At 67.9% G+C, this 54,970-nt stretch carries 61 protein-coding genes (2 of these 61 running past the window's edge); 16 read left to right on the top strand and 45 right to left on the bottom strand.

Going from position 1 to position 54,970, the window contains the following annotated elements; translation table 11 throughout:
• A protein-coding gene (locus IFT73_RS01080) for a MarR family winged helix-turn-helix transcriptional regulator (protein ID WP_192165914.1) crosses the window boundary here: on the bottom strand, positions 1-31 show its start. It extends 512 nt beyond the left edge of the window; 31 of the gene's 543 nt are visible here — the first part of the coding sequence; it begins with the start codon at positions 29-31; its stop codon lies off the left edge, out of view.
• Positions 32-82: 51 nt separating this feature from the next.
• Positions 83-496, bottom strand: coding sequence for a MarR family transcriptional regulator (locus IFT73_RS01075; protein ID WP_197983454.1), 414 nt, complete (start codon positions 494-496; stop codon positions 83-85).
• 247 nt (positions 497-743) lie between these two features.
• Here IFT73_RS01075 and IFT73_RS01070 point away from each other — a divergent pair, with 247 nt between their 5' ends.
• On the top strand, positions 744-1,142 hold the full coding sequence (locus tag IFT73_RS01070; RefSeq protein ID WP_371811122.1) for a MarR family winged helix-turn-helix transcriptional regulator: 399 nt from the start codon (positions 744-746) through the stop codon (positions 1,140-1,142).
• A 79-nt stretch (positions 1,143-1,221) separates the two neighbouring features.
• Here IFT73_RS01070 and IFT73_RS01065 read toward each other — a convergent pair whose 3' ends face one another.
• From IFT73_RS01065 to IFT73_RS01055, 3 genes are all read right to left on the bottom strand, one after another.
• Positions 1,222-1,815, bottom strand: coding sequence for an NADPH-dependent F420 reductase (locus IFT73_RS01065; RefSeq protein ID WP_192165910.1), 594 nt, complete (start codon positions 1,813-1,815; stop codon positions 1,222-1,224).
• A gap of 128 nt (positions 1,816-1,943) precedes the next feature.
• On the bottom strand, positions 1,944-2,435 hold the full coding sequence (locus IFT73_RS18750; protein ID WP_192165908.1) for a MarR family transcriptional regulator: 492 nt from the start codon (positions 2,433-2,435) through the stop codon (positions 1,944-1,946).
• On the bottom strand, positions 2,404-3,222 hold the full coding sequence (locus tag IFT73_RS01055) for a phosphatase PAP2 family protein (RefSeq protein ID WP_192165906.1): 819 nt from the start codon (positions 3,220-3,222) through the stop codon (positions 2,404-2,406). The genes IFT73_RS18750 and IFT73_RS01055 overlap by 32 nt, the downstream gene beginning before the upstream one ends.
• Before the next feature lie 57 nt (positions 3,223-3,279).
• Between IFT73_RS01055 and IFT73_RS01050 the strand changes: the two genes are divergently transcribed.
• From IFT73_RS01050 to IFT73_RS01025, 6 genes are all read left to right on the top strand, one after another.
• Complete coding sequence (locus tag IFT73_RS01050) at positions 3,280-3,522, top strand: hypothetical protein (RefSeq protein WP_192165904.1); 243 nt, start codon at positions 3,280-3,282, stop codon at positions 3,520-3,522.
• Entirely contained in the window at positions 3,519-4,613 is a 1,095-nt protein-coding gene (locus tag IFT73_RS01045) for an LLM class flavin-dependent oxidoreductase (protein ID WP_192165902.1), read from the top strand. The genes IFT73_RS01050 and IFT73_RS01045 overlap by 4 nt, the downstream gene beginning before the upstream one ends.
• On the top strand, positions 4,610-5,290 hold the full coding sequence (locus tag IFT73_RS01040; protein WP_192165900.1) for an NAD(P)-binding domain-containing protein: 681 nt from the start codon (positions 4,610-4,612) through the stop codon (positions 5,288-5,290). The genes IFT73_RS01045 and IFT73_RS01040 overlap by 4 nt, the downstream gene beginning before the upstream one ends.
• Positions 5,287-5,631 carry a GNAT family N-acetyltransferase gene (locus IFT73_RS01035; RefSeq protein WP_192165897.1) on the top strand — a complete coding sequence of 115 codons (345 nt, stop codon included), beginning with the start codon at positions 5,287-5,289 and terminating at the stop codon, positions 5,629-5,631. Before IFT73_RS01040 ends, IFT73_RS01035 begins: the two co-directional genes overlap by 4 nt.
• A complete protein-coding gene (locus IFT73_RS01030; protein ID WP_192165895.1) occupies positions 5,565-5,930 on the top strand; it encodes a (4Fe-4S)-binding protein in 366 nt (121 codons plus the stop codon). Before IFT73_RS01035 ends, IFT73_RS01030 begins: the two co-directional genes overlap by 67 nt.
• A 173-nt stretch (positions 5,931-6,103) precedes the next feature.
• Entirely contained in the window at positions 6,104-7,000 is an 897-nt protein-coding gene (locus IFT73_RS01025) for an arginase family protein (RefSeq protein ID WP_192165893.1), read from the top strand.
• Positions 7,001-7,143: 143 nt separating this feature from the next.
• On the opposite strand, the gene IFT73_RS19460 is transcribed toward IFT73_RS01025, so the two are convergent.
• Positions 7,144-7,329, bottom strand: coding sequence for an FCD domain-containing protein (locus tag IFT73_RS19460; protein ID WP_192166919.1), 186 nt, complete (start codon positions 7,327-7,329; stop codon positions 7,144-7,146).
• Positions 7,330-7,423: 94 nt separating this feature from the next.
• Between IFT73_RS19460 and IFT73_RS19190 the strand changes: the two genes are divergently transcribed.
• Both IFT73_RS19190 and IFT73_RS01010 read left to right on the top strand, forming a co-directional pair.
• Entirely contained in the window at positions 7,424-7,744 is a 321-nt protein-coding gene (locus IFT73_RS19190) for an enoyl-CoA hydratase/isomerase family protein (RefSeq protein ID WP_192165891.1), read from the top strand.
• Positions 7,729-8,259: an enoyl-CoA hydratase-related protein gene (locus IFT73_RS01010; protein ID WP_192166918.1), complete on the top strand. Its 531-nt coding sequence runs from the start codon at positions 7,729-7,731 to the stop codon at positions 8,257-8,259. The genes IFT73_RS19190 and IFT73_RS01010 overlap by 16 nt, the downstream gene beginning before the upstream one ends.
• A gap of 28 nt (positions 8,260-8,287) precedes the next feature.
• Here IFT73_RS01010 and IFT73_RS01005 read toward each other — a convergent pair whose 3' ends face one another.
• Complete coding sequence (locus IFT73_RS01005; protein WP_192165889.1) at positions 8,288-8,512, bottom strand: hypothetical protein; 225 nt, start codon at positions 8,510-8,512, stop codon at positions 8,288-8,290.
• 14 nt (positions 8,513-8,526) lie between these two features.
• A complete protein-coding gene (locus IFT73_RS01000) occupies positions 8,527-9,462 on the bottom strand; it encodes an alpha/beta fold hydrolase (protein WP_192165887.1) in 936 nt (311 codons plus the stop codon).
• Positions 9,463-9,565: 103 nt separating this feature from the next.
• On the opposite strand from IFT73_RS01000, the gene IFT73_RS00995 reads away from it, so the two are divergent.
• Positions 9,566-10,006: a MarR family winged helix-turn-helix transcriptional regulator gene (locus IFT73_RS00995; RefSeq protein ID WP_192165885.1), complete on the top strand. Its 441-nt coding sequence runs from the start codon at positions 9,566-9,568 to the stop codon at positions 10,004-10,006.
• Between the two features lie 220 nt (positions 10,007-10,226).
• On the opposite strand, the gene IFT73_RS00990 is transcribed toward IFT73_RS00995, so the two are convergent.
• Both IFT73_RS00990 and IFT73_RS00985 read right to left on the bottom strand, forming a co-directional pair.
• The gene (locus IFT73_RS00990) at positions 10,227-10,790 is read right to left on the bottom strand and encodes an NADPH-dependent FMN reductase (protein WP_192165883.1); all 564 of its coding nucleotides are present in this window, start codon (positions 10,788-10,790) and stop codon (positions 10,227-10,229) included.
• A 61-nt stretch (positions 10,791-10,851) separates the two neighbouring features.
• Positions 10,852-11,226 carry a DoxX family protein gene (locus IFT73_RS00985; protein ID WP_192165881.1) on the bottom strand — a complete coding sequence of 125 codons (375 nt, stop codon included), beginning with the start codon at positions 11,224-11,226 and terminating at the stop codon, positions 10,852-10,854.
• A gap of 264 nt (positions 11,227-11,490) precedes the next feature.
• Between IFT73_RS00985 and IFT73_RS00980 the strand changes: the two genes are divergently transcribed.
• Positions 11,491-12,012, top strand: coding sequence for a MarR family winged helix-turn-helix transcriptional regulator (locus IFT73_RS00980; protein WP_192165879.1), 522 nt, complete (start codon positions 11,491-11,493; stop codon positions 12,010-12,012).
• A gap of 368 nt (positions 12,013-12,380) precedes the next feature.
• Here the strand turns inward: IFT73_RS00980 and IFT73_RS00975 are convergent, their stop codons facing one another.
• On the bottom strand, positions 12,381-13,145 hold the full coding sequence (locus IFT73_RS00975; RefSeq protein WP_192165877.1) for an IclR family transcriptional regulator: 765 nt from the start codon (positions 13,143-13,145) through the stop codon (positions 12,381-12,383).
• 146 nt (positions 13,146-13,291) lie between these two features.
• Between IFT73_RS00975 and IFT73_RS00970 the strand changes: the two genes are divergently transcribed.
• Positions 13,292-14,005 (top strand): CoA transferase subunit A, encoded by a 714-nt coding sequence (locus IFT73_RS00970; RefSeq protein WP_192165875.1) that lies wholly within the window; start codon positions 13,292-13,294, stop codon positions 14,003-14,005.
• A complete protein-coding gene (locus IFT73_RS00965) occupies positions 14,002-14,703 on the top strand; it encodes a CoA transferase subunit B (RefSeq protein WP_192165873.1) in 702 nt (233 codons plus the stop codon). The genes IFT73_RS00970 and IFT73_RS00965 overlap by 4 nt, the downstream gene beginning before the upstream one ends.
• A gap of 398 nt (positions 14,704-15,101) precedes the next feature.
• Here IFT73_RS00965 and IFT73_RS00960 read toward each other — a convergent pair whose 3' ends face one another.
• From IFT73_RS00960 to IFT73_RS00870, 19 genes are all read right to left on the bottom strand, one after another.
• Positions 15,102-15,812 carry a hypothetical protein gene (locus IFT73_RS00960; RefSeq protein ID WP_192165871.1) on the bottom strand — a complete coding sequence of 237 codons (711 nt, stop codon included), beginning with the start codon at positions 15,810-15,812 and terminating at the stop codon, positions 15,102-15,104.
• Entirely contained in the window at positions 15,809-16,339 is a 531-nt protein-coding gene (locus tag IFT73_RS00955) for a hypothetical protein (RefSeq protein ID WP_192165869.1), read from the bottom strand. Before IFT73_RS00955 ends, IFT73_RS00960 begins: the two co-directional genes overlap by 4 nt.
• A gap of 7 nt (positions 16,340-16,346) precedes the next feature.
• The gene (locus IFT73_RS00950; protein WP_192165867.1) at positions 16,347-17,822 is read right to left on the bottom strand and encodes an NAD-dependent succinate-semialdehyde dehydrogenase; all 1,476 of its coding nucleotides are present in this window, start codon (positions 17,820-17,822) and stop codon (positions 16,347-16,349) included.
• Positions 17,823-17,868: 46 nt separating this feature from the next.
• A complete protein-coding gene (locus IFT73_RS00945) occupies positions 17,869-18,687 on the bottom strand; it encodes an HpcH/HpaI aldolase/citrate lyase family protein (protein WP_192165865.1) in 819 nt (272 codons plus the stop codon).
• Positions 18,672-19,457: a 2-oxo-hept-4-ene-1,7-dioate hydratase gene (gene hpaH / locus IFT73_RS00940; protein WP_192165863.1), complete on the bottom strand. Its 786-nt coding sequence runs from the start codon at positions 19,455-19,457 to the stop codon at positions 18,672-18,674. Before hpaH ends, IFT73_RS00945 begins: the two co-directional genes overlap by 16 nt.
• Before the next feature lie 2 nt (positions 19,458-19,459).
• Positions 19,460-21,001 (bottom strand): fumarylacetoacetate hydrolase family protein, encoded by a 1,542-nt coding sequence (locus IFT73_RS00935; protein WP_192165861.1) that lies wholly within the window; start codon positions 20,999-21,001, stop codon positions 19,460-19,462.
• A 62-nt stretch (positions 21,002-21,063) separates the two neighbouring features.
• Positions 21,064-21,936: a sugar phosphate isomerase/epimerase gene (locus IFT73_RS00930; RefSeq protein ID WP_192165859.1), complete on the bottom strand. Its 873-nt coding sequence runs from the start codon at positions 21,934-21,936 to the stop codon at positions 21,064-21,066.
• A gap of 46 nt (positions 21,937-21,982) precedes the next feature.
• On the bottom strand, positions 21,983-22,786 hold the full coding sequence (locus tag IFT73_RS00925) for an SDR family NAD(P)-dependent oxidoreductase (RefSeq protein WP_192165857.1): 804 nt from the start codon (positions 22,784-22,786) through the stop codon (positions 21,983-21,985).
• A 117-nt stretch (positions 22,787-22,903) separates the two neighbouring features.
• Positions 22,904-24,343, bottom strand: a complete 1,440-nt coding sequence (locus IFT73_RS00920; RefSeq protein ID WP_192165855.1) for an amidase — start codon at positions 24,341-24,343, stop codon at positions 22,904-22,906.
• Between the two features lie 13 nt (positions 24,344-24,356).
• The gene (locus IFT73_RS00915; RefSeq protein ID WP_192165853.1) at positions 24,357-24,542 is read right to left on the bottom strand and encodes a hypothetical protein; all 186 of its coding nucleotides are present in this window, start codon (positions 24,540-24,542) and stop codon (positions 24,357-24,359) included.
• A 3-nt stretch (positions 24,543-24,545) separates the two neighbouring features.
• A complete protein-coding gene (locus tag IFT73_RS00910) occupies positions 24,546-24,887 on the bottom strand; it encodes a nitrile hydratase accessory protein (protein WP_192165851.1) in 342 nt (113 codons plus the stop codon).
• Entirely contained in the window at positions 24,884-25,534 is a 651-nt protein-coding gene (gene nthA, locus IFT73_RS00905; RefSeq protein ID WP_192165849.1) for a nitrile hydratase subunit alpha, read from the bottom strand. Before nthA ends, IFT73_RS00910 begins: the two co-directional genes overlap by 4 nt.
• Before the next feature lie 12 nt (positions 25,535-25,546).
• Positions 25,547-26,254: a nitrile hydratase subunit beta gene (gene nthB / locus IFT73_RS00900; protein WP_192165847.1), complete on the bottom strand. Its 708-nt coding sequence runs from the start codon at positions 26,252-26,254 to the stop codon at positions 25,547-25,549.
• Positions 26,255-26,288: 34 nt separating this feature from the next.
• Positions 26,289-27,194: an ABC transporter permease gene (locus IFT73_RS00895; protein ID WP_192165845.1), complete on the bottom strand. Its 906-nt coding sequence runs from the start codon at positions 27,192-27,194 to the stop codon at positions 26,289-26,291.
• Between the two features lie 89 nt (positions 27,195-27,283).
• A complete protein-coding gene (locus IFT73_RS00890) occupies positions 27,284-28,294 on the bottom strand; it encodes an ABC transporter permease (RefSeq protein WP_192165843.1) in 1,011 nt (336 codons plus the stop codon).
• Entirely contained in the window at positions 28,291-29,829 is a 1,539-nt protein-coding gene (locus IFT73_RS00885) for a sugar ABC transporter ATP-binding protein (RefSeq protein WP_192165841.1), read from the bottom strand. The genes IFT73_RS00890 and IFT73_RS00885 overlap by 4 nt, the downstream gene beginning before the upstream one ends.
• Before the next feature lie 28 nt (positions 29,830-29,857).
• Positions 29,858-30,856: a substrate-binding domain-containing protein gene (locus IFT73_RS00880; RefSeq protein ID WP_192165839.1), complete on the bottom strand. Its 999-nt coding sequence runs from the start codon at positions 30,854-30,856 to the stop codon at positions 29,858-29,860.
• Between the two features lie 70 nt (positions 30,857-30,926).
• The gene (gene hpaD / locus IFT73_RS00875) at positions 30,927-31,925 is read right to left on the bottom strand and encodes a 3,4-dihydroxyphenylacetate 2,3-dioxygenase (protein WP_192165837.1); all 999 of its coding nucleotides are present in this window, start codon (positions 31,923-31,925) and stop codon (positions 30,927-30,929) included.
• Positions 31,926-32,058: 133 nt separating this feature from the next.
• Positions 32,059-32,982 (bottom strand): LysR family transcriptional regulator, encoded by a 924-nt coding sequence (locus IFT73_RS00870; RefSeq protein ID WP_192165835.1) that lies wholly within the window; start codon positions 32,980-32,982, stop codon positions 32,059-32,061.
• A 561-nt stretch (positions 32,983-33,543) separates the two neighbouring features.
• On the opposite strand from IFT73_RS00870, the gene IFT73_RS00865 reads away from it, so the two are divergent.
• Positions 33,544-33,831 (top strand): transposase, encoded by a 288-nt coding sequence (locus IFT73_RS00865; protein ID WP_197983452.1) that lies wholly within the window; start codon positions 33,544-33,546, stop codon positions 33,829-33,831.
• A 233-nt stretch (positions 33,832-34,064) separates the two neighbouring features.
• Here the strand turns inward: IFT73_RS00865 and IFT73_RS19455 are convergent, their stop codons facing one another.
• On the bottom strand, positions 34,065-34,508 hold the full coding sequence (locus IFT73_RS19455) for a DUF2690 domain-containing protein (protein WP_371811184.1): 444 nt from the start codon (positions 34,506-34,508) through the stop codon (positions 34,065-34,067).
• A gap of 442 nt (positions 34,509-34,950) precedes the next feature.
• Positions 34,951-35,304, bottom strand: coding sequence for a hypothetical protein (locus IFT73_RS00855; protein ID WP_192165830.1), 354 nt, complete (start codon positions 35,302-35,304; stop codon positions 34,951-34,953).
• On the opposite strand from IFT73_RS00855, the gene IFT73_RS00850 reads away from it, so the two are divergent.
• Positions 35,291-36,622 (top strand): hypothetical protein, encoded by a 1,332-nt coding sequence (locus tag IFT73_RS00850; RefSeq protein WP_192165828.1) that lies wholly within the window; start codon positions 35,291-35,293, stop codon positions 36,620-36,622. The two genes, IFT73_RS00855 and IFT73_RS00850, sit on opposite strands and share 14 nt — an antisense overlap.
• Before the next feature lie 131 nt (positions 36,623-36,753).
• On the opposite strand, the gene IFT73_RS00845 is transcribed toward IFT73_RS00850, so the two are convergent.
• Both IFT73_RS00845 and IFT73_RS00840 read right to left on the bottom strand, forming a co-directional pair.
• A complete protein-coding gene (locus IFT73_RS00845) occupies positions 36,754-37,104 on the bottom strand; it encodes a hypothetical protein (protein WP_192165826.1) in 351 nt (116 codons plus the stop codon).
• Between the two features lie 185 nt (positions 37,105-37,289).
• Positions 37,290-37,619: a hypothetical protein gene (locus IFT73_RS00840; RefSeq protein WP_192165824.1), complete on the bottom strand. Its 330-nt coding sequence runs from the start codon at positions 37,617-37,619 to the stop codon at positions 37,290-37,292.
• A 270-nt stretch (positions 37,620-37,889) separates the two neighbouring features.
• Between IFT73_RS00840 and mobF the strand changes: the two genes are divergently transcribed.
• A complete protein-coding gene (mobF, locus tag IFT73_RS00835; protein WP_192165822.1) occupies positions 37,890-43,547 on the top strand; it encodes a MobF family relaxase in 5,658 nt (1,885 codons plus the stop codon).
• 406 nt (positions 43,548-43,953) lie between these two features.
• Here mobF and IFT73_RS00830 read toward each other — a convergent pair whose 3' ends face one another.
• The 11 genes from IFT73_RS00830 to IFT73_RS00780 form a co-directional block, all read right to left on the bottom strand.
• Complete coding sequence (locus IFT73_RS00830) at positions 43,954-44,403, bottom strand: hypothetical protein (protein ID WP_244632838.1); 450 nt, start codon at positions 44,401-44,403, stop codon at positions 43,954-43,956.
• A 188-nt stretch (positions 44,404-44,591) separates the two neighbouring features.
• A complete protein-coding gene (locus IFT73_RS00825) occupies positions 44,592-45,956 on the bottom strand; it encodes a type IV secretory system conjugative DNA transfer family protein (protein ID WP_197983451.1) in 1,365 nt (454 codons plus the stop codon).
• 68 nt (positions 45,957-46,024) lie between these two features.
• A complete protein-coding gene (locus IFT73_RS00820) occupies positions 46,025-46,483 on the bottom strand; it encodes a hypothetical protein (RefSeq protein ID WP_192165818.1) in 459 nt (152 codons plus the stop codon).
• A 14-nt stretch (positions 46,484-46,497) separates the two neighbouring features.
• Positions 46,498-48,411, bottom strand: coding sequence for a peptidoglycan DD-metalloendopeptidase family protein (locus tag IFT73_RS00815; protein WP_192165816.1), 1,914 nt, complete (start codon positions 48,409-48,411; stop codon positions 46,498-46,500).
• 1 nt (position 48,412) lies between these two features.
• Positions 48,413-49,924: an ATP-binding protein gene (locus IFT73_RS00810; protein ID WP_192165814.1), complete on the bottom strand. Its 1,512-nt coding sequence runs from the start codon at positions 49,922-49,924 to the stop codon at positions 48,413-48,415.
• Positions 49,924-51,426 carry an SCO6880 family protein gene (locus IFT73_RS00805; protein ID WP_192165812.1) on the bottom strand — a complete coding sequence of 501 codons (1,503 nt, stop codon included), beginning with the start codon at positions 51,424-51,426 and terminating at the stop codon, positions 49,924-49,926. The genes IFT73_RS00810 and IFT73_RS00805 overlap by 1 nt, the downstream gene beginning before the upstream one ends.
• Positions 51,427-51,495: 69 nt before the next feature.
• Positions 51,496-52,986, bottom strand: coding sequence for a hypothetical protein (locus tag IFT73_RS00800; protein ID WP_192165810.1), 1,491 nt, complete (start codon positions 52,984-52,986; stop codon positions 51,496-51,498).
• The gene (locus IFT73_RS00795) at positions 52,979-53,800 is read right to left on the bottom strand and encodes a hypothetical protein (RefSeq protein WP_192165809.1); all 822 of its coding nucleotides are present in this window, start codon (positions 53,798-53,800) and stop codon (positions 52,979-52,981) included. Before IFT73_RS00795 ends, IFT73_RS00800 begins: the two co-directional genes overlap by 8 nt.
• Positions 53,800-54,090, bottom strand: coding sequence for a hypothetical protein (locus IFT73_RS00790; protein ID WP_192165807.1), 291 nt, complete (start codon positions 54,088-54,090; stop codon positions 53,800-53,802). Before IFT73_RS00790 ends, IFT73_RS00795 begins: the two co-directional genes overlap by 1 nt.
• Positions 54,077-54,871: a hypothetical protein gene (locus IFT73_RS00785; protein ID WP_192165805.1), complete on the bottom strand. Its 795-nt coding sequence runs from the start codon at positions 54,869-54,871 to the stop codon at positions 54,077-54,079. Before IFT73_RS00785 ends, IFT73_RS00790 begins: the two co-directional genes overlap by 14 nt.
• Positions 54,868-54,970, bottom strand: partial view of a hypothetical protein gene (locus tag IFT73_RS00780; protein WP_192165803.1) — the 3' portion only. The gene runs 98 nt beyond the window's last position; the window shows 103 of its 201 coding nt (coding positions 99-201); the start codon falls outside the window, past its right edge; the stop codon is at positions 54,868-54,870. The genes IFT73_RS00785 and IFT73_RS00780 overlap by 4 nt, the downstream gene beginning before the upstream one ends.

Genomic DNA, 54,970 nt, shown 5'->3' with positions numbered 1-54,970 from the left:
CGTCCGGCTTCGACACTGCTCCGCCATCCATGCCTCGAGCATAGGACCACCGCAGCCCGGGACGTGACCGATCCGACCGCCCCTACCCGCGCCTGGCGCGGGCGATCTCCGAGAGCGCATGGGCCAATGCCTCGATGTCCACATCGCCCAAGTGGTCCAGGAACGAGCGACGGACGCTCTCCAGGTGGGTCGGCCACGCCTCACGCAGACGGTCGAGACCGACGTCGGTCAGCACGGCCTGGAAGCTCCGACCGTCGGCCGACGCCTGCTCGCGGGTGACGCATCCATCCTTCTCGAGCCGGCCCACCGTCCGACTCACCGCGCTCAGCGACTGATGGCATCGACCCGCGAGCTCTGACATCGCCAGACGCCTGTCCGGGGACTCCGAGAGGTGCATCAGGACCAGGTACTCCGTCTGCGACATCCGGTGCTCGCGGACGAGATCATCGTCCATGGTCCTCAGCAGCTCGCGGAGGGCGGGCTGCAGGGCGCGCACGAGAGCCTCTTCCTTGGCGTCGAGGGGAGGTACCTCATCAGCGCTGCCCATGGCTCGAAGGCTACTGCGCGCCCACTCTCGGCACCACACGCGAGAGCCCCGGATGTGAACACCACTCCACAAAGACCGGTAGCCTGTGGCAGTGATCTCGGAACCACCCGATCCCGGGCCCGCCTCCCGATGGTTGTCCTCGGACGAGCTCCAGACGTGGTTCGCCCTCAACCGCCTTCTCGCACGGCTGCCCGCCGTGCTGGACAGCACGCTGCAGCGATCGTCGGGGCTGAGCCACGTCGAGTACTACGTGCTGGCCGGACTGTCCGACCAACCGTCCCGGTCGATGCGGATGGGGCAGCTGGCCCAATTCGCGAACTCGCAACCTTCACGACTGTCACACGTCACTGCCCGGCTGGAGAAGCGCGGGCTGGTGCGACGCGAGTCCGACCTGTCTGACGGCCGCTCGACGTGGGCCGTGCTGACCGACGCTGGTCACGACGCTCTCGTGGCAGCGGCACCGGGGCATGTCGACCAGGTGCGGCGTCTGGTCTTCGACACTCTCACCGCACGAGAGCAGCATGCGATGCGAGACGCGGCTGCGGCGATCCTCGCGAAGATCGACGCGGCTCCCCACGGCGACCAGCCCGGCTGAGCTGCCTGCAGACGCTCCAGACCATCGGCAGCGAGGACCGCGCGGACGCTGCGGCCGTCGGCCTCGCACCGCAAGAGGATCAGTCGAGACGGACGAAGTCCTTGGCCGCGAGGGCGCCACCGAACTCCTGGGCGCGCCCACCGCCACCGATCGTTCCCAGGTCGACTGCCGCGAAACCGAGACTCTCGACAAGTGCGACGACATCGTCTCGGGCGTCGGAATCGTCACCCGAGACGAACAGCACGCGGCGACCACTGCCGACCACTGGCTCATCCGCGAGGTTCGAGGCGGCCAGCGTGTTGAACGCCTTGACGACACGAGCGCCCGGCACAGCTTCTGCCACCAGGTGTGTCGAAGCACGTCCCCCCAGATCACGGGGCCTGAAGCTGGGCAGATCGACGGCATTCGTCGCGTCCACGACGACGCGACCGTCCCACGTGACCTGGTGGGTGACCTCTTCGACGCTGTCGAAGAGCACCGCGAGGATCACCACGTCGGCCTGCAGCGCCTGCTCCGTCGTCACCGGCTCGACCCAAGGAGCGTACTGCTGGGTCAGCTCAGAAAGACTTTCTGGCCCGCGACTGTTCGACACGCCGACGGAGATCTCGCTGGCGGCGAAGCGGCGAGCGAGGGCGGATCCGATGTTGCCCGCTCCGACAATGGCGTACTTCATGCTGGGTTTCCTTCTCTTCGTGATCGATCAAGGGGTCGGTGTGGGTGCACGACCCGATCGTGCATCCGCTGGAGGACGTGGCTCAGACCGTCCCGGTGGGGTGTCGGGCCGCTCTGTGCCGCACATCTCTATGGCGGATCGGCACCACGCGCCATCGCGGTGAACGCACCGGCCAGCAGCTCGATGTCGATCCCGGCGAGATGATCGAGGAAGTTCACGCGGACGCTACGAAGGTGCGTCGGCCAGGCTGCCTGCAGGCGCACCAAGCCATCGGCGGTGAGGACCGCACGGACGCTGCGGCCGTCGGACGTGCACGGCTCGCGGCGGATCAGTCCCTCCTGCTCGAGGCGTCCGATGGTACGGCTGACCGCGCTCACCGACTGGTGGCAGTCACCGGCGAGGTCCGACACGGCGATGCGCCCGTCGCGCGACTCCGACAGGTGCATCAGCACGAGATACTCCGTGTGGGTCAACCCGTGCTCGCGGTTGAGGTCATCGTTCATCCGTCGCTGCAGCTCGCGCAGGACCGGCTGCAGAGCGCGCACGAGGATCTCCTCGCGGTCGTCCAGGGGATGGATCGCCGAACCGTCAGCCACCATCGTCAGCGCTCCGCGCGCCACGGTTCGCGACCGCGGCTCCGACGGACGGACGGTGCGACGCCAGGATGCAGGCCATGACCAGAGCAGCACCCACGACTCCGTCGAGGACCCAGTGGTTGCCGGTGCCCACGACCACGAAGGACGTCACCGCCGCGTAGGCGGTCCCGACGACGCGCCACGTCCGCCCGAGCCTCCCGAGCCGCCAGGCGACCCAGACGGCCCATCCCACGTGCATCGACGGCATCGCGGCCAGCTCGTTGGTGTACGACGCGAGGCCCCCCGGGGCGGAGGCGTGCCCCGACCACCAGCCGGCCCATTCGTACATGTGCAGCGTGTCGATCCATCCGCCATCCATCAACCGGGGAGGTGCCGTCGGAAGCAGGATGTAGGCCACGAGGCTGATCGACGTCGCGACGACCAGCACAGTACGGGCGCGTCCGTACTCGTCGCGCTGCCACCGATACGTCATCCACAGCACCATGGGCGTCACGACGTAGTGCAGTGCCGAGTACCAGTAGGAGCTGGCGATCGCGAGGGAGGGGACCCCCGAGACCCAGTGGTTCAACGTCAGCTCGACGTCCCAGCCCAACACGTCCTCGAGGTGCACCAGCGACCTGGCCCGCTCCGCCGCTCCGGCGACGTCCTGGCCGGCGAGGAGCCGGCTGGCGCTGTAGCCGACGTAGAGCCCGACCAGCAGGGCCAGCTCCTTGCCGCCGCGCAGCACGCCGGCACCGCGGTGGCTGGCGGCGATCAGGTCCGCGAGGGACCGCCGGTGGGTTCGTGCCGCCTGATGGCAGATGACGCTCATACCCGCTATACTTGCATGCGCAAGCACTTGTGTCGAGAGTCAGGTCAAGGAGGGCTCATGAACAGCGCATCACATCCGTGTCCGCCCGCCCCACGGTTCGAGTTCGGTCTCAACTCGTTCGGTGAGGTGGCTGCGACGTCAACGGGCGCTGGGGTCAGGGTGCTGTCCACCAACGATCCCGTGCGGATCTATCAGGAGTTCGCGACCGTCGACGGCGAGGCCGACCCGGTCCAGCAGTGGACACCCACAGGCACCTCCCCCACACGCATCACCCCATCAGGCAAGGCGGTCCACGCATGAGCATCTTCCACGACGTCCCCGACACGACGCGTCCCATCGAGTTCGGGCTCGACACGTTCGGTGACATCCCCGACGACGGTGTCGGCCGACTGCTGAGGCATGGCGACGCGATCCGCCAGGTGCTCGACGAGGCCATCCTGGCCGACCAGCTCGGCGTCGACGTCTACGCCGTCGGCGAGCACCACCGACCCGAGTTCGCGATCTCGTCGCCGGAGACTGTTCTGGCCGGCATCGCCACCCGCACCGACCGGATCAAGCTCGCCTCCGGGGTCACCGTGCTCTCGTCCGACGACCCCGTGCGCGTGTTCCAACGCTTCGCCACCGTTGACGCGCTGTCGGACGGTCGCGCCCAGGTCATCCTCGGCCGCGGGTCGTTCACCGAGTCGTTCCCCCTGTTCGGCTACGACATGGCCGACTACGAGGTCCTGTTCGAGGAGAAGATCGAGCTGTTCGCGGAGCTGCTTAAGGAGGGACCCGTCACGTGGTCGGGCACCACCCGCCCCGCACTGGTCGACGCCGAGGTGTACCCGAAGACCGACTCGGGACACCTGGACACCTGGGTGGGCGTGGGCGGTTCGCCGCAGTCCGTCATCCGCACCGCGAAGTACGGGCTGCCGCTCATGCTGGCGATCATCGGCGGCAACCCCGACCGGTTCGCCCCGTACGTCCAGCTGTACCAGCGGGCCGCCGCGCAGTTCGGCACCACGGCCCACCCCGTCGGCATGCACTCCCCCGGCTTCATCGCCGACACCGACGAGGAGGCCGTTGAGCTGGTCTGGCCGCGCTACCGGGTCCTGCGGGACCGGATCGGCGCGCTGAGGGGATGGCCCCCGGTCACGCGCGCCGAGTTCGACTCCGAGATCGCTCACGGGTCCCTCTACATCGGCTCGGCCGAGACCGTCGCGACCAAGATCGCCGGCGCGCTCCGCAACATCGACGTCGGGCGGTTCGACCTCATCTACACCGCCGGCGGCAGCATTCCCGCCGCGGCCCGACTGCGTGCCGTCGAGCTCTACGGAACGACCGTCATCCCGCGGGTCAGGGAGCTCCTCGGCACCGACGTGCCGCTCGGCGACCGGACGATGGCGTGACCGCACCGGCGCGCATCGGCATCCTCGGTGCCGGCAAGGTCGGCACCGTGCTGGGTCGGCTCGCCGTGGCCGCCGGTCATCCGGTGATGATCGCCGGGTCCGGCGACCCCGACAAGATCGCCCTGACGGTCGAGGTCCTCGCCCCCGGTGCCGTCGCGGCAACGGCCGACGAGGTCGTCGCTGCGGCGGACGTCGTGATCCTCGCCCTCCCGCTGGGCAAGTACCGCTCGGTGTCGCCCGCCGCCGTGGCCGGCAAGCTCGTCATCGACGCGATGAACTACTGGTGGGAGATCGACGGCGTCCGCGACGACCTGAGCGATCCACGGACGTCCACGAGCGAGATCGTGCAGGCACACCTGGCCGACTCGCGCGTCGTCAAGGCCTTCAACCACATGGGCTACCACGACCTGGAGGACGAGGCCCGGCCCGCCGATGCCCCGGGGCGCAAGGCCATCGCGATCGCTGGCGACCACGTCGACGACGTCTCGGTGGTCGCCGCCGTCGTCGACTCGGTCGGCTTCGACCCAGTCGTCCTCGACCGGCTCGCCGACGGCGTGCGCCTGGAACCGAGGACCGAGCCCTTCGGCGCCGACGTCGACGCCGCGACCCTGCGGGCCATGATCGGACGGTTCGCCGATTCCGAACGCGGCATCGAGGTCCTCGCCGCCCATGCATGACACCACTTCGCCCCCGCCGCCCCCGTCACGAGGAGCACCTCTTGATCACTATCGCCGACCAACCCGATCTGCGCCGGTTCGAGGCCCGCGACGAAGGGACGCTCGTCGGCTTCGCCGACTACATCCGCACGGATGAGCTCATCGTGTTCACCCACACCGAGGTCGACACGGCGTGGGAGGGACACGGGGTGGGCTCCCGTCTCGCGGAGATCGGCATCAGGACCGCTGAGCACAACCATCTTCGCGTGCTGGCCATCTGCACCTTCATCGCCTCATGGATGGCCCGTCACCCGGAATTCGCGCACCTGGAGTATCGGTCGACCAGCGCGGTGACCGACTGAGCCCCGACACCACCACCCACGAAGGAGACACCGTGCCAGACGAGAGCGCGCCGGACGCCAGAGGGACCGATCCCGGATCCACCCGCAGGACCTACGTCGGCACAGCGATCGACGTCAGCTTCGACGCGGCGTTGTGCCGGCACGCGGCCGCATGCGTGCGCGGTCTCCCCGAGGTCTTCGACACAGCGGCCCGCCCGTGGATCCGACCTGACGCGGCCGACGCGACGCGTGTCGCGGAGGTCGTCGCACGATGCCCCTCTGGGGCCCTGCGCAGCAGGATGCACAACCCGTCCCCGTAGGCCCCCGTCGCGCACGACACAACCGGCGTCAGTGCATGTATTTGAACCCCGTCAAAGCGCCTGCTGCGCAGTGACGATCTGACGGCCGTCTCGCGGTCGACGAACGGCAACCGACCCGTTCGATGTCGATCGGCGACCTCTTGTCCCCTCCCACCGCATTCCGAGGAGCACCAATGACCGACTCCAACTACGCCGGCAGCTTTCTTCGCCTGATCTGGCCTCAGTGGCAGGGCGCCACCCCAGCCAACGTCAGCGCGTTGACGCAGCCGCTGCCCGACACCAGCGCCCGCCTCGGGTATCACATCGGCAGCCACCTGCTTCGCCACCTGGCACCGCAGCACGACGGCCCTGAGCGCATCGTTCCGGTCTCGATCACATCGTCGGGTCTCAAGACGGAGTCTGGAGTGTTCGCGCGTGACGTGCTTCTTGAGCAGCTGCGCACGGCCCTGATGATCCTGACCGAGGAGGACGCGGGCAGGGTTCTGACGTTGGGTGGGGAGTGCTCGGTCAGCGTGGCACCCTTCAGCCATCTCGCAGCGCGATACTCGGATGACGTGGCGGTCGTGTGGATCGATGCGCATCCCGACACAGGAGTGCCGGGTGGTTCGTACGAGGGCTACCACGCCATGGCCGTCTCGCACCTGCTCGGCCACGGCGACCCCGACGTGGTCGCCGCCCTGCCTGCCGTCTTCCCGGCCGCTCGTGTCGCGCTGGCCGGGCTGCACGTGTGGGAGGACGACCAGGAGCCACTCATCCGCGAGTGGGGGCTCACCTCCTTCTCCCCCACTGATCTGCGCAGGTCGTCGACCCCGATCGTCGAGTGGCTGCGCTCCACCGGCTGCTCCAAAGTTGCCATCCACCTCGACGTGGACGCGATCGATAGCGATGAGGTGGTACTCGGGCTCGGGGCCGAGCCCGGTGGGCTCAGCATCGAACAGGTCGTCCGTCTGGTGGGCGACGTCTCGCAGGCCGCCGAGGTCGTCGGACTCACCGTCGCCGAGTACATCCCTCGACAGGCGATCATCATGCGCGACCTGCTGGCACGGTTGCCGCTCTTGAGCCACGGGTAGAAGGCCGCGCTGAGACCGCAGACGGCAACGCGCTTCAGCGGCGGCGTCCCTGTGTTGAACGACGTCTAGCGACAAAGGCCGACGAGGCTGCCGGGATGGGCCATCGTTCTTGAGCAGGTCGCTATCGCGAGAATCGATTCGACTCAGGCTCTGCCGATCTGCAACGCCCATCGCTGAAGCACCAGGGACGCCCGCTTGATGTGCTCCTCCAACGCAGCCACGGCAGCGTCGACGTCCCGCTCGAGCGCAAGCTCCATCAGCCGGCGATGCTCAGACGCTGGGTCACGACCAGTGTCGCCAGCCAGCGACCACGCCCACCGTCGATACAGGTCCGCGTTCGGTCCTCATGACGGGCGCCGACAGCACACTTGCCACCGCCCGGGTCGCGGGGCTCGTGTCGCTGCCCGCCGTGGTGGCAGGCCGATGAGCACCCAAATCACCGTCGACATCGCGGACGGCATCGCCACCGTCGTCATGGACGGTCCGTTGGCTCGTAACGCGCTCGACGTAGGCGCGATAGACTTCCTCGCCGACGAGCTCGCCCGGCTCCACATGCTCGACGAGTTGCGCTGCCTGATCTTGACCGGCGCGGGCGATTCATTCTGCGCCGGCGCGGACCTGGGAGCCATGCAGGCCCCCTCAGGACCTAGCGAGGATCAGGCGCGAGCTGCTGAGCAGGAACGTCAGAACGCCGCCATCATGGCGGCGGCCTCTCGCGTCATCAACGGCTGGTCAGCTTTTTAGCACCCATCATCGCCCGCGTCGTCGGTTCGGCTGCCGGCGTCGGCGCCTCCATCGCATTCGCGTGCGATCTCGTGGTCGCATCGCGACGGTCCTTCTTCCTGCTCCCCTTCACAGGTAACGGGCTGCTTCCCGACGGCGGCGCGACGTTGACGGTCGCCGCCTCCATCGGGCGGGCCCGGGCCCTGCGGCTGGCGCTGCTCCGCGAACGTTTGACCGCCCCTGCCGCCTTCGACGCCGGGCTGATCGCAACCGTCTGCGAGGAGTCCGAAATCGATCGACTCGTGAGGGACTGGGCAGCTCAGCTGGCCGGTGGGGCCACGACCGCGCTGAGCCGCACCAAGGCCGCCATCAACAGCAGCACGCTCGGCGGACTCGCCGCCGCCTTGCATCGTGAGACCGAGGAGCAGCTGCCCTTGCTCGTCTCGGCAGACCATCGCGAAGGCGTCAAAGCCTTCTTCGAACATCGACCGCCCGAGTTCGCCCACGACCCGACCCACGACGGACGACGTCCTTGACGGCACGCGGTCGTCTCACCGCGTTGCCTCACAGGGCCGTCATCACAGGGCCGTCATATGGGTGCTCCAGAAAGATCAGCGCCGGGTCGAGCGGCCTGTCCCCGAATCGTCCCAGGATGCTGTGGGCCGCCATCATCTCGCACAACTCGATGCCGTGCGTCGAGGCCAGAGTGCGCGCAGCAGCGAGCATCAGCCACGCCAAGCGTTGCGCGAACAGGCACCGCACCAGGGTGCCCGTCCGCTCGCGCGGCACCGTGCGGCTTCCCGCTAGGACCCATCGGTTGCGCCGGTGTCCTCGTCGACGTTTGCCAGGAACGCGGTGACGGCGTGCGCGAAAGCCTCGGGCGCTTCCATCGCGACGTGATGACCGACGCCGTCGAGGACGACCGACTCGGGACTACCCTCCTGGATGCGCTCGAGTGTGGCCGCAGTGAAGCCGCCGGCGAGTCCACCGATCGCCAGCGTCGGCTTTCGCAGCGGATGCGCCTCGAGCAGCGTCCGCAGCGCGTCACCCTCGGTGAGGATCGAGCGGTAGATGCCAGCAGCACCGAGCCAACCGCCGGTTCGTGTGTACCCGCGAGCGAGCTCGTCCAGGTCTGGGTCACCGAACGCGCCCTTCACGATAGTCATCGAAGGGAACGCCCAGTCGGCCAGCAGCCGGCGCTCCTTGCCTTCGAGCAGCAACGCGGGGACCTCTGGCGCCGCGAAAAAACCGAGATGCCATGAGCCGCCGTTCGTGACGTCCGCGAAGGCTTCGAGCCCGTAGCCGGGGAGCCCCACCTCGGTCGCTATGAGACTCCGAACGAGCCCGGGGTGCTCGGCGGCGAGTCGCACGACAGGTCCGCCGGAGATGTCCTGTCCGACGAGGTGGACCGGACCGACACCGAGGTGCTCGACAAGGAGGCGCAGGTCATCGGCTGCGACCGCGCTCGAGAACGACTCGTCGGCCACGTCGGAGTCGCCGAAGCCGCGCAGGTCCACGGCGAACACCCGGTGATGGGCAGCCAGCAGCGGGATGACGCGGTGGAACACCCACCACGATTCCGGAAAACCGTGAACGAGTAGGACAGGAGAACCTGCCGTGCCCGCGGAGACGACGTGCAGCTTCGTATCTCCGATGTGCACGCGGTCGTGCACCACCCCCGGGATCGTGGCACCCACCGCTCCTCTCGCCTGCTCGTTCGTGCTGCTGATATCGGTCATGACCTACCTCGATTCCGGCGTCGGCCAGTCCGACAACTTGGTTGTCATTCTATGGCTAGACAACTCGGTTGTCAATCGACCCCGACCTTGCTACGGTCGAGGGATGCAGGTCTCCGAAGGCGTACGGCTCGCTCACCTGCTCATCGGTTCCTTCGAGGCGATGGTGGATGAGGTCGTGAGCGACCTTGCTGGGCGTGAGCATCCTGGAGTGACCGCGAGCCTGGAGTTTGCCCTCACTGCGATCGACCAGGGAGCGAGCACCGCCTCAGACCTTGGGCGGCAGCTGGGAATCTCCAAGCAGGCCGCAGCCAAGTCGATTGCCACCCTCGAGCAGCTCGGCTACGTCGCACGTACGACAGACGCACAGGACCGGCGCCGTGCCGTCCTGCAGGTCTCGGACCAGGGCCGCGAGATGATCACCCTGGGCGCGACGAAGTTCGACGAGATCCGGCAGCGCTGGATCGCGTCGCTGCAGCCGGGCGAGGCCGAGATCGTCGAGGCGGCCCTGGCGAAGCTTCACACCCGACCTTCCCCGACCGACTGAGGCTTCGCGCACGCGGGCACAAATCTCCGCAGCACAGGAGTGGACGTCGCATGAGTCGACCCATCGCGATCGCAGGGGACGTCGACGCTGGTTCCGAGAGGGTCTGGGGCGTTCTGGCGGACCTCGAAGGTCCACGAGTCGAAAGCGCAAACCCGCCAAACGCGTGCGGGCGTGACCGGAAGTTCCGGTCACGCCGCGCAACGAGGGGTTCCGGCGTCGTTCAGACGGCGCGCAGCGGCTTCAGCGCACCGGCCCAGGCCTCGAGCTGGTCGAACAGCACCACGACGGCGTCGTCGTGCTGCGCCCCCGGCGCGAAGGTCGAGAAGTTCTCGAAGTCGGTGAACAGGGAGAACGCCAGCTGCTGCCGCACGTCGGCGATCTGCAGCTCTGCGCAGATGCCGCGCAGGTGCTCGATCGCGCGGGCACCGCCGAGCGAGCCGTACGCGACGAAGGCCGCGGCCTTGTTGTTCCACTCGGCGTAGAGGTAGTCGATCGCGTTCTTGAGGACGCCCGACGTCGAGTGGTTGTACTCCGGCGTCACGAAGATGAAGCCGTCGTAGCCGGCGATCTTCTCGGCCCACGCCTTCGTGTGGTCGCCCGTGTACTGGCCCATGCTCGGCGGGATCGCCTCGTCCAGGTGCGGCAGCGGGTGGTCGAGCAGATCGATCAGCTCGTAGGTGGCGTCCCGGGACGCTGACTTCTCGACGACCCAGTCGGCCACTCCCTTGCCGTTGCGGCCCGGTCGGGTCGATCCCAGGATGATGCCGATGCGGAGGTTGCTCATGATGGTGTGTCCTCTGTTTGACGGGTGGTGGTGGCGCGATGAAATGCGGTGCCGACGGTGGTCAGAACTGCTCGGGCCCGAGCCGGCCGACGACCACGAAGATGGCGAGAGCGAGCAGGACGACGTTCACGAGGGTGTTGGCATACTCCCGGCGACGGCTGTGCGTGACGACCGCCCCGATCATGATGACCGCGAGGCCGATGCCGGCCGCCGCGACGACCCAGGTCGCCACGTCGAGCAGACCTGGCAGCACCAGGCCGATCGCGCCGAGCACCTCGAGCGCCCCGATGATCCGGACCGTCGCGGGCGACACGTCACCCGCCCAGCCCTGGCCTGACGCGACCAGGTCGGCCTGCGACTTGGTCAGCTTCATGACGCCGGCGAGCAGGAACATGACCGCCAGCACGCCGGCCGCGGTCCACAGCGCGGCGTTCACGACGATGCCAGATCTGTTGCTTGAAGATTCATGTGTCTAGCCTAGCATGACTTGAATGTTCAAGTCTCTGTCATGGTTCCCAAGAGTTTTCGCTGACGCGATCCGAGCGGGCGCATCGGCTGACTGCCGAAGCAAATGGATGACAGGTCGACGCCGACACCCCCGCGACCGGACTCTCATGGCCACCGAGGTGCCTGCCCTCGGACGGGCGGTGCCGTCGGCCTGCGACACCCGATCACCGTCGGTCGTCCTAGAATCGGCCGCATGACGACGGATGACGGCACCGGCTCCTCGGCCCGGTGGTTGTCCGAGGACGAGCTCGAGACATGGCACGCACTGAACATCCTGCTCGCCAGACTCCCCACGGCCCTCGGCGAGCAGCTCCAGCGCGACTCCGGACTGAGCTTCATCGAGTACTACGTCCTGGCGGGCCTCTCAGACCAGCCGGGATGGACCATGCGCATGAGCCATCTCGCAGTCTTCGCCAACTCTGAGTTGTCCCGGCTCTCGCACCTGATGTCGCGCCTCGAGAAGCGGGGCCTCGTCCGCCGCGAGCCTGATCCGACCGACCGGCGCTTCACCTGCGCGATCCTGACCGACTCGGGGCACGACCTTCTGACAGATGCGGCACCTGGCCACGTCTCCGAGGTTCGTCGCTTGATCTTCGATCGGCTCGACGAGGCTGCGCAGCACGCGCTTCGCGACGTCACCGAGCAGATCAGGCTCCAGCTCGGCGTGCTGCCGATCGGACCTCCGCGCACCACCCCGCCCCCTCCGAGGAGCTGACCGCGCGCAGCCAGGACGCGCGCGTAGGTTGACCGTCGATCGACGATTCGACATGTCCGAGTGCATCGACGCCGGAGTCGGCCGCGATCAACCATGTGGACGAACGCGCGACGCCTTCGACCATGACTCCCTTCGCTTCCCCTCGGTCACGGCGTTGACACCGGTGTGGTCGTTGACCATCGGATGTACGCGGCGTCCGACCCCAACCACCGGAGCAAGGACCACGTCTTTCAGCATGCTGCGCCAGTGAGGAGTCACGGTCGTTCTCGTGGATGCGTTTCATGCGGCGTCATTGCGACGATCATCGGCGGCTCCTCGGTCTGATGCTCCGACACACGGGCCGATCGGGCCATCAGGCAACGGGGCGATCAGGCGATCAGTCTGGTCAGCCGGTGGGCCTGATCCAGCAGCAGTCCGCCGAGCTCGGGTCGTCGCGCCGCACGAAACCGCGACTCCACACCCGTCAGGCTCAGGGCCCACGCGGGCGAGCCGGCGCGATCGAAGACCGCGGCCCCCATGCCCCAGCTGCCCTCGACCACGAGACCCGGGTTGGTCGAATAGCCGAGGTCGCGGGTCTTGGCGATCCGACCGAGAAGCGCGTCCTTGCGATGGGACGCTCCCCAAACCCGACTCAGGTCGTGCTCGTCGAGATACCGGTCGACGTCCCTGTCAGGCAGGTGCGCCAGCACCACCAGCCCGGCAGAAGCGACCCCCAGTGGGAATCTGATCCCCTCGTGCAATACATGCGAACGCAGCGGAAAGCTCCCGTCCTCCCGCAGCAGGCAGACGGTCTCCCACCCCCTGCGCGCAGTGAGGAACGCACTCTCGCCGCTCTCCCGGGCCAGTTCCGAGATGACGACGCGCGCGTGATGACTGATGTCGTAGCGGGCCGCAGCCGACGCGCCCAACAGGTAGAGCTCGGGCCCGAGGTGCCACACACCTGTCTGTTCGTCCCGATCGATCAACCCCTCACGCAGCAGGGACGACAACACCCGATGGGTCGTGGGCCTGGTCAGGTCTCCGGCACGGGCGAGCTCGGTCGTCGACGCACCATCGGGCTCGGCTGCGCCGACTGCACGCAGCAGCACTCCCACCCGGGAAATGACGTCCGGACCCTTCGATGGAGACACCATTTGTGAACAGTAGCGTCCATTTAACGGACGCAACGTCGAATCTGGTTCAACTCGCGAACAATACCTACGGGATCGGCGCTCATCATTGACGTGTCCCGGGCCATGGTGTCAGCGTTCACTGAACGAACACACCGGCAAGGAGCCTCATGAGCAACACCACACCCCCCTCTACAGCTGAGATCATCGCCGGTCTCGCCCACGACGGGATGACCATCGCCGTCGGCGGCTTCGGACTGTGCGGAATCCCGTCCGACCTCATCGAGGCCTTGCGCGACTCCGGCGCACGCGATCTCACGATCGTGTCCAACAACATGGGCGTCGACGGCAAGGGCCTCGGCCTGCTCCTGGAGAACCATCAGGTGACCAAGGTCGTCGCCTCCTACGTGGGCGAGAACAAGCTGTTCGCCCGCCAGTACCTCGACGGTGACCTCGAGGTCGAGTTCAACCCGCAAGGAACCCTCGCCGAACGGCTCCGCGCAGGCGGTGCCGGGATCCCTGCGTTCTACACACGGACGGGCGTCGGCACGGCCGTGGCTGAAGGGAAGCCGACAGCCGACTTCGACGGCATCACCTACGTCCAGGAGCGCGGCATCATCGCCGACCTGGCTCTGGTCCACGCCCACACCGGTGACGCACACGGCAACCTCCGCTACCGCCTGGCCGCGCGCAACTTCAACCCTGCCGTCGCCACATCCGGGCTCGTGACGGTGGCCGAGGTCGAGCACCTCGTCGACGCCCTTGACCCCGAGCTGGTCCACACCCCCGGGGTCTACGTGGCCCACACCATCCAGGCCCGCGAACGGGCCAAGGACATCGAGCAGCGCACCGTCCGCCCCCTCCCGACAGGAGCAGTCGCATGACCTGGACACGTGATGAGATGGCCAAGATTGCCGCCCGCGAGCTGCACGACGGCGACTACGTCAACCTGGGCATCGGCATCCCCACCCTGGTGGCCAACCACATCCCCCGCAACGTCACGGTGACCCTCCAGTCAGAGAACGGCATCCTCGGCATGGGACCGTTCCCGTACGACGGCGACGAGGACCCCGACCTCATCAACGCCGGCAAGCAGACCGTCACCGTCAACACCGGCGCCTCGTTCTTCGACTCCACCGAGTCGTTCGCCATGATCCGCGGGGGCAAGATCGACATCGCCATCCTCGGCGCCCTCCAGGTCGGCGCCAACGGCGACCTGGCGAACTGGGCCGTGCCCGGCGCCCTCGTGAAGGGCATGGGCGGCGCGATGGACCTGGTCGCCGGTACCAGACGCATCGTCGTGATCACCGACCACGTCGCCAAGGACGGATCGCCCAAGATCGTCCAGCACTGCACGCTGCCCCTCACCGGCCTGAGGGTCGTCGACCGCATCATCACCGACCACGCCGTCTTCGAGGTCACCCCGTCCGGTCTCGAACTCGTCGACCACGCATCCGGCGTCTCCCTGGAGAACCTCCGCGACATCACCGGAGCACCGTTCACGGTCGACCCCACCCTGCTGTGGGAGCCCACCGAACACTTGCAAGCAGATCCGGCGAGCTGGGAAGCTCCCGCCAATTGAAAGCTCCATCTCGGCCAACCTCCTCGGGGTGAAGAAAGTCGTCACTTTTGTTGTCATCACTGCTGTCTTTAGTGGCGAGGCGTCAGTCGGGTAGGGCCGCCGACGATGGGCAAGATAAGTCCACGGGGCACAGGTCCTGCGGTATCCGGCGCGAGTACGCACAGGACGTGCCACAGGGCCCCTCGTCCGGATTACCGCCGTCGACGGGCACGAAGTCAGTGGGGCCGGAGTGCTCAGGAAGGACTGCGGCCAGGACCCGGGTGCCGACCGTGTACGCGCGCCGCGCCTCTTCCAGAGGCAGGTCGGGCAGCAGTTGCGCCACCATGTCCGTCCGGCACCCTGCCACTAGGGCCATACGAGGCGGAGGGTACGTGCGTCATCGAGGGAGGGATGAAAAGTCATGTGCTGGTCCTGCCAGGTAGGGGATGGGGCGAGCGTGCGTGGACGAGGAGCCAGCCGAGACGAAGCAGCAGCGCCGCCGCGATGATGACGATGACCGCCTCACCGACGGCCACGGCCGAGACGAGACCGACGCGCTCGGCTATGCTGCCTACCCCTGACGGGCCGATCGCCATGCCGCCGTAGCAAGTCACGTAGTAGCGGGCCAGGCTCGCGCCACCGCTGTCGACCTGTCCCGCCAGCATCGAGACGCCCAGTGCGTTGCCGGTGCCGTTGGCCAGGCCGGTGACAGCGGCGCCCACGAGCACGAGACCGCGGTGCTCCGTCGCGACGCCTGCGTACGTGGCCACACCGCCGACGACGATGCCCGGGAGGATGATGAGCCTCAAGAGCGTCCAGCGCACCTGCCGCAGGGCGACCTGGCTGATGCAGACCAGCACAAGCGCCATCGACACCACGGCACCCAGCTGCAAAACGGTCATGTCCGGTGCCACGGACCTGATGGTCCGCGGCAGCGCCGACTGCACGATCCCGATCGCGCACCACGTCGACGCGACGACCAACGTGGTGAAGATCGTCGAGTAGGGCTGGTCGGGAGCGGCGTACCTGGGCTGCTCGTCACCGGCTGCCGCGGTGGCAGCGACCCCGGCGTCGCGGTGGTGCGAGGGCTGGCCGTCTGCCACCACGGCGATCGCGAGCCGGGCTGTCATGACGATCGACATGCTCCAGAAGGGCGCATGGGTGGGCTCCAGGCCGACCGTCCCAGATAGTCCCCGAGCACCGGACCGATGGCTGCACCGATCGAGGGCATCAGACCACCGATGACCGCGACGGCCGGCAGGGTCAGGCGCCGGCCGAGACTGATCACGGCCCCCACCCCGGCGATCGACGCCAGGGCAACGCCGACGCCCTGCAGCGCACGCCCGGCGAACAACGTCTCTGGGCTGCCGGCGCTCAGCATCACGACGGCACCGGCGATCGAGGCACCCGCCGCGCCCGCCAGCGTCCCGGTCGAGACGGGCAGACGACCCCTCATGCTCAGCAGCAGCACCGGGACGATGCCCGCGATGTACATCGCGAACACCGCTGACTGCGCCGCCTCGCCGAGGCCGATGCTGTCGACGTACACCGGGTACAGACCCGTCGGTACCGTCGACGACGACAGCGATCCCAGAACGACGAGCGCGCAGCTGGCCGCGCGCCACAGTGCCCGCCACCGGTCCGGGTCCGTGCTCACCGGCGGCTCAGGACCACGGGGACTCGATGCCGACGTACTGCGTCGTGGTGTACTCGCGCAAACCCTCTGCCCCGCCTTCGCGGCCGAGTCCGGAGTGCTTGACACCGCCGAAGGGCACTGCCGCATTCGAGATGACGCCGGCGTTCAGGCCGAGGATGCCGAATTCGAGCCGGTCTCCGATGCGCAGGCCACGCGAGATGTCCTCGGTGAAGACGTATGACGCCAGACCGTACTCCGTGGAGTTCGCGATCTCGACGGCCTCGTCCTCGGTGGAGAACGTGACGATCGGCGCCACCGGGCCGAAGATCTCCTCGTGCAGCACCCGGGCGTCGGCCGGGACGTTGCGCAGGACGGTCGGAGCGAAGAACGTGCCCGGCCCGTCAAGCCTGTGCCCGCCCACCACGACCTCGGCACCACGCTCGACCGCGTCGACGACCAGCGACTCGACGTTGTCGAGCGCCTTGGCGCCGATCAGCGGGCCGACCTGCGTACCCTCGTCGAGGCCGTTGCCGACCACGAGGGCGCCGAAGCGCTCGGCCAGCTTCGTCGTGAACTCCTCGGCGACGTCCTCGTGCACCACGAATCGGTTGGCCGCGGTGCACGCCTCGCCCATGTTGCGCAGCTTGGCCGATGCCGCGCCCGCGACGGCCTTGTCGACGTCCGCGTCGCCGAAGACGATGAACGGGGCGTTGCCCCCGAGCTCCATCGACGACCGAAGGACGTTGTCGGCGGCGGCCTTCAGAAGGACCTTGCCCACGGTCGTCGAACCGGTGAACGAGACCTTCCGCAGCCGGCTGTCCCCCAGCAGAGCGCCGGAGATGGCCGGCGCGTCGGCGGACGGCACGACGTTCAGCACACCCGGCGGCACACCGGCGTCGGTGACGACCTGCGCGAACAGCTGCGACGTCAGCGGCGTCAGGTCCGCCGACTTCAGCACCATCGTGCAGCCCGCGGCGAGCGCTGGCCCGACCTTGCGGGTCGCCATGGCCAGCGGGAAGTTCCAGGGCGTGATGAGCAGGCACGGACCGACGGGCTTGTGCCGCACCAGCGTCCGCAGCGTGCCCTCGGGGGTGTCGAGCACCCGGCCGTAGTCGCGCACGGCCTCCTCGGAGAACCAGCGCAGGAACTCGGCACCGTAGGCGACCTCGCCGAGTGACTCGGCCAGGGGCTTGCCCATCTCGAGCGTCATCAGCAGCGCGAACTCGTCGGCGCGGCTCGTCACCTCCTCGAACACGGCGCGCAGCAGGTTGGACCGCTCACGCGCGGACGTCCGGGCCCACGCCTCCTGCGCCCCGGCAGCAGCGTCGAGCGCGGCGCGGGCGTCGTCGGCGGTCGCCGACGCGAGCGTGGCGATGACCTCGCCGGTCGCGGGATTGACGATGTCGAAAGTCCCACCGTCCGAGGCGTCGCGCCACTGCCCGCCGATCAGCAGGCCCGTGGGAACCTTCGCCAGGACGTCGGCGGCTCGGTCTCGTGCGTTCATGTGTTCCTCGATTGCATTCGATGGACCCGCAGTGGGGACGTGGTGGCTAGTAGCTGGCGGTGGGCCCCTCGGGTCCGGAGCCGGCCGGCGGCACGTAGGTCGCGGCGAGTCGCTCGCTGCCCCGCGCGAGCAGGCCCACGTCGGCGCCCACGAGGACGAACTCGGCCCCCGCCTCGAGGTACCGCCGGGCCACCCGCTCGTCGAAGGCGTTCACCCCGACGGACGTGCCGGTGGCGTTCGCGATCTCGATGACGCCCACCACGGCCGCCACGACGTCAGGATGCTCCTGCTGTCCGAGCAGGCCCATCGACGCGGCGAGGTCGGACGGACCGACGAAGATCGCGTCGACGCCCTCGGTCTCGGCGATCCCGCGGGCGTTCTCCACAGCGGCGACCGACTCGACCTGAACGGTCAGCGTGATGGTGGACGACGCCGTCGCCAGGTAGTCCGGCACCCGGTTCCAGCGTGCCGACCGGGCCAGGGCCGAGCCGACACCGCGGACGCCGGCCGGCGGGTACCGGACGGCCGACACGGCGGCAGCGGCCTGTTCGGCGGTGTCGACCATCGGGATGAGCAGGTTCTGTGCCCCGAGGTCGAGGTACTGCTTGATGACCGTGACGTCGTTGACCGGTGGCCGGACGAGCGTCGATACGGGGTAGGCCTGCACGGCCTGCAGCTGCGCCAGGACGGACTCCAGCCCGTTCGGGCTGTGCTCGGCGTCGATCAGCAGCCAGTCGAGGCCGGCTCCCGCGCAGATCTCGGCGACCAGCGGGCTGCCGGAGCACACCCACATGCCGAAGAGTGGCCGGTCGGACGCCGCGAGGTGATCGCCGAACGTCGGGGCAAGGTCTACTCGAAGCGACATGTGACCGTCCCCAGCGGACCGTAGTCGGCCAACACGGTGTCGCCTGGGTGCACCCACATCGGCCGCGTGAACGACCCAGCCAGGATGATCTCGCCGGCGTGCAGGTGCTCCCCGTGCGCGGCGATCTTGTTGGCGAGCCAGTAGACACCCGCCGCCGGGTGGTTGAGGACACCCGCGGCGAGGCCGGTCTCCTCGACGGTCTGGTTCTTGTAGAGGATCGCACCGATCCATCGCAGGTCGACGTCGCGGGGGCGGGTCGGGTTGCCACCGATGACCATGGCGCCCATCGCGGCGTTGTCACTGATGGTGTCGACGATCGTGCGATCGGCCATCTCGATGCGCGAGTCCAGGATTTCCAAGGCGGGCACGACGTACTCCGTGGCGTTGAGCACGTCGAAGATCGTGGCGTCCGGGCCGGACACGTCCTTGCCGAGCACGAACGCCAGCTCCACCTCGACGCGCGGGTGCGAGTACCGCTCCCACTCGACCGAGGCTCCGTTCTCGAAGACCATGTCGTCGAAGACGATGCCGTAGTCCGGCTCGGTGATCCCGGTCGCCAGCTGCATGGCCCGCGACGTCAGGCCGATCTTGTGACCGACGACGCGACGGCCGGTCTCCTCGTTGCGGCTGCGCCACAGGCGCTGCACCGCGTACGAGTCCTCGACCTCCATGTCGGGGTAGCGTGCCGTTAAGCGCTCGATCGGCACGCGGCTGCGCCCGGCCTCGACCAGCTGGTCGGCGATGTCGGTGATGGTCTCGTCGTCGAGCACGGTCAGCGCCCCTTCGTCCACTCGTCGTAGCGGCCACGCCACTCGGCGTTCATCGGGTACAAGCCGTCGACACTGTGACCCTGCGCGACCTGCTCGACGATGTACGCCTCCTCCTGCTCCTGCACGATGCACTCGTCGACGAGCTCGTCGGCGATCGACGGCGGGATCACCAGGATGCCGTCGTCGTCGGCGACGATGATGTCGCCGGGCTGCACCGTCGTGCCACCGCACGCCACCGTGATGTCGGTGTCCCACGGGATGTGACGGCGGCCGAGGACTGCGGGGTGGGCGTTGGCGTAGAACGTCGGCAGGTCGAGCGCCGCGACGGTCGAGAGATCGCGGACGCCGCCGTCGGTGATGATCGCCGCCGCTCCCCTGACCTGCGCGCGCAGAGCGAGGATGTCGCCGACCGTGCCGGTGCCCTTCTCACCGCGTGCTTCCATCACGAGCACCTCGCCGGGTCCGACGCTGTCGATCGCTCGCTTCTGCGCGTTGAACCCGCCGGCGTGGGCCTTGAACAGGTCCTCGCGGTTGGGCACGTAGCGCAGCGTGCGGGCCAGGCCGACCACCTTCGCGCCGGTGCGCGTCGACTGCAGGCCGTCGATGCTGACGTTGTTGAGGCCACGCTTGCGCAGGTTGGCCGACAGCGTGGCGGTGGCCACGGACTCGAGCTTGGCCTTGAGCTCCGGCGACAGCACGGGCTTGGCCGTCCCGGGCGCTGCGGCCAGCACCACGTCGCGGGCCGCGGCGTCGTCGACACTCCCCCAGGCGTCCAGGCGGTCGGTGTCGGTCACCCGCGGTACGTCCCCGATGTCGGAGAACGACTGTGCGCCCGCGACGACCGGTGTCGTGAGGCGTCCGGTCATCAGTCCGGTGCCCGGCACGTCGACCTCGACCTCGACGACGTCGCCCGGCATCACGACGGACGATCCTGCCGGCGTGCCGGTCAGGATGACGTCGCCGGGGTGCAGGGTCATCAGCTGGGACAGGTCGGCCACGACCTGCGCGAACGGGAACAGCAGACCCTCGGCGTCGTCGTCCTGCGCGAGCCGGCCGTTGACCCAGGCCCGGAGCCGAACGGTGGTCGGATCGATTTCGCCGGCCGGCAGCAGTACCGGTCCGAGCGGCGTGAACCCGTCACCGGACTTCGACCGCAGGTTCGAGCCCTTGTCGGCGTACTTGATGTCGTACAGACCCAGATCGTTGCTGGCCGTGACCCAGCCGACGTGCGCCCAAGCGTCGCCGGGCGTGACCCGGCGCGCCACGGAGCCGATGATCAAAGCGATCTCACCCTCGAACGCCAGCAGCTCCGTGCCGTCCGGCCGCTCGACCGGGGTGCCGCTGAGGCTGAGCGACGAGGACGCCTTCATGAAGTAGGACGGGTTCTTGGGCGTCCGGCCGCGCTGGTCGGCGCGCGAGCGGTATGACAGGTGCACCGCGAGCACCTTGCCCGCCGCGGCGAGGACCGTCTGGTCGACGTCCCGTCGCTGTCCGGCTCCCGCTCCGGCTCCGGTGCCGATGTCGTCGTGGTCGTTCGTGGGCATGTTGCCTCCGAGGTGATTCGATGCGTGAGTGGTGCGGTGTCGACGTCGTCGCCGGTGTGCGGTCAGAGCCCGAGCTCGTTGAGGTACGCGCGTGAGATGCGGGCGCTGTCGGCCGGCGTCGGCTGCTGGGTGATGTCGGTCTCGACCGTGATCCAGCCGGTGTAGTCGGCGTCGGCCAGGATCTTGAACACCGCCGGGAAGTCGAGGTCGCCCTCCCCCAGCTCCTTCCAGAGCGCGGCTTCCTCGAACTGTGCGTACGTCCAGCCCGCGGAGCGTCCCTGGTCGCGCACGGCGAGGTCGATGTCCTTCACGTGCACCGACCGGACCCGGTCGATGTGGCGCAGGACGAACTTCTCGACGTCGATGCCCGCCCAGGCCAAGTGGCCCGTGTCCGGTCCGACGAACAGCAGCTCAGGATCGATCGCGGCGAGGAGCGATTCGATCTCGTCCTCGGTCTCGACGAACGTGCCGACATGGGTGTGGAAGCCGGCGTGGACACCGTGCTCGAGGAATATCTCGCACACCTCGGCGATCGTCCGCTTCGTCTGGCGGAACTCCTCGTCGGTCAACCGATCGAGCGGGCCGACGTGCGCCGCTGCTTGGCGCCTGGTCCGGCCGGCTCGGGTCACGACCTCGAACCCACCCACGGCGATGAAGATGTCCGAGACGCCCAGCGCTTGATGGACCTGCGCCTGCAGGCGCGCGGCCTCGTGCAGCTGATCGCGCTGAGCAGGATCCCAGAAATCGCCCTGGAGGTACCCTGGCGCGGGCTCGAGGCCGTGAGTCGCGTACAGGTCGCGGATCTCGTCGGCACCAATCGTGCCGACCCCGCTGATCGGGGCCCCGGCGTAGCCAGTGGCAGCAATCTCGTCCAGGCCGTCACCGAGGCCGCGCTTGCGCCACGTGATGCCGCTGCATCCGATCTGGACCTTCAAGGCCGACTCCATCTGCATGATCTGGTGGTGGGACCGACGAGGCGGGTCAGATGCCGGAGCCGTCGGACGGGGCGTCGAACCGTCCGTCGATGATCAGGCCGCCATCGACCGGAAGCAGCACGCCGGTGATGAAGCTCGCAGCCGGTCCGACCAGGAACTCGATGACGCCGGCGATGTCCTCCGGAGTCGCGAGGCGACGCAACGGGGTGCGCGAGAGCACGGTGTCCTCGTTGATCGAGCCGGAGCGAAATCCTGACCGGACCATCTCGGTGTCGACGTAGCCGGGGGCGACCGCGTTGACGCGGATGCCGTGCGGTCCCCACTCGGCCGCGAGGGTGCGGGTCAGGCCGACCATGCCGGTCTTGACCGTGCCGTAGGCGACCCGCCCCGGCAGGCCGAACGTCGAGGCGACCGATGCGAACGTCACGATGCTGCCCTTGGACTCGGCCAGCAGCGAGTGGCATGCCTGCGCCAGGAGCAGCGAACCGGTCAGGTGGATGTCGAGGTGCTTCTGCCAGATCGCGAGGTCGAACTCCTCGGCCGGCGCGCGGGTGATGTTGCCGGCAGCGGGGATGACTGCGTCGACGCGGCCGAAGTGGGTCGCGATCTGGTCGACGACATCCTTGACGGCCTGCTGGTCGGCGACGTCGCAGCCGAGTCCGAGGTTCTGGTCGCCGAGGCGGGCGGCCTCGGCCTGTGCGCCCTCGCCGTTGATGTCCAGGAGCGCGACGCGCCACCCGCTCGCAACGAGCCGCTCGGCGGTGGCGGCGCCGATCCCGCGCGCTCCACCGGAAATGACAGCTACGGGGTTTGCCTGGTGGACAGATGTGCTGGCGAGGTCAGCGGACATGGGTGGATCAGATCCTTCACTCACGGGCCGAGGGCCCTGGGGGCGATGCCATCTCACTTTCGCATCCGCCTTGTATTAATGGAAATACTATTTTGCTTCGCTGGCTATACCGAAAACCTATGGGGTCGACAGGGGGTCAGGCACCTGCAGGTGCCACTCGGTGTCGCGCTGGAAGGCGTCGCCAGCCCGCAGGACCAGCTCCTCGTCGAACGGTCGACCCGCGATCTGCAGGCCCAACGGAAGCCCCTCGGCCGTGAACCCGAGCGGCACTCCCAGCACGGGATTGCCCAATGTGTCCCAGTAACCGGTGTAGATGGGGCCGAAGCCGTGGAAGTAGCCCTTCGACATGCGCTCGAGCGCTGCGGCGCCGCCGCCGGCAGTGGGTGTCAGGACCAGGTCGACGTTGCTGAACGTCTGCTTGATCGCCTTCTGCCCTACCCGGCGTGCTCGCTGTGCCTGGACGTAGTCGGCCGCGCTGTAGAACGTCGCTGTGCCGATGGCTGAACGGGTCGCCAGCCCGTAGTCGGACCAGCGTCGCTGCAGGTCCGGCAGGTGGTAGGTCAACGCCTCGGCGTACATCAGCATCTCGTCGACGGTCGTCATCTCGGCGAACAGCGGCAGCGTGACGTCGACGATCTCGGCGCCACGAGCCGCCAGAACCGCCAGCGCCGCGTCGATGGCCGGCGCGATCGCCGGATCGTACTCGTCGGTGACGCCGTCGAGGCGGTCCAGGCCGATCCGCACGCCGCTCAGGTCGCCGTCGAGGCCCGCGGAGTACCGACCCACCGGGACGTCGATCGTCGTCGGATCGGACGCGTCGCTGCCGGCTAGCACGTCGAGCAGCACGGCGCAGTCGCGAGCAGAGCGGGCCATGGGCCCGACGTGGTCGACCGTATAACCCAAAGGCACCGCGCCTGTCTTCGGCACGCGACCATAGGTCGGCATGAGCCCCGTGATGCCACAGTAGGCGGCCGGGATCCGGATCGATCCGCCGGTGTCGCTCCCCAGGGCGCCGAGGACCGCGCCGAGCGACACCGCGCTGCCCGAGCCCGAGCTGCTGCCGCCCGCCCAGTGATCGAGCGACCACGACGACCGCGGGACCGGGAACGGCTTGGTGGGGTCAGGCTCGCCCGTGGCGAACTCCATCGTCGTCAGCTTGCCCATGATGACGCCGCCTGCATCCCTGAGCCTGCGGACGGCGACGGCGTCCCCACTGAGGGCCAAAAGGTCATGCACCACCGACTGAGCGGTCGTCGGTCCCTCGACCGTCGTAAAGATGTCCTTTATACCTAGGGGCACCCCGTGCAGCGGCCCGACCGGGTCGCCCGCGGCAAGCACCGCGTCCGCAGAGGCTGCCGCCTCCCTCGCCTGGTCGTCGAACCGCGCTAGGAACATCCCGACCGCGTCGTCGTAGGCGTCAGCGGCGGCGATCGCGCGCTCCACGACTGCCAAGCTCGTCGTCTCGCCGGAGCGGATCGCTGTGGCGACGTTGGTGAGGGTGGCGGGCGCGAGCACCGCGGCCACCTGGTCGACAGGGGGGTGGTCGTGCGTGGTCATCGGGTCGTTCTCCTCAGACTCGTGGGTCGAACGTCACGGCGGGCTCCTCGTAGCGCACGCCGTCGAGCGCGCGCAGCGCCTGGACGGCGGCACGCTTGCCCGGATACGCACCCACCAGCAGCGCGAGCTCGTCGGCGGGCACCGTGAGACCGTGCTGGTGCAGCAGCGCCTCGACGATGACTTCATCGGATGACGGCACGGCTCAGAACACCTCGTCGCGCTCGTGGCTGCGGAACTCGTCCTCGCGGGCGGGCAGCTCGGCGGCGACCTGTTCCGACATGACGACCGACAGCGCTGCCAACCAGCACTCGTAGTACTCGTCGACGCCGCTCTGCTCACGACGCGCTATCTCCTCGGAGATGGCGTGCTGGAAGTCGATCCACTCGAACGCACCGTCTTGGCACAGGCTGACCGCCAGCCCGAAGGCCCGGGCGTGCCACGGCGCGTCGAAGACGAGCTCGCCGTTGGCGCGGGGCACGGCCGAGTCGCCGGTCATCTCGTCGAGCTGCACCCGGTCGGTCGGGGTCGCGTGCTCGGCGCTCATGCGCTGACCTGTGTCGCGGACGCGTCGGGCAGCGTGACGCCGATCATCGAGTCGCGCGTGATGATCGAGACCAGCTCCTCCTCGGAGAGGCTGTCGGTGCCGGCAGGTCGCTGCGGCACGACGAGGTAGCGGATCTCCGCACTGGAGTCCCACACGCGGATCGAGGTGTCGTCGGGCAGCGTCGTGCCGAAATCGGCCAGCACGGCGCGGGGCTCGCGGACGACCCGGGCGCGGTAAGGGGCGTCCTTGTACCAGCGCGGCGGGAGGCCGAGCACGGGCCACGGGTAGCAGGAGCACAGCGTGCACACCACGACGTTGTGGACGTCGTCGGTGTTCTGCACGGCGATCATGTGCTCGCCCTGCAGACCGCCGACGCCGATCTCGAGCAGCGCCGCGGTGGCGTCGGCGAGCAGTCGCTCGTGGTACTCGGGGTCGACCCAGGCCTTGGCGACCGCACGGGCGCCGTTCAGCGGACCGATGTCGTGGGTGTAGGCGTCGATGATGTCATCGATGACATCGCCCTTGACGAGGCCCTTCTCGCGGAACAGCGACTCCAAGGCACGCGCCCGGACCTCACCGTCGGAAAGCTCGCCGGGGTGGTGTCCGCCCGTTCCGTGATCGTGGTCGTGGTCATGGTCGTGTCCCATGGTCCTGCCTCTCTACTCGTTGATGCCGGCGGCGGGAGCCAGATAGCTCTCCCACAGATCTACGATGAACTCCGTACCCGGCTCGGCTTGGTCGTCCCACAGGACGTCTCCGTCGAAGCTGACGGCGTACACGTACTCGGGGTTCTCGCCCAGGTGCTGGCTGATGGCGTCGGGCAGGATGAACGCGCCGTGGCTGATCGCGACGGTACCGGTGTGGCCCCAGATGTAACGCGGCGAACGCGTGTGGGTCGGCACCGGCCGCGGCAGCGCCACGACCCGGTCGCCGACCGCGAATCGCGGAGGGGCCGGCAGCTCGCGGTCGGCACGCACCCCGTCGTAGATCGTGCTGAGAATGGCCCGCGACAGCGCGTCGCCCTCATCCTGGGTTGACGGCGGCTCCTGGATGCGGATCTCGACGCCGTCGCGCACGGCCTGCTGCCGGTCGCGCAGCTCTCGCTCGGTGACGAAGCCCTTCTCGATCAACAGTGGTTCCCACGCGTGCAGCCAGTGCTCGTAGTAGGTGCCCGTCAGGTAGAGACCGTGGCCGATCTTCTCGATCGAGTGCCGCACCTCGTCCGACGTGAGCCACACGCCGTGATGAGCGCAGAGCTTCTCGAGGGCGAAGGTCAGACCTTCCCAATCGGCGTGGAACGTCTGCTCGTCGACGGTGTCCACGGGTCCGAACCCGTGCATGCCGCCCATGTCGTGGATACCGATCATGCTGCCTCCTTGGTCGTGGCGTGTCTTCTCGAGATCATGCCCCGCGGATGCCGGTGCGTCGACCTGTCAATGCGCCGATCACAAGCGTCAGCACCAGGATCAGGCCCACGCTCACGCTCTGCCAGTACGAGCTCACGCCCGTCAGGTTGAGCGCGCTGTTGACCACCGTGATGAAGATGGCACCTGTGAAGGTGCCCAGCAGTCGTCCTTCGCCGCCGCGAAGAGCCGTGCCGCCCACGACGGCAATCGTGATGGCGTTCAGCTCGACACCGGTCGCCATGTTGCCCGTCGCGGACGAGAGCAGAGCGGCCAGTGCCACGGCCGACAGGCCCGTGAACAGTCCGGTGATCGTGAAGGCGATGATCTTGACCCGATCGACCCGGATCCCCGCCATCTCGGCGGCAAGCTCGTTGCTGCCAACGGCGCGCAGCTGGCGACCGAAGGTCGTCCGGTAGAGCAGGGCGTGCGATAGGGCGCACACCGCGATGAAGACGAGGAAGATCGCTGGGACGGAGGCGACCGTCGACGTGGCGAAGCTCTGGAAGTCGACAGAGGAGACCGCGAGGATCGTGCCGCCGGTCATCATGAACGCGATGGCCGTGTAGATGTTGAACAGCCCGAACGTGGCGATGAACGGCGGGATCTGGATCTTGGTGACCACGACGCCGTTGACGACTCCCAGAGCGCCGCCGACCAAAATGCCGACCAGCGCTGCGGCGCCGATCGTCGTGTTGGGCAGGACCAGCACCGTTGCCACGGCGCTAACCGCCGTGACGCCTGCGACCGACAGGTCGAACAGGCCGCCCGCGATCAGCAAGGTCATCCCACAGGCAACGATCCCGGCGAACGACGCTTGTTGGGCGATGTTGCTGTAGTTCGCCGACGCCGCGAAGTTCGGGACGGTGATCGACAAGATGACCATCAGCACGATCAGCGTCACCTGCAGGTAGTACCGACCGAGCAGGTCACCGATGGATGGTCTGCGACGCGCCACGCGGGTCGAGGCGGTCTCGGTTGCTGTACTCATGGTCAGCCCTCCATCAGGATGCGTCGGTAGATCTGGCGGCGAAGGCTGTCCAGCGACAGCGCGAAGATCAGCAGCACACCGATGGCCAGACTCTGGTAGTAGGACGGGACGTTGAGCTGGTTGAGGGCGGACGCGATCATGGCCAGCAGCAGGCCGGCGATGAACGTGCCGGGCAGGTTGCCGCTGCCACCAGCGAGGCTGGTGCCGCCCAGCACCGCGATGGCGATGATCTGCAGCTCGAGGCCGACGCCGAGGTTGCCGGTGACGTTGCCCAGCTGCCCGGACAGCAGCACTCCGCCCAGTCCGGCAGTGAGCCCCGCGATGACGAACGCTGCCAAGGTCACGCGGCGCACGTCGATGCCGCTCTCCGCAGCAGCCTCAGGACTGCCACCGACGGCGCACACGTGACGCCCGAACGGCGTGTACTGGAGCACGATGTGCAGAACCGCCAGCAGGACGAGAGCCAGTACGAAGGGGATCGGGATGCCGATGAGCTTGTCGTTGGCCAGGGTGCTGAGCACGTTGCTGTCGCCGGTGACCGTCTGGCCGTCGGTGACGAGCAGCGCGATGCCGCGCACGACGCCCAGCGTGCCGAGCGTCGCGACGAACGACGGCACCCGCAAGTAGGCCACGAGGTAGCCGTTAACTAGGCCGACCGCCAGGCCAATCGCCAACCCCACGCCGACGCCCGCGGCGAGTCCGGCGCTGCCCAGCGTCATGGTGAGCAGGCACGCCGATAGGCCCTGGATCGACCCAACTGACAGGTCCAGACCACGTGAGGCGATCACGATCGTCATGCCGAAGCCGACGATGGCGGCGATCGAGGCGTTGACCAGCAAATTCGACAAGTTGTTGCCGGCAAAGAAGTTGGGCACGGCGACGACGCAGGCCACTGCGACGATGACGAAGGGGATGAGCACGCCGTAACGGCTCAGTGACGTCGCCAGGCGCTGTCGACGTAGCCTCGAGCGCGAGGCCTCCTCGTCCCGCGTGGTGATCTCGGTGGTCGTCATGACCTGTCCTTTCCGGCGGAGATGGTGCTGGCTGAGCCGACGGACTCGGCCAGGATGCGGTCCTCGGTCACGTCGTCATCGGTGAGGGTGGCGACCACGTGGCCGTTGCGCAGGACCAGGCACCGCCGGACCAGAGAGACGAGCTCGGGCGTGTCGGACGAGCTCACGACGACTGCAACCCCTGCCTCGGCCAGGCGCTGGATGAGCTGGTAGATCTCGACCTTGGCGCCGACGTCGACGCCGCGGGTGGGCTCGTTGAGCAGCAGCACCGTGCAGCCCGACAGGATCGCGCGACCGAACAGCACCTTCTGCTGGTTTCCGCCGCTGAGGTTGCCGATGTACTGGCGCGGGCTGTCGACCTTGATCCGCAGCTCCTGTTTGAGCCGTTCGTAGGTCGCCAGATCGCGACGACTGCGGGGCACCGCGCGGGAGACCACACCCTCGCCCTCGTTCTTGGCCGAAATGAGCAGGTTCTCCAGCACCGACAGGTGCGGCAGGATTCCCTCGGCCTTGCGGTTCTCACCCAGCATGAAGATGCCCGCCTTGAGCGCACCGGTCGGTCCGCGCAGGTCGACGACCTGGTCGTCGAGACGCACCTCGCCCTTGGACGGGATGGCGCCGAACAGCGCCTGCATGATCTCAGAACGCCCCGACCCGACGAGCCCCGCGACGCCGACGATCTCACCACGACGCACGTCGAAGTTCACCGGCTCGACGACCTTCGGACAGCTGACATCGCGGACACTGAAGCGGACCGGCTGATCCTCGGTGCCGGCCACGACCGGCTCCTGCTCGAATGCCTGCAGCTCACGGCCGAGCATCAGCTCGACGAGCTCGGGCTCGTCGGTGTCGGCCGTCCGCAGCTCGCCGACCCGCTCCCCGTCGCGGAAAACTACGATGTTGTCCGAGATCTCGAAGATCTCGTCGAGGCGGTGGGAGACGTACAGGATGGCTTTTCCCTGCGCCTTGAGTCGCTCGATCAGGTCCAGGAGGCGACGAACCTCCCGCCTGTTCAGCGCGGCCGAGGGCTCGTCCATCACGATGATCTCGGCATCGCGTGACAGCGTCCGGGTGATCTCGACCATCTGCTGGTCACCAACCGACAGGGTCTCCACCGTGCGGGAGGGGTCGAGGTCGAGCCCGAGCTGCTCGAGGAGCTTCCGGGCTCGTCGCTTGGTCTCCCTGACGCGGATCAGCCCGCCCCGGGTGAGCTCGTTGCCGAGGAAGATGTTTTCCGCGACGGTCAGCTGGGGGACAAGACGAAACTCCTGAGCAACCACGCTGATGCCTGCGGCCTGCGAGTCGGCGGCTGATCCAAGCTCTACTTTCTCCCCGCGGATGCGCAGCTCTCCGGACGTCGGCTGCTCCAGCCCGCCGATCAGTCGGATCAGCGTGCTCTTGCCGGCGCCGTTCTCGCCCATCAGGGCGGTGACCTCACCCGGGTGGAGCGTGAGGTTCACCGACCTGAGGGCACGCACCCCGGGATAGCTTCGACTGACGTCGATGGCTTCGAAGACTGCTGGTTGCTTCTTCATGCGCGAGCTTCCCGGTGGAGACGGATGGTTACTGATCGGCGAGCTTGGCCTGGAACTCGGCCAGGTTGTCCTTGGTCACGAGAGTCGTCGGCTGCTCCAGCGTCTTGCTGGCCTCGTCGGTGAATTTCGGCGTCTCGCCGTCGAGCAGCGCGAGGGCCGCGTCGACGAGCGCCTGGCCCTGACCGAACGGGTCCTGCGCGACCGTCGCCTCCTGCTTGCCCTGCTCGATCAGCTGGAGCTCGATCGGGTCGCCGTTGAAACCGACGATCGCCGGCGACTTCTTGGACGTCTCGGCAGCGCGGACGGCTCCCTGGACGGCGTTGCTGTTGAAGCCGAAGATCGCCTCGACGTTCGGGTTGGCCGAGAAGATGTCCTGGCCTGCCTTATAGGCCGCCTCGATCGTCTGGCCGGGGATCTCGCTGACCAGCGTCAGGTTCGGGTACTCTTTCAGCTTGTCCTTGAATCCCTTGCCACGCGCCTCGCCGGCCGGGTGGCCCGGGTCGTCACGGATGAAGGCGATGTCGTGGTTCTTGCCGTCGTCGAACTTCTTGCCGAGGTACTCGGCCGCCTGGGCGCCGCCCTCTTCGTTGTTGGACTGGACGAAGTAGTCGATGTCGCCCTTGGTGCCGATGTCGCCGACGAGCACGGGGATCTTCGCCGCGTGCGCAGCCGAGACCGTCGCCGGGAGGGCGTCGGGCTGCACCGGGGTGATGAGCAGTGCAGAGATGTTCTGCGAGATGAGTTGCGCACTGCCAGTCACCTGGATCTGTGCGGAGTCCTTGGAGTCCGAGAGCACCACCTTGACGCCCTTCTCCTTGGCACGCGCCTTCACACCGTTGGCGTACGCGATGAAGTAAGGATCGGTCTGGTCGTAGACCGAGTACCCGAGCACCAGGGGGTCCTTCTTGACGAACTCGGTCTTCGATCCGCCGGCGGAGTCGCTGCCGGACGATCCCGCGCCGCTGGCGCACGCGCCGAGGACGAGGGCACTGGCAGCAATGGCTGCGATGGCAATCTTGCGCTTCATGATGATTCCTCTGGGGTGGGGTCGCCCGAGCGACGGGTGGGGGTGGGGGTGGCGCAGGGGGTGTGCTGATTCAGTGGAGCTGCAGGTACTGCTCGAGGGTGTCGGGGGTGGCTGCCAGGAGCGGCTCCTCGACGGGCTGGTCGGCGAACTCGCTCGCCTCGAAGAACCACCGCGCCGACGCCGGCATGCCCCAGAGCTGGGCACGCTTCGGGTTGCTGACGTCCCAGCGGATCGGGGGGGTCTCGAGATCGATGAACTGGTAGTGCGTGTTGAACAGCTCGATCCGGTGCTGGTCCGGGTCACGCACGTAGAGGAACAGGGCATTGCTGATGCCGTGACGCCCAGGACCCCGATCGATCTCGTGGCCGAGGCCGTAAGCGCCTGCGACGTCAGCAGCGTGGATCAGCGCGGACGCATCAGGGACGGTGTAGGCGAAGTGATGCAGACGCGGACCGCGACCGTTCGTGAACACCAGGTCGTGGGTGTTCCCCTTGACCTCCATCCACGTGCCCCACAGCTCATCGGTGTTGTCCTTCGCCGTGTACTCCGACAGGCGATAGCCCAGCGTGTGATAGAAGTCTGTCGCCTTCTGCACATCGTGCGTGACGATTTGGAAGTGGTCGATCCGCTGCGGCGCTCCGGCCTTGAACTCGTTGTAGTTCTGCATCTTGCGCTCGACCACGTCCATCGACGACGTCAGCTCGATGTGCGTGCCGACTGGATCGACGAACTGGAGGGTCGGACCCTGGTAGGGCTTGTCCACTCGGCGGTGCTCGATGCCGATCGACGCGAAGTACGCTGCGGCCCGGTCGATGTCGTCGTCCGTCTGCACGCGGAAGCCCACCTGGTCCGCCAACGGCGCACCGTCGGTCTTGTACAGCGTCAGACTGTGGTGGACGCTCTCCTCCAGCCCCCGGAAGTAAACCGTGTCAGCGGTCTCCTCCGTGACGACGAGCCCAATGACATCGCGGTAGAAGTCGCGGCTTGCGCCGAGGTCGGTCACGGTCAGGGACACGTGACTGGCACGCGTGATGTTGAAGGGCGGGTTCAGCTGAGTCTTGGGAAGCATTCTGGGTCCTTCGGTGGGGAACGGCTCGTGCCACCATCTCAACTACCGAATGCGAAAGGAAATACTATTTAGTTCGTTCCTCCATATGCAATCCCTATACCGTGCGTGGTTCAGGTCATATGAAACCTGTTCGTTACTTAACGTGCGGTTTCGAGGGCGCGGGAGGCCTGATCCGACGCAGCAGTCGTGCCAGGCCCGGGCTCATGTCCACCCGCGCCGACACGACCGCGATCGAGTGCAGGGCCGGGAGTGGCTCGGCGATCGACCTCACGACGATGTCGAACCCTTGCAGGCTGCGCCGTTGAGCGTCGGGCAGGATCGAGCTTGCCTGTCCAGCGGCGATCATGGGAATGCTGGTCTGGATGGTCTCCGCGATCCGGCTGCGCCGGGGGACGATGCCGTGGCGCATCAGCGCGTCATCCACGACGTCCGGCAGGCTTGGCACGGCGAGCGTTCGTTGAGGAAGGATCATTGCCGCTCCTTCGAACACATCGAGATGTACCGGGTCGGGGAGATCAGCCCGGTCCGGCGGAAACGCCGCAACCAGGGGGACGTCTTCCCATCGCATGACGCGGAAGTCCTTCTGCCGTTCTGCGAACTGGTGCGAGTCGGCCACCAGGATGAAGGCGACGTCGGCCTTCCTGTTGTCGATCATCTCGATGGCCTCCCACGGAGGCGGATCGATGAGTCGCACGTCAACCTCCGGGTTCTCCGATCCGTGCTCGCGCAGGAGGTGCGGGATCCTGTGCCACATCAGCGCCGGGACCGCGGCGACGGTGATCGACCCCCGTCTGCCGGTGCCATAACTCGTCAGGTGATCGACGACGTCCTTCACATCGCCCAGGATTCGAGACCCCGCATTCAGCAGATACATCCCAGCGCTTGTGGGGTGGACGCCACGGGAGGTACGAACCAGCAGCTGAACTCCGAGCTCGGACTCCAGCTTGATGATGGCCTGGCTGAGCGGCGGTTGGGACATGTGCAACGCCGAGGCTGCGGCCACGAACGAGCCCGACTCGACCACTGCCCGGAAGTAGCGAAGCTGACGAAGGTCCACGAGTCGAGAGCCTAGTCTGCGCCAGCCCGGCCCGGCTCGAACCCGAGGCGAGACATCGGCTCAGAGCCGGTGGGCCGTGAACGACAACGCCAGCCGGTCACGCAGGTGGCGAGCACAGTTGACCAGCAACTCTTCGCCGTCGACCCAGCGGTCGACAGAGTGCTTGAACGGCAGCGGAACCTTCTCGACGGTCCCCTTTGTATCTCGTTCTGATCTGCTTTCATCACGCTTAGGATCGCGTGGTGTGCTGGAGGATCACAGAGCCAAAGCGAAAATCTGCGGGGAGCACGAGCCCACGTACATCTGTAACGAAGGCCCCTGGCCAGCATTTCTGCTGTTCAGGGCTATTCCGTGGTAGAGGGGACAGTGTGTTGGTTCAGGACATCGGCAATACATCTCTCAAGACACCGGAGACAACAAGCCACGCGACTGATGCTCGAGCATGTCGCCGTCCAAGGACCGCCTGGTCATGACAGTACCGTTCATCGAGCACGGGACTGCCCAGAGTCTGGTTGACATCTGACTTGTGAGTATTTCGATCCTTGCTGGAAGGATGTTCACGTGCCGAAAGCATTTCCCATCGAGTTCCGTAACGACGTGGTCGCGGTCGCGCGCGAGGGCGAGGCGTGGATCACGCAGGTCGCGGAGGACTTCGGTGTCTCCGAGTTATGTATTCAACGCTGGCTGAAGCTGGCCGACATCGAGGACGGCAAACGCCCCGGCGTCACCAACGCCGAAGGCACCGAGCTGCGCGAGGCACGCAAACGGATCCGTCTGCTCGAGCACGAGAACGAGGCCCTGCGACGTGCGGCGGCGAATCTGTCCCAGGCCAACCTGACGGGGAAATAGTCTTCCCACTCGTTCGCGAGATGGCCGCGGCCGGCGCCCCGATCAGGGTGCCGGCCGCGGTGGCGGGTGGGGTCCTCAAACTGTCCCGGCAGAGCTACTACCAATGTCTCGCCGAGTCGTTCTGCCAGCTGGACTGGGACGACGCTCACCTGATCAACGCAGCGTTCGACGCCCCGCCGAGGACCCGGGATTCGGGTATCGGTTCATTGCCGACGAGCTCGCCGACCAAGGCTCTATCGCGTCCGAGAACCGTGCGTGGCAGCTGTGCTTGATCCAGGGAATCTTCTTGATTCATTCGAAGAAACGTGGCTGCCCGGGGCGTAGACCTGCATGGAATAGGTCCATCCCTGCCCGGGATCCTGCTCGTTCTCAGTGAACTGCGGGAGCCCACCCTGAGCGTTGCGGGTGATGCTGTTGTAGGGCTCGTACGTCCTGACCCAGTTGGTGCCGCACGCGCTGGAGTACAAAATTTGCACGGTGCCTCCGTAGGTGTCCGAGGGGTCGTACAGATCGCGCGCGAAGATGACCCGCCCGGAGTTGACGCACCCGGTGCTGGCTGGGTCGGTTCCGTCGTAGTCAGTACCGCTCGTTGCTTGAGCACTCGTCAGTGCCGCCACCAGCGCGGCTGCCACCGCGAAAGCACCAGCTGCGCGTGCCGCTGACTTCACACCCTTCATCAATTTTCCCAATTGTCGTGGTGAGACGCAGACATCCTGCGTACTTGTGACGATGAGCCCCGACATGTCCACTGACCAGACCCCAGTAGTCCACGACGTCCACCTGGCAGTGCCCACGGCCCGCCGCCCGCTGCTCCTCGCATTCCGCTGGGACTTCGATCCCCCAGCGCCTCGACTGGGCGGTGATCTACGCGCGGGCCACTGAGCAGACCTGGATCCATACGGTTTTGGCGCGTTTTGCGGTCACTTGGCCTCTCGGTCTCTGCGCCTGAGCCCTGAGGGTGTGGAGTCTTCCGCCATGCACTGACAGAACCGCATTCCACAGGCTGACCTCCACGCCGCGGCTGTCCACACGCGGCCCGTCAGGGCTCGCGACGGCGGCCGCTCGACCGACTAACTGGTGGGAACCCCGTCAGACCTGAAGGAGCACATCATGAACACCTCAGCAACTGCCCTCCCGACCGAGCTCGAGCGCGCCGTCGTTCAAACCCTCGGCCTGCTCGAGTTCGTCAGCGACGCGCTTCGTCGACCGCGGCGGGCCGATGTCGACGAGTACGCGCACCTTCGCTTCGAAGGTCTCGTCGTCCTGGCCTCGCATCGGGGCCGTCACCTGGTCGACGTCGACGACCAGCAGGCCGCCGGCACCGATCGCTCTGGCGACCTCGAGCACCTGCTTCGCGCCGCCCATGCCCAGCTGGCCGACGCGCTCATCGGTCTGGAGGACTTCGAGGTGCTCGAGTTCGTCGCCGAGGTCGGTGCCATCTGCAGGGAGGTGACCACACATGTCCACGCCCACTGAGCAACTGCAGCTCGCGCTACGTCTCGCGCTGCGTGCGCACAACACCAACGAAGCCGACGCGGCCGCCCTCGTTCGCACCTGGCCACACCTGGTCGAAGCCGCCCAGGCCGCCTACGAACAATTCGACGGTTTCGGCGCCAGCGCCCCGGCTGGGCCGATCGACCGCATCACCGTCGACGCCCGCGCCATGGCGGCTCTCGCGGAGAGACGCGTCTGGCCACCACGACGTGGCCCGTTGGACGCGTCCCTGCAGCAGGTGACAGCTGCCCTGCGGCGAAGCACGGAAGTCAGCCATGTTGATCCGCCGGCGGATCAGAAGGAAGCCGATCGGCTGATCCTCAGCACCTTGTGGTCGACCTCGCAGTTGGTGAGCAGGGTCGTGCGCGACCGCGCATTCGACGTGCGCACAGATCCCGGCCTCTCCGACGTCCAGAAGCGCGAGCAGCTGCCGGCCGTCAAGGACGTGGCGCGACGGTTCAACGCACTTGAGCAGCTGGCGGCGGAGTCGCTGCGCTCGGGCAGCGGGATCATGCCTGCCATGTCGCCGCAGACGAGTCAGTTCAGGCACGCGATCGCGGCATGGGACGTCCAGGCTCACCGTGCGCTGATGGACGATCGGTCGACCGCGGTGCTTCACGTGCTGTCTCACCTCGAGGCCGAATCCGTCAAAGGCCTCGAGCGATTCGTCTCGCAGGCGGCCGACAGTGGCATCATCGACCAGGTGACCGCTGACCGGCTGAGTCAGATCCTGAACGATTCGTCGGCCTCTTGGGCACGCCTGAGAGACGTCTCGGCGGAGCTGTCGTTCAGCAGCGTCCCCGTCCCGATGGGTTTGATCCAGGCCGGCCGGAACCTGCAGGAGCAGTTCAGCGTCGCGGCGGCCGCAGCTGACCCGAACGATCACCCGCAGCTGTTGCTCGGCCTGACCGGGCACCTGGCGTCAGCCGTCACCATCTCGGCGGCCGTCCGCGAGACCATCGACAGCGGAGAGCTACGTGCCCCGGCCAAGGCCATCTCGCGCGTGATGACCGAGCAGAACCCAGGGCACGACCACACACCCGTCGATCCCGTGGCCATCCAACGCCGCCTGACTCTGCCGTTGAACTTCGATGTCCGCCGGCTCCTGGACGGACCCGCCCTGCGCGTCTTCCTCGACGCCGACGAGGCCATGAACCGATCGGCAGGGCTGGACGCGATGTACCGCTCGTCCACCATGCCGGCGTCAACAGCACGCCCAGGAACGCATTCGGCTATCGAGCGCAGGAGTCCCGTTGCCATGACGCCACCGGGCGCTACTCCCCCGCCTTCACGATGATTCCGCAGACGGTCGTGCTGGCGCGGGAGAACCGCCCCAGTGCGGCCGTCGAACGCGGTGGATCTTCAGCGGCTACGACCCGGCCCTGGCGGCAACTTCTTCGGCGCTGGCGGTAAGGGCGCGCCACGGCATCACTCTGTCTGATCGGCCGCCGCGTTGACGGCTTCGCGAAGCCACGCCGACCGGCTGAGGTGACGACCGCCGACCTGCCGGTCGGAGACCAGCGCAGCCTCGATCGTCTGCAGCGTCTCCAGGGGCACGAGGTGAACCCTCGAGAAGCCCTCTCCCCTGTCCTCGGCCTCGCCTGCGACCTCGAGCCGGGCGGCCGGCGTTCTGGCAGCGTGAGCGTCGACGGCCTCGAGGATCCAACCGAGCAGCGTGTCCGGACCAGGCAGGCCCTCGTCGAGCTCGGCTACGAACGACGCGCGAGCTCGATCCCACGTCTGCCGGTTCCACCACACCGACAACGGCTCCCGGTCCATCCTGGCTCCTGAACCGATGAGCGATCACCACCTGGTCCTGACCCACCCAGAACCGGCCATGCCAGCGACCGCTGATCACGCCGAGCCACCACAGACACTCCGAGCCAGGCACCAGCACGACCTTGCTAGCGAAGCGGTCACGGACCGCCTCGCTAGTCACGGCCCCTTCTAGCCGATCGCGCGCCTCAGTCACCACCTTCGGCACCCTCGCTGCCATCAACGCCGCCGCCATCGTCGTCGTCGCCGGCGGCGGCGGCGGCGGCGGCGGCGGCGGCGGCGCGAACCAACCGCTTGACCTCCGCAGGCGACACGTCACCGGCCCACTCACACGCCTCCGCGACTGTCAGACCCTCAGCACCGGTCAGTGCGGCGAGCGCTCGGCCAGCCTCGACCTCGTACCGCCTCACCGCTTCGTCACGCGCCGCCAGCGCGACCGCGACATCCACTCCGAGCGACGAACGCCGCTTTCCGGCTTCCACGCGCTCCCGCCGTCGCTTCGCCTGCGCATCGAGCACCTGACGCCTTGCAACCTGCCTGACCGACTGTCCCACTGAAATTGCCCCCTGATCTTGGATTCCTTCACCACCTAGAGCCCCAATTCCTCCCTCCAAGGCCGCTTCAGCCGAAGAGATCCGACCCTGATCTCAGATCCTCACATCGACCACCGACGTTCCCCCACCAGAACCTCGCACCCTCAACATCCACACACCTCTTGCATTCTCGGTAGTTGAAACGTGAACCACTGGCCGCTCACGCGCAGAACCGGGCCCTACTTCCAAGTGACGATGTCGCTGCACAAGCTGACTGCCGGGTCGGGGTACGACTACCTGACCCGGCAGGTCGCTGCGCAAGACGCGACAGAGAAGGGCCACACTTCGCTGGCGTCGTACTACACCGAGAAGGGCGAGACTCCCGGCGTGTGGGTCGGCTCAGGCCTGGCAGGCGTCGAGGGTCTGGCCGCCGGGGACGTCGTCACCGCCGAACAGATGAAGGCGCTGTTCGCCTACGGTTTCCACCCGCTGGCGGACGCCCGTCTCGCCGAGCTGGGCGACACGGCGACGGCCGTCGAGCTGAAGCAGGCGCAGCGCCTGGGAACGCCGTTCAAGGTCTACGACGGGGACGTCTCGGGCTACCAGATCGACGTCGCGCGGCGGATCGAAGAGCTGAACGTCGAGAAGGGGCTCCCCCGCGACACCGCCGTCAGCATCGAAGACCGCGCGCGGATTCGCACCGAGGTGGCGCGCGGATACTTCGAGCGCGAGTACAGCCGCGAATGCAAGGACGCTCGCGAGCTGGCCGCGACCATCGCCAAGCACAGCCGCCCCAAGACAACGGCGGTGGCCGGATTCGACCTGACCTTCTCTCCGGTCAAGAGCGTGTCGACCCTGTGGGCGATCGCGGATGCTCCCAATGCGGCGCAGATCGAGATGGCTCACAACGCCGCGGTGCGCGACGCGGTGGCCTTCCTCGAGAAGCAGGCGCTCTTCACCCGTGAGGGCACCAACGGCGCCCGTCAGGTCGACGTCAAAGGCCTGATTGCCACGGCGTTCACGCATCGCGACTCCCGCGCCGGCGACCCGGATCTCCACACGCACGTGGCGATCGCCAACAAGGTCCAGACCCTCGACGGCAAGTGGTTGGCCATCGACGGTCGAGTCCTCTGCAAAGCAACGGTCGCAGCGTCCGAGACCTACAACACCGCCCTCGAGCGCCACCTCAGCGCGGCGCTGGCAATGCGATTCGCCGAACGCCCGGGCGGGGATCCCCGCAAGCGTCCCGTGCGCGAGGTCGTCGGTGTCGACCCCGCCCTGAACGAGCGGTGGTCGTCCCGGCGGGCCAGCATCGAGGTCCGCCGGGCCGAGCTGGCCACCGACTTCCAGTGCACCCACGGCCGCCCTCCCACACCAGTGGAGGCGATGCAGCTCGCGCAGCAGGCCACCCTCGAGACCCGCGAAGCCAAGCACGAACCGCGCTCCCTGGCCGAACAGCGGCAGACCTGGCGCTCAGAAGCCGTCGCCACCCTAGGTAGCGAGGCGGCCGTCGACCAGATGGTCCAGAGCGCCCGCGCGCGCACCGAACCGGCCGGGCAGCAGGTCACCAGCAACTGGGTCGCAGCGTGCGCCGCCGACGTCGTCAATGAGGTCGAGCAACGCCGGTCGACCTGGCAGGTCTGGCACGTCCGCGCCGAAGCCCTGCGCCGCGTCCGCGACGCTGACGTGCCCGCCGAGCGGGTCGAGACAGTCGTCGACCACATCGTGGACGCGGCCCTGGCCCGGTCGGTCTCGTTGGCCACCGACCGTGACGGGGTCGACGATCCCGCCGCTTTGCGGCGGATCGACGGGTCGAGCGCGTACCACGTCGCCGGCAGCGACCTGTTCACCAGCCGCTCGATTCTCGACGCCGAGCAGCGGATCGTGGCCGTCGCCGCCACCTTCGACGGCCGACGCATTACCCCCGAGATCGTCGAGCTCTCGTTGCTCGAGAGCGCCGCCAACGGGGTCGAACTCAACTCCGGTCAGGCGTCCATGGTGCGTGGCATGGCCACCAGCGGAGCGCGAGTTCAGCTCGGCATCGCGGCGGCAGGGACGGGCAAGACCACCGCGATGAGCGTTCTCACGCGAGCATGGGAGGAGTCCGGCGGCAACATCGTAGGGTTGGCCCCGTCGGCCGCCGCAGCCGCAGCTCTGCGCGACCAGACCGGCGCGACCACCGACACGCTGGCCAAGCTCCTCCATGCCATCACCACCGGCGATATGAGTCAGGTTCCCGGCCGCATCGACCGGGGCACGTTGGTGCTGATCGACGAAGCCGGGATGGCCGACACCCTTGCTCTGGACGCGGCCGTCCAGTTCATCGTGGGTCGCGGTGGGTCGGTGCGACTGATCGGCGACGACCAGCAACTGGCTGCCATCGGGGCCGGCGGTGTCCTGCGCGACATCGACACCCAGCACGGGTCGCTGCGACTCAGCGAGCTGATGCGCTTCGCCGATCCAGCCGAAGGAGCAGCAAGCTTGGCGCTGCGGTCAGGGATGCCCGAATCGCTGGGCTACTACCTCGACCACGACCGCGTTCACGTCGGTGACCTGGCCACGCTGACCGACACGGTGTTCACCAGTTGGCAGGCCGATCGCGCCGAGGGCCGGGACTCGATCATGCTGGCTCCGACCCGCGATCTGGTGCAAGAGCTGAACGCTCGCGCACGCGCAGCGCGCCTGCTCGACGACCCCCACCACGGTCCTGCGGTACGCCTCGCGGACGCCAACGCCGCCTCAGCCGGCGACGTCATCATCACCCGCAACAACAACCGCCGCCTGCGCGTCTCGGCCACCGACTGGGTCAAGAACGGAGACCGCTGGCACGTGCTGTCCGTCGACGACGGCAGCCTCACCGTCCGACACACCGAGAGCGGGCTGCGGGTCGTGCTGCCGGCCGACTACGTGGCCGAGCACACCGAGCTGGGCTACGCCTCGACCGTGCACGCCGCCCAGGGCGTCTCGGTCGACAGCATGCACGGGCTGGCGACCGGCGACGAAAGTCGCCAGCAGTTCTACACGATGATGACCCGCGGCAGGTACGCCAACGACGTCTACCTGGTGACATCCAGCGACGGCGATCCGCACAACCTGATCCGACCCGAGACGATCCGCCCGTCCACTGCCACCGACATCTTGGAGGGCATCCTCGCGCGCGATGGGTCGCCCGCGTCGGCGACCACCCTGGCGCGGGACGCCGCCGACCCTGCCACCCTGCTGGGTCAGGCCGCGGCACGCTACATCGACGCCCTGTACGTCGGGGCCGAGACCGTCGTCGGCGCCGATCGCGTCGCGCAGCTGGAGCGCGTCGCTGAAGAACTGGTGCCAGGGATCGCTGACGAACCTGCCTGGCCTGTGCTGCGCGCTCACCTGATCCTGGTGCAGGCCCAGGGCCGTGACGCCGTTCGAGATCTCACCACGGCGGTGTCCGAACGCGAACTCGATGGCGTCGACGATCGGGCCGCCATCTTGGACTGGCGACTCGATCCCACCGGCCTGCGAGGCTCTGCACCCGGCCCTCTGCCGTGGATGCCGGCCGTGCCCAACGCCCTGTCGCAGGACCCCGTGTGGGGCCCGTACCTGACTCAGCGCTCCGCCCTCGTCGGGGATCTCGCCGACCGGGTGCGCATCGCCGCCGCGGCCGCCGACAGCCCCGCGTGGGCGCGCCAGGGAGGCGCGCGGCCCGCCGAGGACGTGCTGGTCGACATCGCGGTCTGGCGTGCGGCCAACGCCGTCAACGCCAGCGATCGTCGCCCCACAGGCCACCCCCAGATGCAGAAGGCCCCGGCTGCCCACCAGCGCCAGCTCGAGGAGCGCGTGAAGGCCGGCAAAGCTCCCGCGCTCGCCGAGTGGGGTCCTGCGATCGACAAGCTCCACCCGCGACGGGACTCTTTCACCCCGCTTCTGGCCGAGAGGCTGGCGGCGCTCACCCGGTCGGGCATCGACGCCGCACGGATGTTCCGACTGGCCGCCGACGAGGGGCCGCTTCCCGACGACCACGCGGCCGCCGCGATGTGGTGGCGCATCAGCCGCCACATCTCGCCGTCGGTCGCAACAGAGGCCAGCGGACAGGACGGTCACATCACCGCAGCATGGTCCGATCTCCTGATCGACACGCTCGGCGCTGAGGCTGCTGACCAGGTGGTCACGAGTCCCTGGTGGCCCACGCTCGTGGCCTCGATCGACCACGCCACACAGCGCGGGTGGGCGCTGTCGGACCTTCTGGACATGGCCAACACGGCAGATCTCGACGACGTCGACCTGGCCCAGGCAATGGTCTGGCGAATCGGGATCATCACCGATCCGCCGCCCGAGGACGACGACCCCTACGACTACGAGCTGCCGCCCGAGGATCTCGAGCACGTCTGGACTCCCCCGCCGGACGCCGCTGACCATCGCGACGTCGAGCTCGTCGACGAGCTCGATGACCAGTTCGCTCGAGCGGCCTTCAACCGAGATCTCCTCGACCCGCTGGAGCCGACCGACCAAGACATCGCGCGCGTGCTCGAGCACGGCCACCAGTGGGACCACTCCCCCACCACTGGCGATCGCATCCTGCACATCAACGACCTGACCACGCGCTACTTCGAGAGCCGGTACGACGGGTCGTGGGCGCAGGCTCACCTCCACCAGCGCCTCGGCCAGGACATCGCCGGCGATCCACGGTTCCGCCCCGGCTACGCGCCGGCCGGGTGGACGAACCTGGTCGAGCACCTGCGCCGTCACGACATCACCGACGACGAGATGCTGGCCGCAGGCGTCGCGGCGACAGCCTCGACCGGGCGACTGATTGACCGGTTCCGCGACCGGGCCATGCTGCCGGTCATCAACAACGGCGACGTGCTCGGATTCGTCGGCCGACGCCACCCCGATGCCACGGACGACTCCAAGGCTGGACCCAAGTACCTCAACACCAGCGACACCGTCGTGTTCCACAAGGGCTCGCAGCTCTACGGTGTGGCCGACCAGCAGATGGCTCACGGCTCCGTCCCGGTCGTCGTCGAGGGACCAGTCGACGCGATCGCCGTCACCTTGGCCAGCGCTGGCGCGTTCGTTGGTGCCGCTCCGCTGGGAACATCGCTCACTCATGAGCAGGCTGCGCAGCTGGCGACCTTCGGTGTTGACCCGATCGTGGCCACCGACGGAGATCTCGCCGGGCGTATGGCTGCCGAGCGCGACTACTGGCTGATCACCCCCCACCTCCTCGAGCCGCGGTTCGCCCAGTTCGGTGCCGGCGACGACCCCGCCAGCCTTCTCGAGGTCGCCGGCCGAGCCGCCCTGGTGGTGCCCCTGCAGCAGGCAACTCCGCTGGCCGAGCACCTCGTCGACGAACGGATCAACAACCTCGGCGACGGTGACGAGCAGGTCCGCGAAGCAGCGCTCGTCATTGCTGCCCGGCCGTCGAGCACATGGGCTGACGCGATCGCTAGGACATCGGCGCTGACGGGCGCAGATCCTCTCGACCTGCAGCGTGCCGTCGCCGGCGCCGCGACGTCTTTCAACACTGATCGGCGGCGCTTCAGCAACGATCAGCTCGTCAAGACGTCTGAGGTCAGGGCTCGCATCGAGCAGGCTTCGAGCGCCATGCCGGTCGATAAGTGGGCCAAGCTCGCCCGTTCGCTCGACCCACGTCTGGTCGGTCAGCGCGACTGGCCCGCCACGGCGGAGATGCTCGAGCAGGTGCACGCCGCCGGCCACGACGTCGACGAGCTGACTCGTCAGCTCGTGGCCCACACGCCCTTGGACGAGGCCCCCGCCCAAGACCTGCGCTACCGCCTCGTCGGCTACCTCCCCGACGAAGCCGCACCCGCGCCGACGGCCATCAGGCCGTCTTCCACGACTGTCGCGGAGCACGAGCGCGGACACCATCGTCCGACACCGAGCAACCCCGATGTCGGACCACGTCGATAGAAGCTCCGTCTGGTGCCTTGCAGGGTTGTCGTCGCCCGCGTGCCCGGTGACCGGCACCCAGAACCAAGATTCAGCCGAGAGGGCTAGCGTCGAGGGCATGCCCCCCTGCCGAACCCGCGCGGGTCGGCGCGGGAGACCGGGTGCTCGTCGTCGACGACGACGTTGCTCTGGAGCCAGCCTGGCGAGACCAGCGCGACTCTGACTGGCGCGCCCGAGGCGCTGGCGCGGCTGATCACTGGGCGCCTGAGGCCACAGCACACTCCGGCCGGCACCGTCCTCAGCGGAAGCGTCGACCTCGACGACCTGCGCAGAGTGTTCGCGGGCTACTGAGCCCCGGAGTTCGCTCCGCCAATCGGAGGGCCGGTGCCGACACGCCTTTCGGACACGGAAGCCAGCGGAGGTTCCTCTAGTCCAGAATCTCGCCGCTCGAGGTGTCAACGACGTGCAGTCGGGGTCCGCTCGGCGTCGGGGAGCCTGTTGTTGTAGAGCCGCGGAGGGCAGTCACGTCGGCGGTGAAGGCGCGTTGGCGAGCCGTCACGTGCTCGTTGTCGAGGCTCAGATTGAACTGCGGACCGGCAGGCCACAAGCGGGCGTGCGCGTCCTCGCAGTGCTTAGCGACCCGGTGCCGCATCCGCTCGAGGAAAGCTGGCAGGGCGTAGCGGTGCCATTCCTCGAGGGCGTCGCTGGTGACTGCGAGCTCGGCTTTGCGACGCAGGTCGGCTAGGACGGCGATCTCGTGCACGAGGTGGGCGTGCTGAGGCCAGCACGCCGGGATGAGGTCGGCGACGTCGAAGACCATCTGGTGGTTGAACCACACCACGACCTCATCGAGCCAGATCCACAGCTCGGCGCGCATATGAGGCTTCGTACACGTCGCTGGCGCCCATGGTCGGGGAAGGTCCGCGATCGGCCCGAGCGCCTTCTTCTTGGCGTCGTCATCTCCGGCTGCGGTCTCAAGTTCTCGGTAGGCCAACTGGATCTGCGGGCCCGGCGTTGGGAATGGTCGGATCAGCGGCTCCGGAGGCAGGTCGGGTTCGGGACTTGTCATGGCTTCCACCCTGTGAGGCCGCGGCGCTGCGACTCGACGACGGCCGCCGTGGCGCGCGCCCTTGGGTCGACGTGGGTTGAGCGCTGGGCCGATAGCTGCTCGCGGACCGTCTTCTGGGCGTGTAGGAGCGCGGCACCGGGCTTGCCGTCGATGGCGCGGTTGAGCTTCGCGATCATCGGTTTGCCGTTCTCGGCGACGACCAGGGCGTGTCGTTCTTCCATCTGCCGGATCTCGGCGCCGGTGAGGACTGGGATATCGTCGGCGGTGTTCCTGCCCCGGCCTCCGTTCATGCCGCGGCGTGCCACGCGGACGGTTCCCAGGAGGTCGGAGATCTCCTCGTTGAACGCGACGTCCTTGGATCCGCCGAAGACGCACAGGACGTTCGTGAGGCCGAACAGGGCGCGGGCTTCTTGCTCGCCGAAGATCGCTGAGAGCTGACGCCATGTCTGAGCGGCGTAGATGAACGACAGGCCTAGAGCGCGCTCGTTGGCCATCCGGGTGCGCAGAGTCGGCAGCGGTGCCGTGGAGGGCAGCTCGTCCAGGCAGGCCAGCATCGGCGGGCACAGCCGTCCGTGGGGCGATGCGTTCGCTGCCTCGAGTGCGGTGTCGAGCACGTGCTCGGCTACGGCCGTCATCAGCGGTGAGGCGCTGGCGTAGGGGTCTTCTCGGCCGAGCAGGTAGATGGTGCCGTTGCGGGCGATGATGTCGGCGATGTCGGTGGCTGGTCTGCCAGGTGTCGGGACGCAGCGGCGCAGGATGTCGGCTTGGAAGAATAGGCTCATGGCCTGTTGCACCGTGGTGGCGGTATTGCCTGCGGTGCGCTCGTCGCCGCGCAGCGCGCCGTTGAGGAGCCCGTGCCAGAAGGGTGCCGCGTGCGGGTGGCTGCGTAGGATCTCCATCGGCTCGGTGGCAGCCTGAGGGTTGGCCACCCATCGCAGGACCTCGTCGAGTCCGTGTCCGGCCAGCGCCGCGGCGTGGAAGAACGCTTGGATCACCTTCGAGCCCTCGGCGGCGTAGAACCGTGCAGCGTCGTCGCCGTGGCCGCCAGCCACCGAGCCCTTGACCGTGCCGGCGGTGAACGCCTTCGCTCGTCGCTCGGCGACCATCGGGTCGACGCAGCCGGCGATGGGATCCCACACCAGCTCGGGCAGTCCCGGCGCCAGGCCGAACGGATCCAGCACCGCGCACGGGCGGTCGCCGTCTCCTCGAGCTCCGATGGTCAGCAGGAGGTCGTCGACCTTGGTCAGTGTCACCAGCGCGGCGCCGGGGGCACCGAGCAGGGCCGGGACGAGCAGGTCCAAGGTCTTGCCGGAGCCTTGTGGGCCGATGATGCCGGCGGTGCGGTCCCACGGCACCCACATGTCGCGCCCGGTGCGGGGTTCGACGCCCGCTCCGAGCTTCCAGCCGACTTGGGTCGGGTCGAACGTCTTTATGACTGTCCCCTCTTGCCGTACAGGTCGGGTCGGACGACGGCCGCGTTGCGGCGCAGACGCGAGACTCCGAGCAGCTGCTCGGCCTCGGCTGCGGTGGCCATGCCTTGCACGCGCCCTGGTCCCCACCGTCTGGCCGCCCACACCAGCGTGAAGATCACGACGACCAGGAGAATCAGCTGAGCGAGGGCGACCCACGTCCACAGTGCGCTCGAGCTCGCATACGGACCTGAGCCAGCCAGGCCTGCACCGGCGTCACCTCCCAGCAGTCCAGGCACCGACGAGAACAGGTTCTCCCTCGAGGGCATCTGCCAGCCGGCGCCGGCCAGGAGGTTGGCGATCGCGCGGGCCGGCTGCAACGCGAGCACGTGAACCAGGACGACGATGAAGAAGCCGAGCAGCGGCACCTCCCACGTCCAGGGATAGGGGTTGGTGCGTCGTTCCTGCTGGATCCTCATGCTTCCCCACGGCCCTACACGGCCCCCTGGGTGGCCACCGGTGGGTTCAGAAATGTCAGCGTGGCCGTCACCATGTTGTGGTCGCTCTCGGGCTCGGTGCGGGTCGTCGACAGGATCTGTTGCCACTTCTTGACAGCCACTGCGTGTGGGTCGACGAGCAGGTGGTCGATCCGTGGTCCGCGCCGTGGCGGCTTGCCGCCGTTGTACGACCGGTACTCCTGCCCCGTGCGGGCCTCGGCGATCTGTTCGCTGGATCGGAAGCCTCGCTCGACGAAGAACTTCGCGACGGCCGTCTTGTCGCCCGAGCCGAGGATGAAGGAGTTCAGGTCGCCGGCGTGCACGATCGTGCTGCCGGGCTCCTTCTTGGCGATCGCCTCGACGATGTCGTGCGCCTGGCTGACGTAACGGAGCCGGCGGGCATCCTCATCGCCATCAACGGGGTGAAGGCTCGAGACGACGACGATCTGGCCGGTGCGGCGATCGCGCAGTGCCTGAGCGACGCCACCCTTGCCCTCGATGGTGAACGTGGCAGATTCGAGCTTCTTGCCTGCGGCGTCCTCCGTCGACAGCTTCTTGGGGTCGAACAGCACCATCTTGGAGCGGTGGTAGACCGCCAGCTTGTAATCCGGTGCCAGGGCGTTGATGATCGCCGCTCCTTGGCTCTTTTCCTTGCCGGTCTCCTGCAGGCTGATGACGTCGGGGTGGGCGGTCTTGATCGCTGCGGCGATCAGCGGGATGCGCTGAGGCCACGGACGGAGCTTGCCGTCGCCGCAGAACTCCAGGCAGATGTTCCAGGTGGCGACGTTGAGCTCTCCGAAACCTGAGCCTGATGCGCCGCAGCTGCTGGCTCCTGCGCCTCCTGCCTGAGCGATGATGGCCCGGGCGACGGGCTCCCACTTGTCGTACGCGGTGGGGAACGCCGAGATCTGGACGGCTTGCGCTGCCTCTCCGAGGCCCATGGTTTTCCAGCCGGGCTTGTCGAGCAGGCCCGCCGGGCTGCCGTGGTTGGGGCCCTTTGGTCCGCCGAAGAAGGCTCTTGCGGAGTACTCGATCCGTTGGCGGTCGTCGGCGCTTCCCCATCCTGCGCGCTGCTGGAAGGCTCCCAGCGAGTCGCGATCGCCGTAGTTGAGGTTGCGCAGGCCGGACTCCTGCAGGGCGGTCATGAGGGCAATGACGGCTCCGCGGTCGCCGGCCCCCGTCTCGGACGCGACCTGGATGATCGTTGCGGCGAGCTTCAGCTGTTCGGCGTTGACGGTGAATTTCGGGCCGTCTGTGCGGGTCGCGGTCACCGGGTCGGTGCCGCCGGTCGGGGACTTGGCTACGGCGGCGACGGCAGCTGGTGCGCCAGCAGCGCTTGTACCGCTGGTGGCGCTTCCGTTGAGTGGCGCGCCCTGGGCGGCCATGAACGGCTTGGGGTAGATCGGCTTGCCGTCCTTTATGACCTCGAAGTGCAGGTGTGCGCCGGTGACGTAGCCGGTCGCGCCCTGGGTGCCGAGTTGGGTCCCGGCGCCCAGCTTCTGTCCGACCTTGACGGTGGACGGGGACGCCATGTGGGCGTAGCGGGTCTGGATCCCGCCGCCGTGGTCGATGACGACCTGGTTGCCGTAGGCGATGTTGAAGCCGCTGTTGACGACTTTGCCGTCGGCGGCCGCCACCACCGTCTTGTTCGCTCGAGCGACCAGGTCGGTTCCGGTGTGCAGTTTGGTGGTGTGCAGAACCGGGTGGTACCTCATGCCGAACTCACTCGTGACTACGTAGGCACTCGTCAACGGCGGTCGCCAGGTTCCTGACATGGCCATCGTGGGGTCGACGCAGGCACCGTCATCCGAGGTCTTGGGGACTGTGGCCCCGGTGATCGCGCCGATCGCCACCATCGGCAGCATGAACAGCGCCAGGAGTGCACCGACGACGGCCACGACACCCTTCATGTCAGGCGCCCCCGGCGATCGCTTCGTTCGTGTAGGTCAGGTGCTGCTCGGCCGGAGTGAGGACCGTCTGGACCTTGTACTGCCGCTCCCCCACGCACCACAGGGCACGACCTTTGCCTTGCATCGCCCACGACGTGACGACCTCGCACGCCATCGGGCTGAGCCCGAGCATGTCCCTCAGCTCGTTGGCGACGCCGAGGTCCTGCCCGTGCAGGATCTTGATATCCGCCAGGTGAAGCAGATCCTTCGCAATGCTGGAGGCTTGGCTTCCTGTGTCGCCGGCGCCGAGCGCGTCGGACGGTTTGTGGGCGTTGACGAACTGGACATCGCCGTCTCGGCGTGACAGGCGCAGATCTGCGTCGAAGCTCTTCACGGCTTCGGTACCTAGCCTCAGCTGCCTCCACACCTCGTCACGGACGGCAACGCGCATGTCACCAGGGGCGGACATCTCGCGCATCCCACGTCCCCAGGAGTTCAGGCAGAGCAGGGCAATCCCGGTCGCCTCATCTCCCAGGGGCTCGAGCCGGGACAGGCTCAACGACTGGATGGGAGCCTTCCAGTCGACGTCGATCGTGGTGTGCTGGTCGAACAGGCCGGCCAGTGCGCCGTTGACGAGCTGGCCGAGGGCGTTGCGCAGGAGGCGGGTCTCGTCCAGGAAGTGCCGGCTGGTGGCATACCTAGTCTCTGCGACCAGGTCGTCCGTCGGATCGTCCAGCAGGTGCCACAACTGCGGGATGGTGGTCTCGGTCAGCGTGGTCGCACCTGAGGAGTAGCCGGTCAGTGCCTTGAGGGCCTGCATGACGACCGCTTCCTCGGTCGGCCCGAACGGCACACGCTGGTCACCGATGCGCTGGCTGCCAACGAGTCCTCGCACGAGCGTGAGCCAGCGGCCGAACACGATCGCGGCACGGCCCTGCGCTTGCTCGGGCGACAAGTCAGCCCATCCTTGCGCCAGCGGCCCTATCGCCAACGGGTTGATCCGTGCGGCCATCCCGTGGCCGATGGCGAACGGTTCGACCCCGAGCGCCCGGCAGAGCGGTTCGTACTCGTCCTTGGTGTCTCCCAGGATGAGCGTGCGATATCCGAAGTCCATCATGCGAAGGCAGAAGGCCTTGGTGGTCGCTGACTTTCCCCGGCCGGGCTTGCCGAAATTGAAGATGTTCGGGTTGGTGACGGGGATCTGATCGTCGACAACCCACCCCATGGGGTCGCAGTAGAACGCGCCGCCAGATAGGTGGTCGATGCCCATCTGGGCGCCGGTCGGTGGGAGACCCGGTGTCGAGATGAAGGGCCACAGCACCGGTGCCTGGTCGCTGGTCATTCGCCAGGACGAGACTGGGGCGTTGGCAGGAGACCAGCCGCGCTCGGTTCTGAACTGGCCTCGCCTCGAGGCGGCGCGGAACAGCCGAGGGTCCTTCGGGCGGGGCGGCACGGCTGGTGCCGAGGGCAGCTCGTGGCCGAAGTCGCGTAGTAGCCGGTTGACGTCTCGTCCGGGCGCGCTCTTGGTGCCCATCAGATCGCCTTGCGGCTCAGGCTGACGCCCAGCGGGATGGTCGAGCCGGCGAAGCCGACGTCGTGGGACAGGTCCAGGCGCAGCGGGGCGAACCCGGCTCGACGAATCGAGGCGCCGAGCCGGCGGCCGAACTCGGAGGCTCTCATGGTCTTGGGGACGGTGACGGTGCAGACCGCGTACGGGGTGGTCATCGAGTTGCCGCGTGCGAGCTTGCCTTCGAGATTGCGGGCTTTTGCCGCTTCGTCCTTGGCCTTCGTTCGTTGGCGCATCTTGAGCTTCTCGCGCATCGCCTCGCCCATGTCGGCAGCAAATTCGCTCGAGCCGGACTGCCGATCGGCGGTCGTCTGCCCGACGATCGGATAGCAGACGACATAGCTGCGACGTTCGCCTGTTTCGGCGGGGGTGAGAATGGGTGCCAGCGCTCCCATGAGCGCCCCCTTTACCGGGAGCTTGATCGTCGCGCTGACCGAGTTCCAGGCGTCGTGCGAGTAGTGGCGGACCAGCTGGTCTGCACCGGACGGTCCTGCCATCGCCCACGGGACGTCGGCGTTGGTCTGGTGGTCGGCTCGCCAGTCCTCCAGGGCGTCGACGATGCCTGCTCGGTCGCCGGGTGCGAAGCCGGTTCGGCAGGCGGTGGCCAGCTCGGGTGAGGTCAGCCAGTTCACCTCGGTCATACCGACGGCTCCGCGCAGCTGGGCCTCGACTTCCTGCATGAGCGAGTACAGCAAGCGCGCCCGGCCGTCGAACCCGCCACCGGCTTCCTTGGCCGATTTGGCCAGCCGGTGTTCGGGCACGACGAAGGTCACGTAGGCCTCGGTGCGAACCGAGGCCAGCGACAGCACTGCGTGCAGGTCGTTGTTGATCTGCCGGGACAGGTCGGGACTGTTGTCCCGGCGGTGCCGCGTCAGCCACTGCCCGCGCTCGGCGCCGTCGTCGGGCACGGTGCGGACCATGAACAGCAGCTCGTCGATGAGCTCTCCTCGCGAGCACAGGTCGAGCAGGCCGCTCAGGCCGGCTCCCATCGCCTGGCGTGCCTCAGCTGGCGATAGCCCGATGCCGGGGTGGACGACCGCCGCGGTGACGGCCCACGTCTTGGTGGCGTGGTTCTGGATGATTGCGATGCGTGCTTGCTGGGTGCCGGTCGGTGGGCCTTCGTGGATCTCGACGGCGTTCAGGACACCGGGGAGGTCTGCGGTGGCCAGGTCCTCGACCTGGCCGCGTGTGGCGCGCGCACGAAATGGTGTTCGCCCGGTCAGTCCAGCGATCGCGTAGCTGATCATCGACATGCACCAGCCGGGTGCCGAGCGGCCGCGGACGGCGACCACCACGACCGCGCTGAATGCTGCCCAGATCAGTAGCAGCAGCAGCGCCGATCCCCAGGCCTGGCGCTGCACAGCCCAGAAGGCGGGGAGGACGGACAGGGCAACGGTGGCCAACTGCCAACCGGACAGTCCGAAGAACCATCCGATCTTGGCCTTGGAGTAGTCGCTGTAGACGGTCATGGGTGTTCCTTTCGCTCAGATCCCCATGGCCGCGACGACCTCACTCAGTGGCCACCCGCGGGTGGACTTTCACGCGATCGGGGGGATCTCGGCCGCAGCCGCGCCAGCACCGCCGCCACCAGCGGCCTTCGAACCGCCGGCACCGCCGCCACCGCCTGGTGAGGGCGGGCCGCCGGGTCCGCCCGCGCTTGGTCCCGCGCCGGGCATGGACGGCATTGTGGGCATCGGGGCGGTGGGAGAGTTGCCGGTCCCGCTGTTGTCCGAGCCTTCGCCGCGGTGCGGGTCGCTGGGGCCGCTCTGCGAGTCGCCGTCTCCCCCCTGGTCGCGCTGGTCAGGGTTGAACCGCTGGGCACCACGCTGGTAGTCCGGCGTGTACGACGAGTCGCCGACGCCCATCTGGTTGGCCTGGTCCATTCCCACGGAGGTCGCCGTGGCACCGGCACTTCCCACGGCCGACAGGACCTTGCCGTATGCCCCTCCCAGCGCGCCGAGGCCTCCCATCGCGGATCCGAACCGACTGGTGGTCGCTTCGGTGCTCTGCGCCTCGCCCTGAGACTGGCCGCCCGATGCGCTCTGCGACGCAGTCGACGAGCCGCCGTCCTGGCCGCCGCCGCCGAGGAGGCCGCCGATGCCACCCACGGACTGCATTCCTGCGCGCATCGCTGCACCCGAGCTCGTGCCGGGGTCGACGAACGCCAGCAGTTTGAACAGGGCGACCGGGGCCGCGATCGAGATCAGGATGATCATGACGCCGGGGAACGCGGTTCCCAGGGCGGCCTCGGCGGACTTCGCCTCACCGGAGGCGACGCCCTGAGTCAGGGCCGTGCCCATACCGAGCAGGATGACGATCAGCGGTGGTGTCGCCGCCGCGGCGTGGAACCATCGCAGTGACTTCCAGAACCATGACTTGCTGAAGTCCGAGACCAGCCCGGCGGCGGCTGCCGGGCTGAACGCCACGAGGATCAGCAATGCGGCTGCGCGGGTCAGCATGACGATGAAGTGGCCGATTGCTGCGATCCACAGGAAACATCCCAGGAAGCCGAGAGTGGTTGCTACTCCGACTTCAATGCCTCCCGTGGTGAAGTCATCGGCCCCGGTGGGCTGCCACTGGGCGAAGCCGTCGACGCTCAGCATGCTTTTGATCAAGGCGTTGCTGATTCCCGCGCAGGCCGCGACGACACCGATGGCGTAGCTGACGCCTCCGCCCCAGATGGCGACGAACTGGCCCATGCCGATGAGCAGCGTGCCTAGGCTCTTGCCCTCGCGGCGGAAGGCCGCAGCCCCGACCTGAACGAGGGCCATGAGGAGCACGAGGACGGCAGCAACCCAGAAGGTCGTGCGGTAGAGCTCGCCGGCGGGACCGCTCTCTGAGAGGTCCGGCGTGATCCACTTGTCCATGGCGCTGAGCACGAACCTCAGCACCCACAGGCCCGACTTCCAGACCGCCATCATGACGCCGGTCCAGCCCTCGGCTGCGGCCTTCCCTACCGCATCACCGGCCAGGCCGAAGGGGTTCAGCTTGCCCAGGACGTCGCCGGGGCTCGGAATGCCCTCATTCATGGAGATCCTCCTGATCGACCCACATCAGCCAGCCGGCCTCGAGGCTGCGCTGAGACCCCGGCCACGTCGGTGGCGCTTGGGCAGGCTGCTTGCCGGCGGCGATCGACCACCGGTCCCCGCTCCACTGCATGCGCTCGCAGTGGCCGAAGCCGAACCTCGTCTGCTCCTCCACTGACGCGGTGACGTCCAGCTGCACGCAGGCCAGCACCCAGTCCGGCCCATCGGTGCTCTTGATCTGGGCACCGGCCGGTGTCGCGGTGACGCTGACAGCACCGTCACCGTCCACCGTCCCGGCGTGGGCGTGAAACGACTGGATGGACTGTGCGATCTCCCATCGGTCGAACTGGGACGGCTCCTGAGCCCAGCCGTCATAGACGTCGCGAGCGAACTGCACCGACATCGGTGTGAGGGCCGCGATCTCGATAGATGCCAGCTGAGCCACAGCGCCTTCGGGCGTGTGAGGAAACCCGGTAGGCACGTCGGCCGGGCCGGTCGACGTCGAGGGCGGGATCTCGATCCTCTTCGGCTTGTCCAACGAAGGCGGCGCCGGCTTGAGGTCGCTCTCGTCGGCCGCCAGCATCGCCTTGGCCGCCACCGCGTTGCGGTAGCCGTCGCCGCGGACGCCGTCAGGGCCGGTGGTCCATGTTCGCTCCGGCCGGGCGTCGCCGCTACCGGCCGTGTCGTGCGAACCGATTGCGGCGGCCACAGCCATCACGAGACCCGCGACGACGACCATCGCGAAGACGACCGCGCCCGCCAGCATCACCAAGAGCCGGCGGCGGCTCCACTCTCCGGAAGTCTGTGGCGTCGACATCAGACGCAGCCGCTGCCGGTGATACCGGAGATGATCCCGGGCACGACCATGTACCCGATCGCGGCGAAGAACACGACCACGATCGTGATGACACCGCCCTTCGAGGCGTGAGGCATGCTGAAGATGCGGCCACAGACAATGGCCCCGATGCCGACCACCGCCGCAATAGCGAGGCAGATCAGGACGCCCCACTGCACGTTGCCCTGGACGTCGTCGACGTACTTCTGTGCATCTCCGGGAGCCTTGGGGCACACCTTGGTCAGCGGCATCAGGTAGTTAGCGATGGTCATGGTGGTTTCCTTTCGCGTGATCGACCATGTGGCCGAAGACAGGGGTGGCTGCCGCCACGATGTGCGGCGGCAGGGGCTCGGTGGTCAGGCCACTTAGGGCCAGGGGTGCGGCATTCGGGATGACGCTGAGACGGCCAGCGTCGATGGCTGCTTGGACGCGCTGGTCGGCCGCGACTCGCAACTGCTTGGGCCACTTCTTCAGCGGCGGGCCCAGCACGGCGCACCAGGTGTCGCCGGGGCGGGAGGTCATCTGCAGGGCGACGTCGAGTGCCCTCAGGCCGGGGATCGTGGCGACGGTGACGATCATCAGCGGCACGGTGGTCACGACGGTGCCCAGCCACGAGCTCGATCGCAGAATCTGATTGAGATCCCAGCCGGCGTCGACGACGGTCAGATCGCAGTCGCTGGCTTCGGGAACGGGCACGTCCTCGACAGACTCGAAGGCGCTGGTGGTCCGCTCGATCAGGACGGTGTCTCGGGTTCCTCGGCGCCAGCCGGTAGCGGTGACTCCCAGCTCGGCCGTTGTCGCTGCGGCCAGCCCGGTGCTGTTCATCGGGCTGCACTCCACGACGCGAGACGCCTCCTCGGCTGCTGTTGCCAGAGCGACCGCGCACAGTGATGCACCGACGCGCCCGCTCGCGCCGACGACGGCGACAGTGGTCGCGGCCGGAGTCCAGCTGCTCGGGCGAAGTCGCTTGGCCGGTTCTCCGGTGCGGAACTCGCCGGCCTCCACCGCTTGCCAGGCGCGCTTCAGCTCGACCACGGGCACGGCCGACTTCATGGGTGCCCACCCCCAAGCCTGCCGCTACGTCGCAGGATCCCCTGACGCAGTCGAGGTGCGTCGAGGCGGGCCAGCACCGCCTTCGCGGCGTGTGCTGTC

This window comes from Aeromicrobium sp. CFBP 8757 (genome assembly GCF_014841755.1).
Lineage (GTDB): Bacteria > Actinomycetota > Actinomycetes > Propionibacteriales > Nocardioidaceae > Aeromicrobium.
Note: the sequence above shows the minus strand (reverse complement) of the source record. Positions and strands in the feature narration are given on the sequence as shown.

What these genes read in the sequence shown, in the direction of transcription:
- IFT73_RS01065 (WP_192165910.1), bottom strand. Translation starts at nt 1,815, where the DNA reads ATGAAGTACGCCATTGTCGGAGCGGGCAACATCGGATCCGCCCTCGCT.
- IFT73_RS01055 (WP_192165906.1), bottom strand. Translation starts at nt 3,222, where the DNA reads ATGAGCGTCATCTGCCATCAGGCGGCACGAACCCACCGGCGGTCCCTC.
- IFT73_RS01050 (WP_192165904.1), top strand. Translation starts at nt 3,280, where the DNA reads ATGAACAGCGCATCACATCCGTGTCCGCCCGCCCCACGGTTCGAGTTC.
- IFT73_RS01045 (WP_192165902.1), top strand. Translation starts at nt 3,519, where the DNA reads ATGAGCATCTTCCACGACGTCCCCGACACGACGCGTCCCATCGAGTTC.
- IFT73_RS01035 (WP_192165897.1), top strand. Translation starts at nt 5,287, where the DNA reads ATGACACCACTTCGCCCCCGCCGCCCCCGTCACGAGGAGCACCTCTTG.
- IFT73_RS01030 (WP_192165895.1), top strand. Translation starts at nt 5,565, where the DNA reads ATGGATGGCCCGTCACCCGGAATTCGCGCACCTGGAGTATCGGTCGAC.
- IFT73_RS01025 (WP_192165893.1), top strand. Translation starts at nt 6,104, where the DNA reads ATGACCGACTCCAACTACGCCGGCAGCTTTCTTCGCCTGATCTGGCCT.
- IFT73_RS19190 (WP_192165891.1), top strand. Translation starts at nt 7,424, where the DNA reads ATGAGCACCCAAATCACCGTCGACATCGCGGACGGCATCGCCACCGTC.
- IFT73_RS01000 (WP_192165887.1), bottom strand. Translation starts at nt 9,462, where the DNA reads ATGACCGATATCAGCAGCACGAACGAGCAGGCGAGAGGAGCGGTGGGT.
- IFT73_RS00995 (WP_192165885.1), top strand. Translation starts at nt 9,566, where the DNA reads ATGCAGGTCTCCGAAGGCGTACGGCTCGCTCACCTGCTCATCGGTTCC.
- IFT73_RS00990 (WP_192165883.1), bottom strand. Translation starts at nt 10,790, where the DNA reads ATGAGCAACCTCCGCATCGGCATCATCCTGGGATCGACCCGACCGGGC.
- IFT73_RS00980 (WP_192165879.1), top strand. Translation starts at nt 11,491, where the DNA reads ATGACGACGGATGACGGCACCGGCTCCTCGGCCCGGTGGTTGTCCGAG.
- IFT73_RS00975 (WP_192165877.1), bottom strand. Translation starts at nt 13,145, where the DNA reads ATGGTGTCTCCATCGAAGGGTCCGGACGTCATTTCCCGGGTGGGAGTG.
- IFT73_RS00970 (WP_192165875.1), top strand. Translation starts at nt 13,292, where the DNA reads ATGAGCAACACCACACCCCCCTCTACAGCTGAGATCATCGCCGGTCTC.
- IFT73_RS00965 (WP_192165873.1), top strand. Translation starts at nt 14,002, where the DNA reads ATGACCTGGACACGTGATGAGATGGCCAAGATTGCCGCCCGCGAGCTG.
- IFT73_RS00960 (WP_192165871.1), bottom strand. Translation starts at nt 15,812, where the DNA reads ATGACAGCCCGGCTCGCGATCGCCGTGGTGGCAGACGGCCAGCCCTCG.
- IFT73_RS00950 (WP_192165867.1), bottom strand. Translation starts at nt 17,822, where the DNA reads ATGAACGCACGAGACCGAGCCGCCGACGTCCTGGCGAAGGTTCCCACG.
- IFT73_RS00945 (WP_192165865.1), bottom strand. Translation starts at nt 18,687, where the DNA reads ATGTCGCTTCGAGTAGACCTTGCCCCGACGTTCGGCGATCACCTCGCG.
- IFT73_RS00935 (WP_192165861.1), bottom strand. Translation starts at nt 21,001, where the DNA reads ATGCCCACGAACGACCACGACGACATCGGCACCGGAGCCGGAGCGGGA.
- IFT73_RS00925 (WP_192165857.1), bottom strand. Translation starts at nt 22,786, where the DNA reads ATGTCCGCTGACCTCGCCAGCACATCTGTCCACCAGGCAAACCCCGTA.
- IFT73_RS00920 (WP_192165855.1), bottom strand. Translation starts at nt 24,343, where the DNA reads ATGACCACGCACGACCACCCCCCTGTCGACCAGGTGGCCGCGGTGCTC.
- IFT73_RS00910 (WP_192165851.1), bottom strand. Translation starts at nt 24,887, where the DNA reads ATGAGCGCCGAGCACGCGACCCCGACCGACCGGGTGCAGCTCGACGAG.
- nthA (WP_192165849.1), bottom strand. Translation starts at nt 25,534, where the DNA reads ATGGGACACGACCATGACCACGACCACGATCACGGAACGGGCGGACAC.
- nthB (WP_192165847.1), bottom strand. Translation starts at nt 26,254, where the DNA reads ATGATCGGTATCCACGACATGGGCGGCATGCACGGGTTCGGACCCGTG.
- IFT73_RS00890 (WP_192165843.1), bottom strand. Translation starts at nt 28,294, where the DNA reads ATGACGACCACCGAGATCACCACGCGGGACGAGGAGGCCTCGCGCTCG.
- IFT73_RS00885 (WP_192165841.1), bottom strand. Translation starts at nt 29,829, where the DNA reads ATGAAGAAGCAACCAGCAGTCTTCGAAGCCATCGACGTCAGTCGAAGC.
- IFT73_RS00880 (WP_192165839.1), bottom strand. Translation starts at nt 30,856, where the DNA reads ATGAAGCGCAAGATTGCCATCGCAGCCATTGCTGCCAGTGCCCTCGTC.
- hpaD (WP_192165837.1), bottom strand. Translation starts at nt 31,925, where the DNA reads ATGCTTCCCAAGACTCAGCTGAACCCGCCCTTCAACATCACGCGTGCC.
- IFT73_RS19455 (WP_371811184.1), bottom strand. Translation starts at nt 34,508, where the DNA reads ATGAAGGGTGTGAAGTCAGCGGCACGCGCAGCTGGTGCTTTCGCGGTG.
- IFT73_RS00850 (WP_192165828.1), top strand. Translation starts at nt 35,291, where the DNA reads ATGTCCACGCCCACTGAGCAACTGCAGCTCGCGCTACGTCTCGCGCTG.
- IFT73_RS00845 (WP_192165826.1), bottom strand. Translation starts at nt 37,104, where the DNA reads ATGGACCGGGAGCCGTTGTCGGTGTGGTGGAACCGGCAGACGTGGGAT.
- mobF (WP_192165822.1), top strand. Translation starts at nt 37,890, where the DNA reads ATGTCGCTGCACAAGCTGACTGCCGGGTCGGGGTACGACTACCTGACC.
- IFT73_RS00830 (WP_244632838.1), bottom strand. Translation starts at nt 44,403, where the DNA reads ATGCGCGCCGAGCTGTGGATCTGGCTCGATGAGGTCGTGGTGTGGTTC.
- IFT73_RS00825 (WP_197983451.1), bottom strand. Translation starts at nt 45,956, where the DNA reads ATGTGGGTGCCGTGGGACCGCACCGCCGGCATCATCGGCCCACAAGGC.
- IFT73_RS00820 (WP_192165818.1), bottom strand. Translation starts at nt 46,483, where the DNA reads ATGAGGATCCAGCAGGAACGACGCACCAACCCCTATCCCTGGACGTGG.
- IFT73_RS00815 (WP_192165816.1), bottom strand. Translation starts at nt 48,411, where the DNA reads ATGAAGGGTGTCGTGGCCGTCGTCGGTGCACTCCTGGCGCTGTTCATG.
- IFT73_RS00810 (WP_192165814.1), bottom strand. Translation starts at nt 49,924, where the DNA reads ATGGGCACCAAGAGCGCGCCCGGACGAGACGTCAACCGGCTACTACGC.
- IFT73_RS00805 (WP_192165812.1), bottom strand. Translation starts at nt 51,426, where the DNA reads ATGACCGTCTACAGCGACTACTCCAAGGCCAAGATCGGATGGTTCTTC.
- IFT73_RS00800 (WP_192165810.1), bottom strand. Translation starts at nt 52,986, where the DNA reads ATGAATGAGGGCATTCCGAGCCCCGGCGACGTCCTGGGCAAGCTGAAC.
- IFT73_RS00795 (WP_192165809.1), bottom strand. Translation starts at nt 53,800, where the DNA reads ATGTCGACGCCACAGACTTCCGGAGAGTGGAGCCGCCGCCGGCTCTTG.
- IFT73_RS00790 (WP_192165807.1), bottom strand. Translation starts at nt 54,090, where the DNA reads ATGACCATCGCTAACTACCTGATGCCGCTGACCAAGGTGTGCCCCAAG.
- IFT73_RS00785 (WP_192165805.1), bottom strand. Translation starts at nt 54,871, where the DNA reads ATGAAGTCGGCCGTGCCCGTGGTCGAGCTGAAGCGCGCCTGGCAAGCG.